Raw genomic sequence first — 57671 nt, 5'->3', positions numbered from 1 at the left:
TATTACCGGTGATCAAGAACAATGTAATTAAACCGTGATTAAAATATTTCTGAAGCGCTCTTTTTTTTGTGGTTTTTTTAGGCTTATTCTTATAAATTATCTGATGAATATCATTGTAGCATTTTTGTATTGTAAATACCTTTAATTACAAGTCAAAAACGTGTTTATACAATGAAAAAGTCTGTCAAAGCAAAACGGAAATCCTTCTGGAATTTTATACTAAATGCAACCATGACATTATTTATGTCTGCAATTGTTGGTATTGGTTTTCTAATGAAGTATACACTTTTATCCGGTCAGGATCGAAAGGAAGTTTATGGAAAAAACGTAGAACTTTATTTTTTAGGATTAGATAGACATCAATGGGGAACGGTTCATCTTGTATTGAGTTTTATTTTGGTTGGTTTATTGGTATTACATATTCTTTTGCACTGGAAAGTCGTTGTCGCCGTTTATCAAAAAATTATAAAAGTGAAATTGACTAAAAGAATTATAGCAGTTGGTTTTGCAATCCTATGTGCTTTATTAATTCTCATTCCATTATTTCTAAAACCTGAAATTAGAATAGCTAATCATAAAAACGAACGCCAAGTAACATTGGTTACAAACATCACTTCAACTTTCAACTAAGTTTGCACCATAAATTGAAAATTAATGAAAAAGCATATTTATATAACATTAGGATTTTTGGCTTTTGTATTTGTTGTGAAAGCACAAGAACTTGTTCCAATATCTAAAATAGAAGTACAAACTAAGGTTACTGAGAAAAATACAAGCCTTAAAATTTCAGAAGAAGAATTCAATCAAGCCAGAGCAGATTACAGGCAAACCAATGCGGTATTCCTGCCAAACATCACAGCAAGTCATACTGCTATAGCAACTACAAATCCATTGATGGCGTTTGGGTCTAAATTGAACCAGGAGATTTTAACGCAAAATGATTTCAATCCTGCATTATTAAACGATCCTTCGCAGATTGAAAATTACGCAACAAAGTTTGAAATTCAACAACCATTACTCAATTTTGATGGCATGTACCAACGTAAGGCTGCCAAATCTAAAATGGAAGCCATGTCTTTAAAGACCGAACGCACTCAAGATTATTTAGCGTTTGAAGTTGACAAAGCCTATATGCAATTACAATTGGCGTATAAAGCTGTTGATGTTTTAGAAACAGCATTAGAAGCAGCCAATGCCAATAAAAGATTAGCAGATAATAGTTTCAAACAAGGGTATTTGCAACGTGCCGACGTGTTGAATGTTGAAGTGCGCGTTACTGAAGTTCAAAATCAATTACAAACCGCAAAAAGTAATGTGCAAAATGCCTCTAATTATCTATCATTTTTAATGAATGATGAAAAGTACGTGATCTACACACCAACAGATGAATTAACGGTTTCAACTTTTGAAATGGAAGACAAAACAATTTCAGAAAACCGATCAGATATTAAAGCGATGGAATTAGCATCCAATGCCTATAAAGCCATGAATAAAGCTGATAAAATGACATTCTTACCTCGATTGAACGCTTTCGGTAGTTATGAGTTGTATGATGATCAAATTTTTCAAGCTGATGCCAATGGGTATTTATTTGGCGCACAATTAAGTTGGGATATTTTTCAAGGCTCTAAACGTTTTGGAAAAGCGCAAAAAAGTAAAGCTGAATATGAACAATCGAAATTAGAATACAAACAATACGTTTCGCAAAGCAATTTAGAATTAAACAAAGCAAAACGTGCTTTTATTGATGCTGAAAACAAACTAAAGTTAAATTCATTAGCCTTAGAACAATCTGAAGAATCACTAAGAATAAGAACGAATAGATTTAAGGAAGGATTGGAAAAAACATCCGATTTGTTAATTGCTGAAACGCAATACGCACAAAAGCAATTAGAATATTACCAAACCATTTTTGAATACAATTACGCACAAGCATATTTACAGTTTTTAACAAAAGAATAAAAAGAGAAACAAGATAAATGAACCAAGAGTAAAGACTAATAATCTAACTAAAAAAAGACATAAAATGAATAAAAAAATATATACCATAGTAGCATTTTCTTTAGCCTTGTTATTTACGAGTTGCGGAGGCGAAGACAAAAACGCCGTTGAAGATAATTCACCAGCAATTACAGTAAAAACGAGTCAGGTGGAAACCAATACTAACAGTCCGTTTTTGGCTGTAAGCGGAAAAATTCAGGCTGTGAATAGTGCGGATTTAAGTACGAGAATGATGGGTTATGTTAATAAAGTGCATGTTAATGTTGGAGACAAAGTACGTAAAGGTCAATTATTGGTTTCTATTAATAATGCTGATTTACAAGCCAAACGCGCACAAGTAAATGCAGGAATTAATGAAGCAACAGCTGCTTTTAACAATGCACAAAAAGATTATAATCGTTTCAAAAATTTATTTGCTGAGAATAGTGCCTCTCAAAAAGAAATGGATGATATGACGGCTAATTTTGAAATGGCAAAAGCACGATTGGAATCGGCAAATCAAATGAAAAACGAAATTAACGCACAATTCACTTATAGTAATATTACGGCACCATTTAGCGGAACCATTACAAGTAAAAATGTAGAGGCGGGAAATATGGCAAATCCAGGAGAGCCATTAATTAGTATGGAGACACCAGAAAATTTTGAAGTGATGGCAATGGTACCTGAATCTGAAATTTCTGAAATTGAAAGAGGTTCTACGGTTGATGTTTTAGTAAAATCTATTAATCAAACTTTAAAAGGAAAAGTAGCTGAAGTAAGTACATCTGCAAAAAATACAGGTGGACAATATTTAGTAAAAATCGATTTAGACAAAACAGAGGCTAACATCTTATCAGGAATGTTTACAACAGTTCAATTTCCTGTGGAAAGAAAAGCAAAATCGGAAATGGTTTTAATTCCAAGTGAAGCGATTGTTACCAACGGTCAATTATCTGGAGTTTATACGGTAAGTCAGAGTAACACAGCTTTATTGCGTTGGTTACGTTTAGGTAGAACGTTTGGCGACCAAGTAGAAGTTTTATCTGGTTTAAATACAGATGAAGCTTATATCGTTTCTGCTGAAGGAAAACTTTACAATGGAGCTAAAATCAGTGTGCAGTAAACAGTATTCAGTAAACAGTCGCAGTCATCAGTTTCTCACGAGGTTTCAAAAGCCTGGTAGGTATTTAAAATAAATAATAACTAAAAAAGAACCCGTAATAGTTCCCTTTCCTTAGGAGAGGGTTAGGGATAGGATATGAAAGAAGGTATCGCAGGAAAAATTGCCAAAGTGTTTATGCAATCTAAGTTAACCGTGTTGTTAATGATTGTATTTATGGTGGTTGGTGTATATAGTTCGTTTTTAATTCCACGTGAGGAAGAGCCACAAATTGACGTGCCAATGGCAGACATTTTTGTGGGTTATCCTGGAGCAAGTCCTACGGAAGTAGAATCGCGAGTGATTAAGCCGTTAGAGCAATTAATTTCGAATATTAAAGGTGTGGAATACGTGTATTCGACGTCTATGAAAGAGCAAGGCATGGTCATCGTGCAGTTTTATGTGGGCGAAGATATTGAGCGTTCGTTTGTAAAAATGTACAACGAAATTAATAAACACATGGACCAAATGCCAGCTGGAGTTACGTTTCCATTAGTGAAAACACGTGCTATTGATGATGTGCCTATGTTAGGTTTAACCTTGTGGAGCGAGAATTATGACGATTACCAATTAAACCAAATAGCTCAAGAATTGGAAGCCGAAATTAAAAAGGTAAATGATGTTGCTATTACTCATAAAATAGGTGGAAGAGACCGTCAATTACGTGTGATTTTAGATAAAGATAAATTGGCAGCCAGTGGATTGGACTTCTTGTCAGTTTCTGAAATGATTAAAGCAAATAACAGCCAATTAAGTGCTGGAAGTTTTGATAAAAACGATACTGAATTTTTAGTGAATACTGGGAAATTTTTAGAATCAGTTACAGATGTTGAAAACCTGGTCGTTGGAGTACAACAAAATCAACCGATTTACTTAAAGCAAGTGGCTAAGATTATTGATGGACCTGAAGTACCACAAAACTATGTGAGCTTAGGGTTTGGAAAAGGTGCGGAAAAATCTGCGGAATATAAATCTGAATATCCTGCGGTTACCATTTCTGTAGCGAAAAGAAAAGGCGCAGATGCTATGAAAATCGCAGAAGTTATTATTGATAAGGTTGACCATTTGCGTTCGACTTTAATTCCTGATGATGTTCATGTAGAAATCACAAGAAACTATGGAGAAACAGCGTCTCATAAAGTGTCAGAATTGTTGTTACACCTAATTGGCTCTATCATTGCAGTAACCATTGTAGTGATGCTTGCTATGGGTTGGAGAGGTGGCTTAGTGGTGTTTTTATCCGTACCAATTACGTTTGCATTAACGTTGTTGAGTTATTACATGATGGATTATACGCTAAACCGAATCACCTTATTCGCGTTAGTATTTGTTACTGGTATTGTCGTCGATGACTCTATTATTATTGCCGAAAATATGCATAGGCATTTCAAAATGAAACGCTTGCCTTTTAAACAAGCGGCTTTGTATGCGATTAACGAAGTTGGAAACCCGACCATTTTAGCAACCTTTACGGTAATTGCTTCGGTATTACCAATGGCTTTTGTTTCTGGATTAATGGGACCATATATGGCACCAATGCCAATTGGAGCGTCTATTGCCATGATTTTATCCTTATTTGTAGCCTTAACGATTACACCATATTTGGGTTATATTTTTCTAAGGGAGAAAGACAAGTCTGCCCGTTCCGAAAGCGGGAAAGGAGAAGAAGACAAGCCTGAAAAGGCCGTTGAGGATACGCTTATTTACAGAATATACAATAAGTTTGAACGACCACTTTTAGAAAGTAAAGGAAAGCGATGGTTGTTTTTATTAGGGACCTTTGCGGTATTATTGGGAACAATGGCACTGTTTTTTACAAATTCGGTTGCTGTAAAAATGCTGCCTTTTGATAATAAAAACGAATTTCAGGTGGTGATTGATATGCCAGAAGGTACAACTCTAGAACGAACAGGTGTTGTTGCTCAGGAGATTTCTCAATACTTATCTAACAGACCAGAAGTGGTTAATTATCAAAACTATGTTGGAACATCTGCACCAATTACGTTTAATGGTTTAGTACGACATTACGATTTACGTGGTGGATCTAATATGGCAGATATTCAGGTGAATTTATTAGCAAAAGAAGACCGTTCTGCTCAAAGTCATGATATCGCCAAATTATTACGTCCAGATATTCAAGAAATAGCTGCAAAGTATAATGCCAACGTTAAATTGGTAGAAGTACCACCAGGACCACCAGTATTATCAACTATTGTTGCTGAAGTTTACGGACCTGACTATGATGAGCAAATTAGAGTCGCAAATCATGTTCAGGAGATATTGCGGCATACAGATGATGTCGTTGATATAGATTGGATGGTAGAAGACGACCAAACCGAATATCAGTTTGATATTAACAAAGAAAAGGCAATGTTATATGGTGTTGCACCACAGCAAATAGCTTACACTATGAATATGGCTTTATCCAATAGAGCTATTACCAATTTGTATGATGAAGACGCTGTTAACCAAATAGGTGTCGTATTGGCTTTAGATGAAAAGGAAAAATCGACAATTACGGATATCTCTCAATTAAAAGTAAAATCTAAACAAGGCAATATGGTACCGATTTCAGATTTGGTAAATATTTCTGAAAATACAGCGGCAAAAAGCATTTATCACAAAAATCAAAAACGAGTGGTTTATGTGATGGCAGATATGGCTGGAGAGTTAGAGAGTCCTGCGTATGCGATTTTAGGAATGGAAAAGAAATTGAAAGAGATTCCACTACCACAAGGTTATGAAATTAATGAGATGTATTTGGGGCAACCAGAATATGAGGACGATTACACCGTAAAATGGGATGGCGAATGGCAAATAACCTTAGAAGTCTTTAGAGATTTAGGAATTGCCTTTTTAGGTGCTATCATCTTAATCTATATTTTAATTGTCGGCTGGTTCCAAAACTTTAAAGCACCAGTAGTAATGATGGTTGCGATTCCATTATCCTTAATCGGAATTATTTTAGGACATTGGTTTATGGGAGCATTTTTTACAGCAACATCGTTTATCGGAATGATTGCTTTAGCAGGAATCATGGTAAGAAACTCAGTATTGCTCATTGATTTTATCAACTTAAGAACAGCAGACGGTGTACCACTAAAACAAGCTGCCATTGAAGCAGGAGCAGTGCGAACAACACCTATTTTATTAACAGCAGGAACGGTTGTAATTGGCGCATTTGTTATTCTGTTTGACCCAATTTTCCAAGGTTTGGCCATTTCATTAATGGGAGGAACAATTGTGTCAACGGTGTTGACTTTGTTAGTAGTACCATTGGTGTATTACATGATAGAGAAGAAGAATTATAAATAATCTTTTGCTGAATAAAGTTTTCCTGTCATGTTTATAAAATCTGACAGATATAAAAAAAATACCGCTAAAGTCCCCTCAAGGGGACAATTGATGGATTCAAATAGGTGGATTGTCCCCTTGAGGGGACTTTAGGGGTGTAAAAACAAAAAACAAACCTACAAGGTTAGATACTGAAACAAGTACAGCACACGAACCTTGCAGGTTGTAAAATAAAAACCAAAAATAATGAAACTAGTCATAGTAACAGTAGTTGATTACTACAAAAAGGATGTTATCAAATTATTTAAACAAGCTCAAATCAATAATTTCAGTGAGTCTGATATTGAGGGCTTTAAAACTTCTGCATCTGTAATACAAAGTTCCAATTGGTTTGCTAGTGAAAATAGCGGAGCAGATTCTGAACTGTTTTTCTCTTTTACTGAAGATGAAAATATTGACGCTTTATTCAAACTCATAAAAGAATTCAATACAAATTTAGAAACTAACAATCCTGTAAGAGCGATTGTAGTTCCTATTGAAAAATTTATATAAACTTAAAAAAATAATTAAAATGTTAAATACATACTTTAGAGTTATAGTTGGTTTTATGGTGCTTTTAAGCGTTGTGTTAACCGTATATGTCAATCCAAATTGGATGTGGTTTACCGTATTCATTGGACTGAATTTAATTCAATCCGCTTTTACTAAATGGTGTTTGTTAGAAACAATTTTAGTGAAATTAGGGATTAAAAAAGAGGGTGGAGATTGCAAAACCTGTTAAAATAGTGGTGATATAACTTCCCTTAATTTCTTATAATACTTCACATGGTCATTTCGCCATACGTTCCCATTATTAGGTGTTTCAGCGCTTTCTTCTGTAACATTTGCTACACAGGATTATGATAAAAATCATGTAAATTCTAGGGTAAGTAAAGTAACTTTATAAAGAGAAAGTTAATGCGTTTACAGCAATGTAAACTTAAATATTTAGAAGATGAAAAATCTATTAATATTAGGCGCAGGTACCGCAGGAACGATGATGGCCAATCATTTGGACAATAAATTACCAAAAAAAGATTGGCAAATTACCATTGTAGATCAATATAAAACCCATTATTATCAACCAGGTTTTTTGTTTTTACCGTTTGATACTTATACCGAAGATCAGGTAAAAAAAGAAGGCAAGAAATTCATACCCAATGGTGTCAATTATATTCAGAAAAAAATAGATCGAATATTTCCTGAGTCTAACCAAGTTAAATTGGAAGACGAAACTTTAGACTATGATATCCTAATTGTAGCAACAGGGTCTAAAATTGCGCCAGACGAAACAGATGGTTTACGTGGCCCATTATGGAGAAAGGATATTTTTGATTTTTATACCTATGAAGGTGCATTGGCACTACGCAATAAATTAAGAGATTGGGAAGGTGGAAAATTAGTAGTGCACATTACTGAAATGCCAATAAAATGTCCTGTTGCACCTTTAGAATTTGCATTTTTAGCAGATTCTTATTTTAAGAAAAAAGGGATGAGAGATAAGGTAGAAATCACTTATGTAACACCTTTAGATGGCGCATTTACAAAGCCAACCTGTACCAAAGCACTAAACTACTTATTAGAAGAAAAACAAATAAAGATAGAGACGGATTTTGCAATAATGGAAGTTGATAATAAAAAGAAAGCTATAGTTGATTATATCGATAAAGAAATTCCATTTGATTTGTTAGTAACTGTACCAACAAATATGGGAGATGAAGCTATAGAGCGGTCAGGATTGGGTGATGATTTAAATTTTATACCAACACATAAACACACGTTGCAATGCAAGGCACATGATAATATTTTCGTTATAGGTGATGCCACCAATGTACCAGCTTCTAAGGCAGGTTCTGTAGCGCATTTCCAAGCAGAAACATTAACGGATAATATCATTTTATATACAAAAGGATTTAAATTAAAACAAGAGTTTGATGGTCATGCTAATTGTTTTATTGAAACAGGCGAAAATAAAGCCTTATTGATAGACTTTAATTACGAACAAGAACCAGTGCATGGCACATTTCCCTTTGCAAAAATAGGTCCTCTAAAATTATTAAAAGAAAGCATATTTAATCATTGGGGAAAATTAGCATTTAGATGGATCTATTGGAATATGTTGTTGAGAGGTATATCAATTCCATTTGTAGGAAGAAACATGAGTTTCAAAGGAAAAATATTCGATATAAAAACTGATAATAAATAACCCTATAAATTTTAGAAATGATGAAAAAAATAATTGCCAAAAGAGAAATAGATGTTAATGAAGAAGGCTACTTAATAGATTTTAAACAGTGGGATCGTGAAGTCTGTGAATGTATTGCGGATGAATGTGATATAGTTATGACGGAAAAACACTGGGAAGTTGTTGAATATCTGCAGGATAAACATCATAAGGAAGAGCCATTATCTATTAGAGGTATTAAGAAAAGTGGTGTTATAAATATTAAAGAATTTTATCATCTATTTCCTGGTGGACCCCTAAAAAAATCAACATTGATAGCGGGTATTCCTAAACCAAAAAGTTGTATATAAACTAATCAACACTATAAAAAACTAGAAATTATGGGTACAAAAGTAAAAAAGATGCTTTTTATTTTGTCAAAAGCGACCATAGAAAATGTTTATGCAGCCTTTGTAATGGCTAATGGCGCACGAATGGAGGGCATAGAATCTGAGGTGTTTTTTACCTTCTTTGGATTAGAAGCCATACAGAAAAAGAAACTAGATCATTTGCATGTCGCCACTGTGGGTAATCCTGCAATGCATATACCAACGATGCTTGGTGGTTTGCCAGGTGTTGAAGCTCTTGCAACTAAGATGATGAAAAAGGAAATGGAAAAATTAGATATGCCACCAATCGGTGAATTTTTGGAAATCCTTTCGGATTCTGGTTGTAAACTTTGGGCTTGTAAACTTGCCGTAGATATGTTTCACTTAAATGAGGAAGACCTAATCGATGAGTTGGACGGTATTTTAACAATAGGGGATTTTTATAATCGAGCAGATCAAGAAGCTGCTCAAATTCTCTTTATTTAAATATATAATTGAGATTACGTAATTTTAAAAATAGTTTAATTTTTTTGTAACATTTTTAATGAATTTGCGTCATATAAGTGTAAAATCATTAATCATGGAATCAAATTATCACACACTTAAACGTACAGACAATCAATTATTGGTCATTACGCATTTATCGCAATTACTAACGTATTTTACTGGATTTGGCGGACTCATTGTGCCTTTAATTATTTGGGCAACACAAAAAGATCAAGTTGAAAGTATGGATGCCAATGGAAAGTCGATATTGAATTTTCAATTGAGTATACTTATATATACAATAATTAGTATTCCGTTAATCATCGTATTTGGTTTAGGAATCCTAACCTTAATCTTAATTGGAATTTTAGCATTTGTAATGCCAATTATTAACGCTATAAAAGCTGGTAATGGAGAATTACCTAGTTATCCATTGTCTATTAATTTTATTAGTTAGCATGTGCTGAACTTGTTTCAGTATCTTAGATATGGAATTGAAAAGGCTCACCAATTGGTGAGCCTTTTTATGTCGAAATAATTTGCAAAAATCTCTACTAATTGTTGAGCATAACAGGCATTACCAACATAGTCACATGTTCGCCTTCATCTAAACCATCAATTGGTGTTAGGATTCCTGCTCTATTTGGTAAACTCATTTCTAACTGAACATTGTCTGAGTTTAGATTGTTTATCATTTCTGTTAAGAAACGTGAGTTAAAGCCAATTTGCATATCGTCACCTTGGTAATCACAGGTTAAACGTTCTTCGGCTTTGTTGGAGTAATCGATATCTTCAGCAGAAATATTTAATTCTGCACCAGCAATTTTTAAACGGATTTGATGTGTGGTCTTATTAGAGAAAATACTAACACGACGAACTGAGTTTAAAAACTGAGTTCTGTCAATAACTAATTTATTCGGATTCTCTTTAGGAATTACCGCTTCGTAATTTGGATATTTGCCATCAATCAAACGGCAAATCAATACGGAATTTTCAAACGTAAATTTAGCATTCGATTCGTTATATTCTACTAAAACATCATCATCACTTCCAGCTAAAATGCCTTTTAAAAGTGTCAACGGTTTTTTAGGCATAATGAATTCGGCAGTTTCCGTGGCACTGACATCATTTCTGGTATATTTTACTAATTTGTGAGCATCAGTCGCTACAAAGGTTAAATTATCTTGAGAAAATTGAAAGAACACTCCACTCATAACAGGTCTTAAATCATCATTGCCGGCAGCAAAAATAGTTTTACTAATTGCAGTCGCTAAAATATCGCCCATGATGGTCGTTTTGCTAGCTTCTTCTATAGAAACTGCATTTGGGAATTCAGCACCATCAGCATAAGCTAAAGCATATTTACCATGATTAGAGCTGATTTCAACCGTGTTGTTTTCTTCAACTACAAAAGTAAGTGGTTGCTCAGGAAAAGTCTTTAAGGTGTCCAAAAGTAATCGTGCAGGTAAAGCGATACTTCCTTCAGAATCACTCTCAACATCAATAGTAGCAGACATCGTTGTTTCTAAATCACTAGCGGAAATCGTTAGTTTGGATTGGCTCAGCTCGAATAAGAAATTATCTAAAATTGGTAGCGTATTGCTGTTATTAATAACGCCTCCCAATACTTGAAGTTGCTTTAATAAATAGGTGCTTGAAACAATAAATTTCATGTGTTCTATATTAATTGTTTTTTATTCGTCTCATGAACCATCTTATTAAGAATTTTAAGATAAAACCCAACCCATTGGGTTAGATGTTTCATGATGAATATATGTGTTGAATTCTTTTTGGTTCGTCTTACAAATATATCTTAATAGAAGGGTTTTATAAAACAAACTTATTAACAAATTGTTCCCACGAAAGTGGGAGTCCCGCAGTAGTGAAGTTGAGATTTTATGAGGCGTATTTCCGTTTTCTCAGATAATTAAAAACATAGCCAAACAAGCCTAATAGTATAAGAGGCAAAGCAATATTGATGAATTGCCAAGTTCCTTTGCTGTCTTTTACTTTATCGGCATCCAAAAAAGCGACACTAATCTCCTTTGCTCTAATGTTTATAAGTCCTGTATCGTCCAAAAGGTAATTTACAGTATTAAGTAAAAATTCCTTGTTGCCAAACGATTTTCCTGTGAGTTGGTCAAAGCCCAACTCTAAAGGTCTGTTTTTTATAACTTCGTTTTTAACTACGTTTCCATCCGAAATCACGACCATTTTAGTATCAGCACTTTTAGACTTAAAATTAGTCACATTAAATGGCAAAACACGTTTATCATAAACAGAATTAAACTTGCCTTCTAAAAGAACAGCTAAGTTTTGAGGGCCTTTATCATATGTGGTTTCATCTGGTGCTTGCGTTACATTCGCTAATGAAATTGTGGTTGGTGCACCTTCTAACTTGGATTTTGGCGAACTTTGCAATAAAATGGATTTTTTGATGCTATTTTTTAAGGTATCAATCGGACTCGCAAAATCAAATTTTACCAAGTTCAGATTTTTGGTAATTGGATGATTGGGATTGGATGCCGCCAAAGGCGAATACTGCCATTGAATCGGTTGCATTTGCGCCTGACTGCCTTCTCCGATCGACAACATAATTGGAGCAGAGTAGAGGTCTTTTACTAAAGTTGGGTTCACGCGAACACCGTATTTGAAGAAAAAATCGTTCAAATTCAAATCGCGCATAATTGAAACTCCTGTACCTGCTTCATTATACAAACTGTCTTTGTCCATAACCACCGATTCTGTTAGCCAAAGACTTTTGCCACCATACATGGTATATTGATCTAAAACAAGCTTTTCATTCTCTGAAAAAGGAATATTAGGTTTTGCAGAAATAATTAAATCGTAATGCTGCAATTTGTCTAACGTACCTTGTGGATTGGTGGCCACACTATCTAAAGTGAATTGCGCCAAACTATAATAAGGTCTTATCGTTTGAAGAAAGTCAGCGATATAAATATCGTCTAACTGCCCATTACCTTTCAAAATTGCAATCTTTTTTGCTTTAGCATTGACCAGTTTGCTAAAACCATCTGCAAAAGCATATTCCAACGATTGCACCGAATTATTAATCTGCTCTTGTAAGCCTTGTGTGATGCTTCGTTTTAAAAGTGGAATTTTCACACGTCCATTTTTATAACTGGCATAAGCCCAAGGAAAAATGATGTCTTGCGTTACTTTTCCAGTACTATTATCGGTGTTAATATAAGGTTCTAAGCCTTGTTTTGTTAACTCTTCTATATATTGTTGCCGTGTGTTTTCATCTTTAATTGGATCAATATAATTAACAACAATTCGATTTGATTTTAATTGAAACTCATCTACAATCTGTCTGACTTCAGTTTGAAGCAACCTAAATTCTGAAGGAAAATCCCCTTCCAAAAACACATCGATTATTAAAGGCGAATCCAAATCACTAACCAATGATTTTGAAGCATCCGAAAGTGTATACCGATTATCTTTTGTAAGATCGAACCGTTGATACACCGAACTTGAAATCGCATTCACGATAATGAGTGCAACAACAATAGCAATGCTATATAAAATAGATTTATTCTTCTTCATTCTCGAAAGTTATTTCTTCTTGATACGGTTTTAGAGCGATGACTTTACCGTTTTGAAACGTGATTTCTACACATTCTTTTTTATTTGTAAATGCGCCTGGTTCAATGCCGAGACCATAATTCCATTTGTCAGCATCGTGTATTTTTCCTGATTCGTCCCAAGAGAGCCATTCTGCATTTCCTAAAAGTTCTGCTATGCTTTCTTTTGATGCGCCAATCAAGGTATCCGATGCCATGGTGTTATCAATCATTTCATAACGTAATGCTGGATTTTCCGTCCAAGCCTCACTATCGAAATATTTCTGATGATGATAACTGCTAATGATATTCAGAAACGGATAAAACATAAAGAAAAACACAAAAGGGGTCAAAACCAAACTAATTAAAGCAGAGAGCCATTTTCGTTTATCAACTGTATTTAAAAATAAAAATAACAGTACAAAAACGATGATTAAAAATAGGACTAATAATGGTGTGATAATCATGCTATTGCTTTTGAATTCTCAGTTTAGTGAATAGCAAAAACGCTATTGCAATACTTATAAAATACACTAAATCCCTTGTATCAATCACACCACGACTCATACTGTTGTAATGTGCAGACATACCAAGATTTTCCATATACACAAGATTATCAAAAATGTTATAATTCGATAAACCTTCAAATCCAAAATAGAAAAAGAAACAGATAAAAACAGCAATAATAAAAGCCACAATTTGATTATCGGAAAGGGTAGAGGCGAACACGCCAATAGCTGTATAAGCTCCAATTAAAAACAAGAGTCCAAAATAGGAGCCAACGGTGCTGCCCATATCGAGATTGCCTTCTGGGTTTCCTAATTGAGAAACGGTGTACACATATAGAAGCGTTGGAATCAGAGCCATTAAAATCAATACGAAAGCGCCAAAATATTTTCCTAATACAACCTGAAAATGCGAAATAGGTTTGGTAACCAACAACTCTAAAGTACCTTGTTTTTTTTCATCACTAAAGCTCCGCATCGTAACTGCTGGAACTAAAAAAATAAGAATCCATGGTGCCAATAAAAAGAACGACGACAAACTAGCTTGTCCATTATCCAAAATATTGAATTCGCCTTTAAAAACCCAAAGAAATAGTCCATTGAGTAATAAAAAGACACCAATAACCAAATAGCCAATTGGTGAAGCGAAGAAGGTGTTTATTTCTTTTTTAAGTATTGCTAGCATTTATAATTTTGTTCAGTGTGTACTTCCCTGAATAGAGTTGACCGTTTTTTAGTTATTTACTTCATTGTTAAAAATAGTCATTATGGGTCTATTTTTTGGTTTTAAGGTTGACCAATATTTCTCAAAATTGTCTGGGCTCATTTTTGGTAAACTTTTATGTGTTCTTTTTTCATTATAATTCTTAACTGCTTTTGCTACACATTTTTTTAATTGAAAGAAGGTTTCTGGTTTCCAATAATCTAAATATTCTTCTTTTATAGTTCTATTGATTCGTTCTGCATATGCATTGTCCAGTCCACTTAAAGACATACTTATCTTAGTGCCATTGCTTACCAGTAAGTCTATGTATTTACTGTAAGTGTATTGGCTTCCCCTGTCCGAGTTATGGATCTCGGGTGCATTATTTTCCTTGATTGCCATTTTAAGTGCTTCTACATTCGCTTGCGCTCTCATGTTATCAGATACGATAAACCCAACAATCTTTTTTGTATAAACATCTATTATAAACACAGCGTAATAGTGTTTTCCGTTGAGCGGCAGATAGGTTATGTCCGATTGCCATACCACGTTTGGTGCGTTTACCCTTAGACCTTTTATTAGGTTGGGATAAAACTTTTTACCTGCTATTGTTGTGCGTTTATAATTCCTTTTCTTTTTAATTCTGTAACCAAGACCCATCATGGTTTCTATAAAACGGTCTCGACCTATAAAATCCGGATCTAATATATTGTACATCTTTTCTACTCCACAACCAGGATGATCCTCCCGAAGATCATCTGCCTCTAATATTAATTGAGACACTCGACTATCGAAAACCGCTTGCCGCTTTGCATACTGGTTAACGGCTTGTTTACTGATGCCTATGGTTTTATAAAGCTGGTTCATACTAAAACTTAGTGTTTCTTTATGTGTTCTGAACCAGTTGATTGCGGAGTGTTGGAATTTTTTTTGATATCTATACTTAAATCGTCTTCTGCAATATCAATTAGCTTCTCCAAATAATCTATCTTTATCTGTTTACGCCCAACTATGGCTTCAAGCTCTTTTATTCGGGCTTGTTGTTCTTTCATCTTTTGGGCACTACTGTTTTTCATCTCTACAACTCTTGAACCTTTTTCGTTAAAGGTAGAAAATTTATGGATCCAACTGTAAATTGATGTATTGCTTATGTTGTGTAATTTTTCCAATTGAGGCACGCTAAATTGACCAGATTCAAAATCTTTTACGATTTGTCGTTTAAATTCTTCAGAATAAATTCGTTTCTTTTTTAATAGTTTAATGTTTGCTTTCATAAGTTTACACTTTGTTTAAAGTGGTCAACCTATACTAGGGACATACAGTGTTCAGTGTTCAGTGTTCAGTGTTCAGTGTTCAGTGTTCAGTGTTCAGTGTTCAGTATTCATTTTGCTTTGCGCCTTTGCGAGATTCTATATTCATTCTAAAATCGCCAATTTGTCTACACTCCAGGCTTCTGGTTTTCCATTAAACAATGGTTTTGTCTTAGCCCAAACACTTTTGAACAATTCAGAATGTCTATAATTATTCAAATCATTCTCAGAATCCCAATAACTATAGGTAAAAAAGATATTGGTGCTATTCCGGTCGCGATACAATTCTAAAAATTGACAGCCTTCAAAATTGCGAATCTTTTCTTTAACCGTTTCAAAATTAGCCAAGAATTCTTCTATTTTAGAAGGTTCAAAACTCATTTTTACAATTCTTACTAACATATTATTATAGGCCTTTCCTAAATCCTTTCCAGAGAAAAGGACTTTCTCACTCTTGTGAGAACATTATTTATATTTTTTAGCGTCATCGTGGATTTCCTTCCCTTTTGGATCCCGATAGCTATCGGGAAAGGATGGGCTTAAAATTAACAGTAACCGTATCCATATTTTTCAAACCCATCAACGTAGAAGCACCACCAACTGTGGTACAATTACTTTTATACACTGCTATTTCTAAATAATCGGAAGAGTTAAAAACGACTAAGCCTTTACCTTCAACATCGCGTTTGGATTCTTCGATTTCAAAATTTATGATATCACTAAATTTATTATGGATTTTTTTAAACATATGGTTTCTAGCAAAAACCTCATAAGCTCTCCCTTTCTGAACCGTTTCAAAAAACTTACGTTTAATATTAGTAACCACATTTCCATAATTGTCAATATAGATAACACTCCCAATAATTTGGTTCTGCTCATCATTTACAAAAGGCACTAAATTTTTAATTGGTTTAATGGTGTTAACAACTTTTCCAATCACATCCAAAGTTCCACCTCGTGCAATATGACAAGCCACTTTTACAAAAATATCCAAAACAGGAAAATTGGTTTCAACCCTGTCGTGGATATTAATTTCAACTATCTTTTCTGGTGCGATTTCTGTACATATCATGCTCATAATCCCATTGTTGGCGCATATAAAGTAATGGTCGTCTAGTTTGACCGCAATATGTTTGTTTTCAGGACTTAACTCAGAATCAATTCCTATTAAATGAATCGTTCCTTTGGGGAAACTACTGTAGGCATTTTGAATAATATAAGCGGCTTCAGAAATATTAAATGGCGATACACAATGTGAGATATCTACAATGCTAATATCCTCAAGTTCGCTATAAATCGCTCCTTTTGTGGCTCCTGCAAAGTGGTCTTTTTCTCCAAAATCAGTCGTTAAAGTGATTATCGCCATGGATTGATTGTTGATATTTTTTTAAGATTTGTGGTTGTAAAATTATTAGCTTTGTGTCATACAACAGAATCACAAAATTAAGAAAAGAAAACAGATTAACAGACCAAATGAATTTTAATATTTATTGGTTTAAACTAAACAAAGCAAGCTTTTGAACGAACTTATCCTAGAACTCGAAGAAATCACTCCAAAGGAATTCTTCGGTGCACAAAATGCAAACATTGTACTTCTAAAACAATATTTCCCAAAATTAAAAATTGTCGCGAGAGGCAATAAAATAAAAGCTTATGGCGATGAAGATTTACTCGAAGAGTTTGACCGCAGAATGAACATGTTGATAAATCACTTTGCAAAATATAACAAACTCGACGAAAATGTAATAGAGCGTGTTTTAACAAGTCAGAGTAGCGACGATTATAACACATCTGCCAAAAGCGGAGAAGTTATAGTGCATGGCGTTGGTGGAAAATTGATAAAAGCACAAACGGCAAATCAGCGCAAGTTGGTAGAGAGCATGCGTAAAAACGATATGGTTTTTGCCATTGGTCCGGCCGGAACAGGTAAAACCTATACAGGCGTTGCCTTGGCGGTACAAGCGTTAAAAAGCAAAGAGGTAAAGCGGATTATATTAACACGTCCTGCCGTGGAAGCTGGTGAGAATTTAGGGTTCTTGCCTGGTGATTTAAAAGAAAAATTAGATCCATATATGCAACCCTTGTATGATGCCTTACGTGATATGATTCCACACGAAAAATTGGAAAGTTATATTGAAAAAGGCGTGATACAAATTGCACCATTGGCTTTTATGCGTGGTCGTACATTGGATCATGCTTTTGTGATATTGGATGAAGGTCAGAACACTACGCATGCCCAAATGAAGATGTTTTTAACTCGGATGGGTAAGAACGCCAAGTTTTTACTTACAGGTGATCCAGGACAAGTGGATTTGCCTCGTCGTACAACATCTGGTTTAAAAGAGGCGCTTTTGGTGTTGAAAAATGTGGAAGGTATTGGTACGATTTATTTAGACGATAAAGATGTGATTCGTCATAAATTGGTTAAGAAGGTGATTGCGGCTTATAAGAGCATTGAAAATAGGGAATAGTTTGCAGTCTCAGTCTCAGTTAAAAGACTTGACGAATAAACAATTTAACTCATAAATGAATAAACGAAATCATGAGCAATACCATAACAGACACTAATTTCAATTTTCCGAATCAGAAAAGTGTTTATAAAGGAAAAGTAAGGGAAGTATATAACATCAACGATGAACAATTGGTTATGGTTGCCACAGATCGCTTAAGTGCCTTTGATGTAGTGATGCCAAAAGGAATTCCGTATAAAGGACAAATCTTAAATCAGATTGCAACTAAGATGATGAAAGCGACTGAAGATTTAGTTCCAAATTGGTTGGTGGCGACACCAGATCCAAATGTAGCTATTGGGCATTTATGCGAACCATTTAAAGTGGAAATGGTGATTCGTGGTTATATGTCTGGTCATGCCGCACGAGAATATAAAGCAGGGAAACGAACCCTTTGCGGTGTAGCGATGCCAGAAGGTATGAAAGAAAATGATAAATTCCCGAAACAAATTATTACACCAGCAACAAAAGCTGAAATGGGCGATCATGACGAAGATATTTCTCGAGAAGATATTCTGAAAAGAGGCATCGTTTCTGAAAAAGATTATAATGTTCTTGAAGATTACACTAGAAAACTATTTCAAAGAGGAACAGAGATCGCAGCAGATCGTGGACTAATTTTAGTCGATACCAAGTACGAATTCGGGAAAACCAAAGACGGACAAATTGTATTGATTGATGAGATCCATACACCAGATTCTTCACGTTATTTCTATGCGGAAGGTTACCAAGAGCGTCAAGATAGAGGAGAGGCGCAAAAACAATTGTCTAAAGAATTTGTAAGACAATGGTTAATTGCCAATGATTTCCAAGGCTTAGAGGGGCAAACCGTTCCTATTATGAGTGATGATTATATTGAATCAGTAAGCGAGCGTTATATCGAACTTTATGAGAATATTACAGGAGATACTTTTGTAAAAGCAGATGTTTCTGATATTCAGAGTCGGATTGAGGCTAATGTTTTAGAGTATTTGAAAACTTAATTAATCCGATTTTAGTTCTTCATATTTTTGTCTAGATGTCGGGTTTTCTTCAATGTCAAGGGCTTTTTTGAAATTCGCTTTGGCTTTTTCTTTATTATCAACGGCCAAATAATAGTCTCCTAAAGAATCATAAACATTGAAACTCTTAGGATAGTAGTCTATGTTCATTTCAAAAAACTGTTTGGCTAAATCGTGTTTATCCATCTCCATGAGTTGGTAGCCCATTCCATTAATCATTCTTTCGTCAGGTTTATTTTCATAGCCTAAAATCTTTGTCACCTTAGAATAATGTGTTTTCATCCTATTAACGATATCAGTGTTAGGAGCCATTACATCTGCAAATTTGACTTCAAACTGGTAAAATTCGAAAAGAAACAGCAGGCCATCGTAAGTTGTTATTAAAGTTGCAGAACCATGATTATCATTCTCATAATATTTGGATTTAAATTTAATAGCACTGGTTTTTGTATTTCTGAGAACATCTCTAGTTTCAAAAATTGAATTTATATGGTCAACCATAGGTCCCTTAGCTGCTTTTACCGTCGTAGTGTCCATACCTTCTTCTAAAGTGTTGGCAATACCCATATAAAGTGCTTTGTTGTCGTATTTATCATCCCTTAAATTAGAGTTTTTGTATCCCTTCAATAATTTTTTATTATCCCACCACATTGACGGATCTATGGAAATATAGCCTGTAAATAATTCTGGCTTATCAAAAAGTGCATCCATTACTAGTAGACCACCAAAGGAATGACCTATAAACATTCTATAGGTAGATGTAGGGTAGTTTTTTTCTATATATGGAAATAACTCGTGTTCCATAAAATTTAAAAAATTCTTGCCACCACCAGACTGTTCTGAAATCCCTTTTGGCACCATTGGAGGATTGATTTCTGCCTTGGTAGGCGTCAGATCGCGTGTGCGATTTGTATTAGGTATAGCAACTACCATCATTTTAGGTATAAGTGAATTGTTGCTTAAATGTTCTATCATACCAACAACCGAAGTAAAGTGATCACCTCCATCCAATAAATAAACTACAGGAAAGGTTTTGGAATTAGAACCATCGTTAGGTACATGAATCATTAATTTTCTATTTTCACCAAGAATACTTGATGGTACACTATCAATTTTGCCAATAACGACATTACCTTGACTAAGCATTAAATTGGGTAAACCAAAGAATATTATTAGAAGAATAGTTATATTAAATTTCATAATAAATTGGTATTAAGTGTTTAAGATAGAAATTTTGATGGAATAAATAACTTGATTCAATGATTAATTGCCATTGCTTTGGCATTTGAAATTAATAAGTGACTAGTTTTCCTTCAAAATCTCAGTATGATGCTTTGCATGATAAGCTGTCCACATAATAATCTTACGAACTAGCATTTTTCCCATTAACCGATGTGGTAAAACTGCGGTGTCTAAATCTTATCGTAAATAGAGCTTTTAAAAGTTTTGGCAATAACATCTAATGGCCGTTCTTGGTAGGTTTTTTAATCAATTCGTTTGCTATAACTGGCCTATTCGCCTTTCTCAATTTATAACGTAACAAAAATTTAGGTATACGCAAGGCACAGTTAAGCAATATTATTTACTGATTCTCACGATCTATTTTATCGTAAGCACGAATGGCCAATACAGCCCACACGATGACACAGATAGACACGAAGATGGAAAACCCAAAAATGATTTCATTTGCCTCCATTGTAAACTTGTTTTATAAATATAACAATCAATAGAAGTGTTGGTGCCCAAAGTCCAATAAATATGGCGTGCAGTTCATCTCCTATTAAAAAGAGATATTCGGCAACCACAATTATTAGGGCACAAAGCCCTAAAATAAATAAATTTAAAGGGCCTATTTTTTTAATAAGATTCATTAGTGGTTTAGTATTAGAAGCTCTAAGTTAATAAAAAAAACGGTATTTAATTATTCCTATTTAGAAAGTTGAAAAAGAATTGCGGTTAACAGCTTTTCCAAAATAATTTCTATCATGTTCAAAACTAAGAAGCTCAATCAGATGGTTTTATTAGGTTAGATGGCGCCGTAATATCCCTTTAATGTTCGAGACGGTCAATGATGGTGTGTTGGATAAGTACTGAGAAATACAAATGGAAAATAGCCATATTGGACTATATCGAATTAGCTTCAACGATTCTTTGCGAGTTGAGCTTTATACAAGTAAAATTTCACGACACTAAAGCATTGCTATGGATTTTTTTTATGGATTTGTGCTTTAAAGTGGGTTTTAGCATAACGTATAAAGTTCTGCGTAAATTAGGAATTAGCTTTACTGATTCTTCGCAAGGTGAGCTATACAATAGCAAAAGTACACAACGCTAAGGCGTTGTTTCGGACTTTTTTTATGCCTGTGCGCTTTGAAGCAAGCTTCGGCGCAACGCATAAAAAAAGTCCGACACCTTCGTGCTGGACTTTTACTGCTGTAGCGAGAACGAGAATTGAACTCGTGACCTCCGGGTTATGAATTTTAATTTGAAGCTTTTTGTGATTTTTAAATCACTGACTATCAAATATTTAAAAAATGACCATGTTCCTAATCGTGTTCCAAAACGTGTTCAGTTTTGTGTTCACTTTAAGTTAATAAATAGTGTTCAATCAAATTTATAAAAATTATTGGACTTTTTATTGTTTTTTATTGCTGATTGTTTTTAAATAAAAACAATAATTAATTAGAAATATATATTAGTATTTATTTTTTATTCATTTGAGACTTATACTAAGTCTGAAATTTTCTGAGATGAATATATATTTAATTTTAAGTCCCACTTATTTCAAATAATTGTTACATGTTTTGAAAAATAGTTATTTACAAATATGCTTATTGATCATGTATTCTGTGATTGGCTTAAGTGTTTTTCCTGTTTCAGGATGCAAACCTAGTGCTGTAAAATATTCTAATTCTTTTTCTTTATTCTTTCCATACCATATTCTTATGCTACCATCCTTTTCAAAAAAAATATGTTCACAAGAAGGGAATACTTTTTTAAAATACTTAATTCGCTCTTCTTTATAAATTTTAAGTTGGTTAATATCATATTTTTTAACATCGAAATCGACCTCTATATATTGGTCATTTTGCCAAACCATCCATCGCTGTCTGGTGGTGTATTTATAAATTAAAATACTAGAAATTAGTAAAATGGAAACTATAAGTACTGCACTATATTTTTTTATAAATACAACTAATTTAATCTTGTTGGATTGCGTTTCTATTTTATGAACTTTAGAAAAATTAAAAAAACTATCATAACTTAAATATTTACTTAATGCTTCCAATACCTCTTTTCTAAGATTAATTTCGCCTTCATGATTACTTTTTATTGTTTTAAATTTTTCAGTTAAGCTCCTTTCTCCAAAAGTAAATTGATTTATCTCATAGATCTGTTCCGATAAATGTCTTGCCCTCGTAAAAACTTTATCTGAATTCACTTCTTTCCTTGCTTTTTCAAAAGCTTCTAAAAGTAATTTTTCCTGCATGTCATGTATTTTTTTCCCTGTTAAAACTACAAATTCACAATGGAATAAACGTGGAAATTCTTTTCCAAAAATTTTCCAAGCTGTTTCCATGAGTTCCATTATAAACTTCATTCTTTTGCTTTAGAATTGAATACCACCTTAGGTGTAATAAGGTTTACAGATTTCAATTCTATCAATGGATTGGTAAAGTAAATTCAAACTCTTTTTGGGAAGAAATAGTTCTGTTTTACTCCTGCCATCCATCCTTCCCAACGAAGAGTTTCTCTTCAAAATTTTGTGTGTTGCCTTGTAATTATAATTCTGAGATTTTCTCAGAGGGCAACACTAGTGTTCAATTTTAAAACAATGTAAAATGAAAAAAATATATCTAATAGTTTTTACGGTTTTCCTTAATTCTATTTTTTTATCCTGTAATCCTGAAAGTATTGTAGATGACATATCACCTCAAGCGTGCTGTGGTGAGTATGGTGAAATTCCACCGCCTCCACCACCACCGCCACCGCCACCGCCTGCAGGAATTATAGATAATAATAATTAAGTTATTACTTTAGAGGAATGAAAGCCATTAGATCTTCGTTCCTCTATTTTTTTTATTTGACTATTTTAGTCCATACACAAATTATCTTTTCACAGAATGATAGGGATAGTTTAACGTATTATTCAGAATTAGCTTTGAGGCCTCAAAATGCAATGGATTTGAGTAAAGCTAATAAGTTCTTTCATTCTAGTTATGAAAAAGCTATGAGTCAAAAGAACTTTCCAATGGCTTTAAACGATCTATACTACATTACCAGCATTAATTATAAAAATGGTGCGTATGATGCTAGTGAGGCATCAGCAGTAAAAGCACTAGAACTATTAGATAACCATACTAATATTCCAAACACCGATAAATTACGTAAAAGTTTCAATACACTTTTAGGCATACTTTATAGCGAACAAAAGCATACAGTAAAATCTTTAGAATTATATGCTCAAGTATTAAAAACAGGGCATACGGCTAAAGACAGCGCAATTATTTATAATAATATTTCTAATGTTTACAAAGACCAAAATGATTTAAAGAGCGCTAAAATTTCTCTATTTAAAGCCTATGATATGCTTCCGAGAATTAACGACAAGCATACGATTGCTTTAATTCTAAATAACTTAGGTTATGTCGAATCCAAACTCGGTAATACATCTGGTCTAAGCCTTATGAATGAGGCATTAGAATTAAGGTCCTCGTTAAAGGATACATCAGCTCTTTACACAAGCTATTCTAGTATTGCTCAATATTATTATGATGTTGACAGTTTAGAATTATCGAAAGAAAATGCCTTAAAAGCGCTTAATATTGCAGAGGCATTAAACTCAGCAGCGTATAAAGAAGATGCTTTGGCATTGCTGACTTCCTTAAGTGACGATGCATATGCTAGTGAATACAAACGGCTGAATGACAGTTTAATTACTGTTGAAAAAGAGCGTTTAAACGCGTTTGCACTTTTAAAATATGATACTGATAAGCTAGAACGAAAAGCTGTTGAAAGTAAGTTAGAAAGCGAAAAGCAGTCTTCTAGGGCAATATTAGCGTTTTCATTGGTAGTGTTTATTGTTTTAGTATCGCTTTTCTTATATTTCTATTTAAGAGCTAAACATAAAAGAGAAAAGCTTCAGGAAGTCTATGAAACTGAATCACGAATCTCTAAGTTAATACATGATGAAGTAGCCAATGATGTGTATCAGTTTTTAACACGTTTAGAAGCAGAGTCCCTAACTAATCCTATACTTATAGACGACTTACACGACATCTATAGTAAAACGCGAGATATTTCTAAAGAGCATAGTTTATTGGATGACGATGCGCCGTATATTCAAATCATACAAGATCTTGTGTCAAGTTACAGTGATAAGAAAACAAGTGTAATAGCTAAAGGAAGTACGACTATAGACTGGGAAATGTTTCCTACACTAAAAAAGCACACCCTTTACAAGGTTATTCAAGAATTACTAATCAATATGAAAAAACATAGTAATGCTTCTGTAGCCGTAATTCAATTCAAACATGAGGGCAAAAACATAGTGATAAGTTACAGTGATAATGGAGTAGGTTGCGATTTGAAAAAAAGTACGGGATTGCAAAATGTGGAAAACCGTATTCAATCTATTCAAGGAAAAATTATTTTTGAATCAGAAAAAGAAAAAGGGTTTAAAGCAAAAATAGTTATTTAGAGATGTTCAAAAAAGTTTTAATTGTAGACGATCACGATGCTATAAGCACTAGTGTACATGAAATTTTATCAGGTTTCGATATCACGAATATTGAGATAGCACATTACGGAGACGAAGCATTCTTAAAAATAAAAAGAGCGGCTTTCGATGCCGATCCGTTCGATTTATTAATTACCGATTTATCTTTTAAAAAAGATCACCGCAATACGCAATTAGAATCTGGGGAAGAACTTATTGCTACAATCCGCAAAGAATTCCAAGATATGTCCATAATAGTGTATTCTATGAGTGATAAACTACAAAAAGTACGTCACTTACTGAATGCATACGGAATAAATGCCTATGTGTGTAAAGACCGAAAAGGTTCTATGGAGTTAGCTGAGGCTATAAAATCAGTTTCAGAAAACGAGCGTTTTCTTTCACCACAAGTGTCACAAGCATTGCATCCCAACAACGATTTAGAAATTTATGACTACGACATACATTTGCTAAGGCTTTTGTCCGAAGGCTTATCTCAAGACGAGATTAGTAATAAACTCAAAGCAAATGATATTAGTCCAAACAGCTTAAGTACTATAGAAAAAAGATTAAATAAACTTCGCATACAATTTAAAGCTAATAACGCGATCCATTTGGTGGCGACAGCAAAAGATCTAGGGCTTATTTAATTTCATTAATTGAGGAAAACCGTAATTAATACCCATATAATAGCTCTATTTTTTGCATAAGGTATTATTTGTTAATAATACATTTCTTAGGGAAGGGTGCACAGGTAAAACTGAGCACTTATTATGTTTACGGATTTCCGTAAGGATATTTCTGTATAAAAATTTAAGTTTATAAATTAATTAAGTAGAATAATTCTAACTATATCTTTATTTATCTATATTTAATTAACCAACTAACTTTATGCTTAAATCCATACTCAATATATTTAAATGTAATTTAATTAGCTCTCATGTGTGTAGTTATGATGGCAACAATAAGCAACTTTTTCATGTATCACTTTATTATGGAAATTGTATAAAACTATATATAAACGATGTATTAGTCCCTAAACAAAGTGTTTATTTAGTTTCTCGATATAAGAATACACATACTATAAAAGTAAAACTGTGTGGTTTGTTTAACAGTCAAACTGTATTTCTACAATTAAAAGTAGCCTCTCTTGAAGTCAATTTTTCTTTATTTGAAAAGATAAATACTTTATCTGTATTAGAACCAATAAAAATAGTCTATCACAAAAAATTCTATCTTTCTTCTATAATTACTCCATTGAATGTTAGGGTAGAGAAACGAATGGAAAGAACCCAGGCGGTAAATTTTTCAAAAACTTTAAAACTTGAAACAAAAATAAGAAACCAAAACTATACGCTAACCAATATTACGAACAACTATGAGCAAACAAACTTATCAAACACCTAAACCGTCTAAGATTATGAAGCTGTTTTGGAAAGCGGCTGGAGGGGATCAATACATCTTAAGTCAATCTACTTATAGTGACCAGATAAAATACTTTTGTTTGGGAGGTATTGTTGTCGCGACGGCAATAATGGCTGGATTATCTGGTGGTTACGCTTTTTATACCATATTTAAACCTAAGGCTTCAGATGTGTCCGATTTATGGGAGATGACAGGTGGTACTGATGCTCTAAATACTGTTTCAGGATTTACAGAAAGCACAGATGTAGGAACCACTATGATTGCTTTGATTTTTGGGTTAGTTTGGGGATTAATTATCTATAATATAGATCGTTTTATAGTTACAAGTACTGGAACAGGTGATGGTAGTGAAGCGATTACTTGGGGAGAGCTAAAAAGTGCGTTACCTAGAATAATTATGGGATGTATTATTGCAATTTCTATATCAAAACCTTTGGAAATAAGAATTTTGAAAGGTGAGATAGATGCTAAATTACAGGTAAAACAAGAACGATTAAAAGAAGACGCCGTTAAAACAATTGAAGATAAATATGTGTCTAGAATTGCTGAGAAAAATGCTTCAATTGCTAAATATCAACGTGAAATTGACAATGCAGAAGACGCTTTAACCCAAGCTGAAATGAATCTTAATGCAGAGATGACCCAAGTTGGAAGTAGAGGTTATGGACCACAGGCAAAACGATTAGATTTAATTATGCAAGACCGTAAACTTGACCGTGACAATAAGCGTTCAAGGATTGACCCATTAATTGCGGATTTAAATAACGAGATTAAAGGATACGTCGAGGAAAAAAATAAAGAAATTGATAATATAAGCGTAGGGTTATCTGGTCTAGATGGTTTGGCTGAGAGAATTACAATAGCAGAGGAAGAATATCCTATGGTTTCAATTTTCTTAATGCTTTTGTTTTTAGCCATAGAGCTAACTCCAATTTTCTTTAAATTAATGCTAATCAAATCACCATATGATTATATGTCTAGCAATTATAAAGCCTTGGAATTAGCTAAAAATGGAATTTATATAGAAGAAGATTATTATGAAGATAAACAGGGTGTGCAAAGAGAGTTAGTTCGTTACCTCAATGCCGAAAAAGAAATTCAAGAGAAAAAAGAATTTCACGATGCTCAAATTAGAATTACTAAATATGCTATTGAGAAATTTGAGGAATCTGAAAAGAAAAAAATAGACGAAAATCCAGAAGATTTTATTAAGTATTCCTAAATGAAATTAAAATATTTAGAACATAGTAAATTTCTTTGGTGGTTTGCTGGTGAAGACCCATTTATACTATCTGGATGCCTAAAGAAAACGAGGGTTAAATTTAGTATAATAGGGCTACTAGTTATTAGCATTTTGTTAGTAACAGGTATAAGCTTTACTTATGGCGTATATGAACTGCTAGAGTCATATTATTATGGTTTTGCTATTGGTGTCTATTTTGCTTTTATAATATTATTCCTGTACTTATTTATATTACACACACTTACCAAAAATGTTCTGCCTAAAAGGAAGGCTAACAAATCTGGAATAATTGTGTCATATGTTATTAGAGTAGGGTTTCTACTTTTTCTGGGTGTTATAGTATCTCAACCAATTGAATATAGTTTGTTTTCTAATAAGGTAGATGCTCTATTGCATGAAGATATAATAAGAGAAATAGAAAATAGGAATCAAAAATTAAATAACGAATATGTTTATAAATTAAAGGAAAGACAAAGTCTAAATTTACCACATGAGACTTTGAATGAAGAGGTTGCTAGATTTCAGGCTGAAAAGTCCGAAAGGTTAAAAAATTATGTTGATTATCAATATTCACGAAATTTTTTTATTAAAAAAATGATTTTAATGGATACTAGTTCTAGCACATGGTTCATATGGCTATTTTCAGTTTTATTTATAATAATTTTCATTTCACCAGTACTAATCAAGTCTCGGATTTCTTTAGAGTCTAATTATTATCAAAATAAAAAAAGAATACAAAACAAGTTAGTATTAGAGCATCATGATTTGTTTGTAAAGGCTTATAATAAAATATTACATACAGAGTACGAAGCGCTGAACTTATCATGGGAAACTAAGTATAAAGACCCACCTTTTAATACTATTAAAATTAATAATGTAGTCTTTCAAAATGATTCAGAATTTTCTAAATGGTTATTGAATGAAAATAATTGAAACCGTAATCGTTTATGAAGACTACAACTATGTAGAAGGAGATTTAGAGCTTAAATTTTCAGGGAGCAGATTAAATCAATTTATAAATGGTGATGAATTTTCTGTAGAAAGTATTCTTTCTACAAAGTTACATGTAAATAAAAAATATATTGCTCCAGATCTGCCAAGTGGCATAAATAAAGATCGAGTTTTTGCACTTCAATTACCTTATAACATTTCTACTTATGTTAATGATGGTGATAAAGAACTCGCATTTAATGCCAATTTTGATAAAATTATTTGCGATGATGCTTTTGTTACAGAAAATGGTGAATTAAAAATAAATCGATTCAACACAATAAAAGATGAGGGCAAGATATATTCTACAATAAATGTAAAGGTATATGGACTAAAAAAGAACAATAGAGAAGAAATAGAAAAAATTAGTTTTTACGAACTTTTCCCAAGTGTTTTAGGTGAAGGAAAGATTGAAATTGAACCCAAAAAGGAATATTATGCAATCGGTGAAAAGGTCAATATAAGAGCTATCCCAAATACTAATGCAACTTTTATTGAGTGGCAAGATGATTTTAGAAGTTTTGATTCGGAAGAGCTAGAAATCACAATAGAAAAGGATTTACATTTTACAGCACTTTTTACAAAATATCAAAATGTACCAAGTCCAAAAACAGGATCATTTTGGAGTGATGTTAAAGATGCATATAACTCTAATAAACGTTTAAGTTCATTATTTGGTGATGTAGATAGTCAATATCAGGAGGGTTCAGGTTATAAAAGTAAAAATGAACAGGAAGAAAAGGTAGGATGCATGGGCTCTTTACTTGAGGGTATTGCTCTGCTTTTTCAAGTAATTGGGTATTTGTTCTATTTAGGAATAGGACTTTGTTTGTTATTTGTAGTGATATCAGCTTTCGGTTGGGATAGCTTATGGTTTTTTGGCATTCTATTCGGGCTATGGTTGGTTCCTAAGCTTTTTGAGTTTCTAGGAAGGTTCAACATCTTAGTTTATTTGTTAAACCTACTCTTCATTGGTATAATTGGATTTACATTGTTTAATTTATTCAGTGTAATAGATTTTAATACTGTCGTAACTCAAGAAAAGCCAATTAAAATTCCTGAGACTACAGAACGTGTTAAAGAAAACAATTCAATAGATTATATACATTTTATAGAATGGATAGATTCTAAAAGGAATAACTATAGTACAAATTTAAAAGTTAATAGTGATTTTGTGAGTTATGAAAACAATATTAAGCGTTCCTTTCCTTTGCTGCAATCAGAACAAGATTATAATTTTCTTCTAAAGAGATTATATCAAGAATCTAGAGAGTCTTTATATTTTGTATACAAGTCCTTAGATTCTATAAAGTCTAGAAACAATATTTCAAAAAATGACTTTCCAGATGTTATTGTATCAATGGTACAACATATTCCTTATGTGGCTATCTTAAACGAGTCCTGTAATCCTTTTGATTATCAAGATGAGTCTTTACGAAAATTGCTTCAGCACAATCCTTGTCAAGGTTATGTAAAGTATGGATTAAAATCACCTTCAGAATTTTTAAAAGATTTAAAAGCAGATTGCGATTCAAGAACATTGTTCTTATTCACTATATTAAAACATTATGGTTATAATGTTGCTATTTTTGGTAGTGATCATTATAAACATTCATTATTAGGTATACAATTACCTATTGTAATTGAAAATACCACGTCTATCAATCATAATGGAAAAGACTATTATTTATGGGAAACAACGAGTAAAGGATTTAAAATAGGCGAAATCTCACAAGATTTACAAAATACTAATTATTGGAATTTAAATATTAAATAAATAGACTATGGAATCATCAAATTTTTTAATTATGCTACTATTTATACTGCTATTTTATCTAGTGTTATTAATAGTATTAAATAGAGCTATACTTTATAAAGGGATAAAGCTTTTTAAGCTAGAAGAAGAAGACTTAAAATTAAACTTACCGCTTCTAATAGCAGGTAATCTTTCAGTTACAATATCACTGTTAATATTAGCTAAACCCTTTGTTAATTTTATTACATATCAAACAAATAACAATGATAACCTCTTAACCGTTTTTGGTATTTGCTCAATTGTACTTGTTGTTAACGTTGTGTTGCTTTTAGTGTCTTACGTGCTAAGTAAATTAATCTGTAACGTTTTTATAAAATTAAATAATAGTTGGTTACATGCTGTTGTTTGGCTTACCATTAGTACACTATTGATTATTTTAACGAGTGAATTGTATAACCAAATAACCAGTACCAATGCGTTTACTATATATTAGTCTATTAGTGTTGTATACAACATGTTTTTTCAGTTGTAAAAACGACAATAAATTACCAGAGTATAGTTTAGAGGAACTAAAGAAAAGAGAGCACGATTCTATAAAGCAATTATTAAGTATTTCAAGAGTGTTTTATGCAAAAGAAGACTATGAAAATACAATCTTAACTTTAGAGGATTTAATTAATCGTTTTGCTACATATAACGAGGTGTTAGAAGCCCAAGAACTACTAAAAGATTCCAAAATTAAATTAATAATTATTAAAATAAGTGAAGCAGTCAATATTCAATCAGTCTTAGTTTTATTAGAGAATAATATTAATCCAGATATCGCGATTGCAGCAAGTAATAAGATAGAAGAGCTTATTAAGAATGCTGAGGAAATAAAAGATTTAGAAGACTATCTAAATCAGAATAAAGTAAAGGAACATTCAGCATTAGCTAATAATAAAATAAATGTACTTAAGGAGATAGCTAAACAAAATGCTTACGCTAATGCCGTAAAAACTGAAACATCTAGTACTTGGAAGAAGTTTTTAGAAGATTACCCTAATCATCCTAAGAAAAATGATATTGAGAAAACAATTATTATGCTCGAAGTTTCAGAAATATTTAAGGGAGAATACGGCGAAATTCCAGCATCTCAATTATTGGGAGAAAGAAATAGTAGGCAGTCAGTGGTAGATATTAAAAATGATACTAAGTATACGCTTACTTTGCGCTATAGTGGAGCAGAGGTAAAAAAAATAAGTATTGCACCATTTAGTCAAACATCTATTAAACTAAAAAGTGGAGTATACAAGATAGCAGCTTCTGTTAATGCTTCAAATGTGAGGAATTTTGCAGGGACCGAAAGTTTATTTGGGGAATATTCAAGCTCATATTACATTTCAACAAAAACCTATTAAAAAATGCTATGAAAATATATAAGCTTCTATTTATTGTATTGTTATTAGGTTTGAGTTCGTATACATTTTTGGGTAGAACTAACATTAATCAACCCTTTCATGGCAAAGTAACCGCCATAACAGACGGTGACACCTTCAAACTTCTAAAAAAAGATTCAACGCTTATTAGAGTACGCTTAGCAAATATAGATTGCCCGGAACGTAAACAACCATTTTCAAAGCGCGCAAAACAATTTACATCTGATGCTATTTTTGGTAAAAATGTAGAAATCTTAGTCTTAAATAAAGATCGGTACGGACGGTTTATAGCCAATGTAATTTATGATGACAATAAAAACCTAAGTAAAGAACTATTAAAAGCGGGTATGGCCTGGCACTTCGTAAAATACTCTAATGATTCTACCTTACAAGTTTTAGAAGATAATGCTAGAAAAAAGAAGACTGGACTTTGGGCAGACCCTAATGCCATACCACCTTGGAACTGGCGCAGCCATAAAAAGAAAAAAGCTAAAGAATGAAACAGTTTAGAATTATATTGTTTTTACTGACTATAGCATGGTCTTCTAATGTTATGTCGCAAACGGTATATTCCACCAAAACTGGCGAAAAATATCATACAGAGAACTGTAGATATCTTAAGTATTCAAAAAAAGCAATTGATCTAAATAAAGCTAAAGCCTTAGGCTACGCGGCTTGTAAAGTATGTAAACCAACTATGGAAAACATAAAAATAAGTGAGTCAGAACCCAGTTCCATAGCGCCAGAGGATAACCGCAAGATACCAACAAAGAAAACTACATCGTCACAATGTACTGGTAAAACTAAAGCTGGTAAGCGATGTAAGCGCCAAACTAAGAATACGAGTGGTAGATGTTATCAACATTAATATAATTAAAACTTAAAAGAGATGAATTTAAAAAAATCAATTTTTCCAATACTTGTTTTAATGCTGTTTACTTCAGTTTATGCTCAAAACGACAATAACTACTTTGTTAAAGATGTAGAGAATGAATCTAACCAGATTCTAAAACTAGACGATTACTTGGTAAGAATTCAAGGATATTCATCTCATACATTTGTAGATATAAATGAAAATAAATATTTATTTACTCAATCTTATTCAGGCGGTGCACATTGTTGCACAATTGTAAGTGCGTATATATATGACCGAACTAATAATTATTTCATTTTTGCAGATTCTTTTTTGCGTGATGGAGATTCAGTGACTATCGAAAATTATCCATTTGAAGTGTTTAGTCGCGTTAATTACTTTTATACATGTTATACCTGTTTTAAGTTTTTGGACTGTGATGAGTTCTATCAAGATTATTACATAATAAAGAACAATTCCTTTAAACTAATTAGCAGTGGCGCTTTACAAGAAATGATAACATGTTTTAAAGAGCAAATGCCTAATCTAGAAATTCCTAATTTAGATGAAAACGGAATGGATAATGGGGAAAGAAGCCTAATTCTCAATCAACTCAATAAAATTTTTAAAATTCAACAAGATATTAAGGTCATAACAGACTTGTATAAAAATTATGTGCCTGAATTTGAAAATAAATACAAAATATGGGCTGAAATGATTGAAATCATAATGAAGAATTAATTTCTCTCATATAAAATCCCATTATTACGGATTCCCATAATAATTCATTCGAATTTTACTGTAATTTTCTCTTTTTATATTCTGACTTTTTTTGACTTAATTATTTATTAACTTTTTAAATATTAAATAAACATGACAATAAACCAACTAGGCTCAGCATTAAGCAAAATGTGCCAAGAAGCACCAAAAGGTGATAAAACAGCAATGATTCATTTGTTTGGAATTATGTATGCTGAGGAAATCAAAAAAAGCAAGTTCAATAAAAAAGAAATTGCTAAAGCAGCTAAGATATCAGAGACCTATTTTGCCGAAATTAATAAAGGGGTTAAACTAGCAAAATATGTAACAATCAAAAAGAACATTTAACTAGTAGAAAAAAAAGTAGCTTAAATAAAATTAAAAAAACCAGAGAATGGGATTACTAAACAAAATATTAGGAAACGCAAGCCAAACATCAACAGAAGAACTTACCCAAAAGTATAGCCGTCTATTAACAGATAACGAGCAAATAGAATTAGGCTTTAAACTCTTTAGGGACGTCTTTATGTTTACTAACAAACGTCTTATTTTAATTGATGTTCAAGGTATAACAGGTAGCAAGGTAGAATACAAATCAATGCCCTACAAAAGTATATCTCGCTTTTCATTAGAAACTTCCGGCACTTTTGATTTGGATGCCGAGCTAAAAATTTGGATTTCAAGCGAAAACATTCCTTCTGTTAGTAAAAAGTTTAATAAAAGTATCAACGTATACGAGGTGCAAAAGTATTTGGCTGCAAAAGTTATGTAAGGTATAACTTTAAGATTCTTATAATAAATCCTATTTTTAAATCGAATAAATAATCCAACGATTTAATGGCCAAAAAAACAACCAAAAAAACTAAATCAATAGAAGAAACCCTTTGGGATTCGGCAAATAAACTACGAGGAACTGTAGAAAGCTCAGAATACAAACACGTTGTTCTAGGTTTAATATTCCTAAAATTCGCAAGTGATAAATTCCAGAAACGTCGTCAAGAGCTCATAGATGAAGGAAAGGAGAAGTTTATCGATATGGTAGAGTTTTACGCACAAAACAACGTATTCTATTTAACTGAAGAATCGCGATGGAGCTATATTATTGCCCAAGCCAAACAAGACGATATTGCTTTAAAAATTGATACTGCTTTATACACGGTAGAAAAAAACAACCCCTCATTAAAAGGTGCCTTACCAGACAACTACTTTTCGCGTTTAAATATGGATGTGAGTAAACTAGCCGCTTTACTAGATACCATAAACAATATAGACACTTTAAAAGACCAACAACAAGATATTGTTGGGCGAGTGTACGAGTATTTTTTAAGCAAGTTTGCTATAGCAGAAGGCAAAGGAAAAGGCGAATTCTACACACCAAAAAGTATTGTTAACCTTATTGCAGAACTTATAGAACCTTACAAAGGTAAAATTTACGATCCTGCTTGTGGTTCTGGTGGTATGTTTGTGCAGTCTATGAAATTTATTGACAGCCACAATGGTAACAAAAAAGACGTTTCTATTTATGGGCAAGAATACACGTCTACCACTTATAAGTTAGCAAAAATGAACCTTGCCATACGTGGTATATCTGCCAATTTAGGCGATGTGCCAGCAGATACCTTTGCCAAAGACCAACACCCAGATTTAAAGGCTGATTACATTATGGCAAATCCACCGTTTAACCAAAAAGCGTGGAGAGCTACAGACGAGTTATTAGACGACCCACGTTGGCGAGGTTATGATGTACCACAAACAGGAAACGCTAATTACGGTTGGATACTAAATATGGTCTCTAAACTCTCAGACAATGGTGTGGCTGGTTTTATACTAGCTAATGGTGCATTGTCTGGAGGAGGAACCGAATACGACATACGTAAAAAACTGATTGAAAATAAGTTAGTAGAAGCGATTTTAATTTTACCACGTAACTTGTTTTATACTACGGATATTTCGGTAACGCTTTGGATTATAAACAACAATAAAAAAGAACGACAAGTAAAATTGTATGACGTAGAGAAAAACTACAGAAACAGAGAAGATGAAATCCTATTTATGGATTTAAGACAAGTAGGAATCCCTTTTGAAAAGAAATACATTCAGTTTTCACAAGATGAAATTAAAAGAGCAAGTGAGACTTATCACGATTGGCAGCAAAGTGAAAAAGAATATAAAGATATCCCAGAATATTGTTACTCGGCTTCAATTGAAGAAATACAGAAAAAAGATTACTCATTAGTGCCAAGTAAATATATCGAATTTGTAAACCGCGACGAGAACATCAATTTTGAGGAGAAGATGGCAAGCTTACAAATCGAATTTGCTGCACTTTTAAAAGAAGAAGCACAATCTAAAACCGAATTGTTAAACGTGTTTAAAAATTTAGGTTATGAAATCAAACTATAAATTATTAGGAGATTACATAACTAGAGTTGATGTAAGAAATAAGAACTTAGAAACAACTAATCTTAAAGGTTTAAGTATGACCAAAGAATTTAGAGACTCTACTTCAAATATTGTTGGTGTAGATTTATCTAAATATAAATTGGTGCCTAAAAATCATTTTGCTTGTGATTTTATGTCAGTTATACGAGTACATAAATTACCTGTTGTACATCAAAATAGTGATGAATTAATAATCGTATCACCTGCTTATACAGTTTTTAAAGTAATTGATGAATCTATTTTAGACTCTGAGTATTTAATGATGTGGTTTAGAAGACCTGAGTTTGATAGATATGCAGATTTTAGATGTGATAGTGCAATTAGAGGAGGTTTTAAATGGGACGAAATAGGCGAAGTAGAACTACCAATCCCATCCATAGAAAAACAACGCGACATCGTTAAAGAATACAACACCATTGTAAACCGTATTAAACTAAACGAAACCCTAAACCAAAAACTAGAAGACACTGCACAAGCCTTGTATAAACATTGGTTTGTAGATTTTGAGTTTCCTAATGCAGATGGCAAACCTTATAAATCTTCCGGTGGCGAGATGGTTTATAATGAGGAGTTGGATTTGGAGATTCCTTTGGGGTGGAAAAGTGGAGTGTTTTTAGACCATATAGAAATTCAAATGGGACAATCGCCAAAAGGAGATACATACAATTTAGAAGGAATTGGCACACCATTAGTAAATGGTCCAGTTGAGTTTGGGGATTACTTTACTATCAAATCAAAATGGACTACTTCGCCAACAAAATTATCTAAAAAAGGTGATTTAATTGTTTGTGTTAGAGGAAGTACTGTTGGTAGATACGTTAAGAGTAATGGAGAATATTGCTTAGGAAGGGGAGTTTGTAGTTTAAGAGGGAAAGTATCCCAAATATTTGTAGATTTAATGTATAAGAGAAATTTAAATGATATAATCTCTCTTGCTACTGGTTCAACTTTTCCCAATATTGATAGACAAACTATTTCGACTTTTCCAGCTATAGTTCCACCAAAAGAAATTATTCTGGTTTTTGAAAATAAGTTTTTTGAATTTCAAAAAATGTTACAATCAAATTCTAATGAAAAGAATCTTTTAATTAAAACTAAAGATTTACTTCTTTCCAAAATGTCAAAAGTAGAAACTAAAACAGTAGTAGTTTAAATAACCATATAATTATGAGTAAGCAATATAACTTTATTGACAATAAGCCATTAGGTAAAGATTTGTTTGAAGGTAAATCGCAAGAAAGAACTTCTAATGTAATTACTAATATTATAAAAGAAAATACTTTTCAAGTTATTGGTATAGATGGTGGTTGGGGCGTTGGAAAAAGTAATCTTGTAAAAATAGTTCAAGACAAACTAAGCGACCATATATTTTTTATTTATGATGTTTGGGGACATCAGGAAGATGAACAAAGACGCTCACTTTTAATAGAATTAACTAACTATTTAACTAAAAAAGAGAATAATTTTATTAAAAAGGGCAAGTGGGAAAAAAAGTTAACCATTTTACTTTCTAAGAAAAAGGAGGTTACTACAGAAAACCTTCCTTATTTAAGTGTAGGTTTTATTTTTGCACTTGTTGCAATAATTTATGCACCTACAGTTACTGCCTTTAAGGGAGAGTTATCTAATTGGTTAGGAATAAAAAGTGTTTTATGGAGATTGGTTTTAGTTCTTTTTCCAATTTTTATTGTAGCTGGAATTTACGTTTGGAATCTATTTAAGAATTGGAAAGATTGTAATGGATTTTGGACATCATTTAAATTATCAGCTCAAGAAACGTTTCAGATTTATACAAATAAGCAAAAGAAAGAAACTAAAATTGAAAGTATTTCAGAAGAAGAACCAAGTGTGAAGGATTTTCAGGAATGGATGACTGAAATCGATAATGATTTGAATAAAAATTTAGTTTTGGTTCTTGATAACTTTGACAGATTACCAAAGAAACACATTTTAAACGTTTGGTCTTCTATACACGTATTTTTTGCTGAAAAGAAGTATAATAAAATCAAAGTAATTATTCCATTTGATAGAAAGCATATTAAAAATGCTTTTTCAGATTTAAATAGCGATTCTAACACAAATTATGCAGACGACTATATAAATAAAACCTTTGATATAGTATTTAGAGTAGCACCACCAATAATGTCTAGTTGGAAGGAATTTTTCAAAAAGAATTGGGAAGCTGCATTTACGAATTTTGATGAAAATGAATTTGAAAGAGTAGAACAAGCCTATGAAGTATTGAACTCAGCAATAACACCGAGAGAAATAGTTGCTTTTATCAACAACTTTATTTCAATTAAATTAATCGATGATAAAATACCAGATAGGTATATAGCTATTTATTTATTGCGTCAGGAAAAAATATTAGACAATACCCTTACCGCAATTACCGAGTTTAGTTATTTAAGAGGGCTCGAACCTATTTATAAAAACGACGAAGATTTTCAAAAATATATAACAGCACTCGCTTATCAAATTGATTCAGATAATGCGATAGAAGTAATCTATAAAAATCAATTACGTGACAGTCTGGTAAATAATAAAGTTGAAGAATTTATAGAGATACAAGAAATACCAGCTTTTAAGTATATAATAAAACCAGTCATTTCTGAGTTGGAGGATTATAGGAAGCCAATTATTGTACTAGATAGATTGTATGAAAGTAAAAAAATTACTAGTAGCCTAAAAAGTTGGATTTGGAATATAATACATTCAAACTTGCAATCAAATGAATTAAATCCAGGGACTGTAGAAAATTATCAATTGATTTTGCTTAAAAATCTTTTGTCAGGAAAGCAAAAAGGATGGTTATCTAATATTTTAAGAAGCTTGTGGCTGGAAAATAATAAATTTGATATTATTGAATATATCGAAAATATTGATATAGTGGTAAAATTTTGTTCTGACAACAATTTAGAGCTTAATCCTTTAGATAACTTAATGTCTAAATCAATAAGTCCTGAAAATCTAAGGTTAGCAATTGACTATAAACAAGTTGACTATTTAAAATATAAGTTGAATTGTGAAATAGAAAAAGTCGACGATTATTTAATAACTTTTGAAGCCGAAAGTATAGAGGAAACATCTTTTATAAGATTTATTGATGATCGATTAAACTTAAAAAAATTTCATCAGAGATTGCTTGGATTTATAGGTTCAAACAAAACAGATGACACTATATTATTTCAAATATTAGATAAGTTGAAATTAACAGCTAATGAAGAATTAGGGATAAAATCTGAGATTCTAGACGCTGATATACATCATTTGATAAGTATTACAACAATTAGAGATAATATCTTTGTTGATTTAGCTGCACTACGATTATCATTGCTCACAGCTAGTAGTCCATCTTATAGATCTGTTTACGAAAAAGTTCTGACTAGTGAAGATGAGGAGTTTTATGGAAGAGTTGCTAGTCAATTAGAATGGTATATTAATTACAGTGATTTCTTAGTCGGATCCATTTCCTTCACTAATAAACTGACTGTAGGTGTTGTTAAAAAGCTTATCAGTTTAAATCCTACTCACCGATTCTTTTTAGTGGAGCCTATATTAGGAAATATTATCTCTATTTGCGATAAAAATCATATTGAAGTAGAGCAATTGTTAAATACGCTTCACATAGAAGACCAATATGAATTAGATCAGGAAAGGTTGTTAAAACTAGATCCTTCGGTATTATCAATTCTTAAAGTTAGCTCATCGAATATAGCATCTAAAGTAATTGATATTTTTCATAATTATTATAAAAACAGGTCTAAAGATGGATGGGAAGAAAACTTCAAAGATTTAAACAGTGAGTTATTCAAGCAGTTAAAAGCTATCGGATTTATTAATTGGAATCATTTTGCTTTAGAAGTTTTTGATGCGCTATTACTAAAAATAGCTGATGATTCAGTGATTGATAACAAAGAAACTGTAGCATGGTTACTCGAAAGCTTTGAACAAAGTGATAGAGATTTAGATAACACACTTAAAAACATGCGTGACCGCTTAATTGAAAAAAATAGTGTTAAGTCAGAGATCTTTACTCTCTTTGTAAAACCTCTTTTAACACATGCAAGTATGGTGGACAAAGCTAGTGACGTTATGCGAACGATTTTTAAAACAGAATTATTAGATTTCGAAGAGTGTGTCAAAAAAATGATGGATAATTCTGAGAGTATCAAATCAATTTTAAGTAAATCAGGTAAATCCAAAGATGATTTTAGAGATGGTTTAAAGGCAAGAATAAGTAATGAAGATATTCAAGAATTATCAAGAGAACTCGGATTTAAAATAAAACCTGAAACCAAAGATTCTGATGATGAAAATTCAAATTCAAAAGATTAAATAATTAAAAAGTAAAATGTCAAAATACTCAGTACACCAACAACCCGTAGAAACCTTATTAAGCTGGATAAAGTCTGGCGAAATAGCAATACCAGAAATACAACGCCCTTTTGTTTGGAAAAGTAAAAAGGTAAGAGACTTAATAGACTCGTTATATCAAGGCTATCCTGTAGGCTATATCATTACATGGCGTAATCCAGACGTAAAACTAAAAAACGGAGAACTCTCTGCTGGCAAAAAAGTATTAATAGATGGGCAACAACGTATTACGGCCTTAACAGCTGCTGTAGTTGGGCAACGTGTACTAAATAAAAACTATAAGGAAATTAATATACGTATTGCCTTTAACCCAATTACTGAAACATTTGAGGTGCTAAATAAAGCATTTGAGAAAAGCCCAGAATGGATTAATAACATCAATCCCATAATAAACGATGAGATCTCTATAACAAAAGCTATAAGAGAATATCTAAAACTAAACCCAGAAGCTGATGAGGATTTAATTGAAGATCGCATAGAAAGTTTAAAACGTATAAAAACCAAGCAAGTGGGTATAATAGAATTAGACCACTCTTTAGACATAGATACGGTTACAGATATTTTTATTCGTATCAACCAAAAAGGGGTTGTATTGAGTAACGCAGATTTTGTAATGTCTAAAATAGCTTCTGATGAGGCGCATGAAGGTAACAAAATGCGAAAGCTGGTAGATTACTTTTGTCGTCTCATTGTAGATAAGGATTTTAATAAGCATATTCTAGATAACGATAAAGAGTTTTCGCAACATAAGTATTACAGTGCCATAAAATGGATGGCTTCTGGTCATGATGATTTATATGTGCCAGAATACATTGATGTGTTGCGTGTAGCATTTACATATAAATTTAGTCGCGGAAAGTTTAGCGATTTAGTAGCGTTACTCTCTGGACGTAATTTTGAGACCAGGACTTATGAAAACGATATTGCAGAACGCAGTTATCAAATGCTATCAGAAGGCTTAATGGATTTTGCTAACCAAACAAGTTATCAACGCTTTATTATGCTGATAAAGTCGGCAGGTTTAATCAATCAAAAACTAATCTCGTCAAAAAATAGTTTAAACTTTTCGTATGCCTTGTATTTAAAATTACGAAATCAAGGGATGCCAGAATCTGAAATTCAGCATTACGTTAAGCGTTGGTTAGTAATGTCATTATTAATTGGGCGTTATTCTGGTTCTGCAGAATCCATGATAGATGAAGATATTAAGCAAATTAATGAAAAAGGGATAGAAGTCTATTTAAAGCAAATGGAACAAAACTATTTAGGGGAAGGGTTTTGGGATTTTGCATTAGTAAGTCAGTTAGAATCCTCTAGTATTAATAATAATGCTTACAACGTCTATTTAGCAGCACAATGTTATGGTAACGCACCTGCGTTTTTATCAAAAAGTATGAAAATAAGTAGCCTTATTGAACAAAGAGGTGATGTACATCATATTTTTCCAAAAAAATATTTAGCTCAAAATAGCTATGCTCCAAAACAATACAATCAAGTAGCTAATTTTGTCTATACCGAACAAGCTACTAATATTAAAATCGGCATGTTAACACCAAAAGACTATTTGTCTAAAGTTATGGAACAAATACAGTCTGGTGTTTTTGATATTAGCACCTTAGATTCTAGAAAAGGATTAGAAGAAAATCTTTTGTTAAATGATATACCTAATAAATTATATACAGCTATTCATTTAGATTATAAAGATTTCTTAATAAAGAGACGTAAATTAATGGCTGCTAAAATTAAAAAGTACTACGAGCAATTGTAAATTAAGTTAAAACCCAATAAGAAAAAAATGAAACAATTTTACCTACTACAATTATTACTTACTATTTCAATACAATCACAAGCAGAAACTAACCCAATAAACGTCGTCGATTTAAATTTTAGAATGTCCGCAATGACAACACATGAGTTGGCTTATGGATTTGCTGAAGGAGACAAAATAATAATTAACTACTCTGAAGAAAGAGGTAAAAAGCTTAAAAAATTTAAGGTATTAGAGTATAAAGGCTCTAATATATTCTCTGATTTTAATGTAGTAAATATTGACAATAAAGAAATTACGATAAAAAAAACTGGAATTTATATTTTTAAGTTCGAAAGTACTTCTTTAGCAAGGCGTATATGTAAATTTAGAATAGATAGGATTCCAGTATCAGAGGAATTGGCATATTTTAACACAACAGTTAAACAACGTACTTTGACAGATACAACCTACACAGTGAGGCAAGCACGTTACGTAAAAAGTGAAGCTTATCAGGTAAAAAAAATTACTGAAAACCAACACTTTTATGTGAATAGTGGTTCTAATGCCTACTTTAAAGGTGGTAAATCTAGGGTAGCGTTACCATTTAATTTACCTGTAAACACTGTAAAATGGTATTATACAGTATCTGCTTTTAGAGATAATAACATTATTGAAAGTACATCGAGCCAAATTAATTTGGTTTCAGACTTATCTAGATTGATTGATAATTCAGGAAGTTTAGGATTTGCAATTGACCAATTAGCTAATCCTCCAGGAGCAGACTATTGTGATGTGTATTTATTAGATCATGCAAACCTAAACTTATTTTTGAATAAAAATAATTTTAGTCATTATTCTATAGGAACTAGAGAAAATATTATAGCAGCAAATGTTGAGGTCGGTAATTCGTTTTCTCAACAAATATATTTAGGAATTAAAAACCCAGACACTACTTATGGCATTAATGTTTTAGTAAGTATCGCAGCTATTGTATTAGAACAAGAATTTGATGTAAGAGAGATTAAGACACCTCATGTAACCCATACAAAAGAGTTGTACTTAGAAAATTAAACGATAAGATGAGTAAATTCACAGAAGCAGAATTAGAGCATGTTTTTATAGAATTGTTGGGTAATGAAGGTATCCCTCATGTCTTAGGGAACAACATTGTGCGCCAACCTAATGATGTGCTCATTAAAACGGATATTAAAAACTATTTGCAAAACCAATATAAAAGCGACAATATAACAGATACCGAAATTAACAGTGTTATACGTAAATTAGAGATGTTTAGTTCTTCAGACCTTTATGAGTCCAATAAGCAAATTATGAAATTGGTTAGCAATGGTTTTCAGTTAGAGCGTGAAGACCGTTCTCAAAAAGACTTATACATTCACCTTATAGATTACTCAGATACAGATAGCAATAGCTATAAAATAGTCAATCAGTTAGAGATTTACGGCTATGAAAAACGCATTCCTGACGGTATATTATATATCAATGGCTTGCCCTTAGTAGTCTTTGAGTTTAAAACTGCTATACGAGAAAATACCACCATACACGATGCCTATGTACAATTAACTACACGTTACAGACGTGATATTCCAGAGTTATTTAAATACAATGCCTTTTGTGTGATTAGTGATGGTGTAAACAGTAAAATGGGTTCGTTTTTTGCTAACTATGAGTTTTATTATGCCTGGCGAAAAGTACTAGGTTTAGATAAGGAGGTAGATGGTATAAATAGTATGTACACTATGATTCAAGGTTTGTTTAATAAAAACAGATTAAGACGAGTAATACATCACTTTATATACTTTCCTGATAGCAACAAACATGAGTTGAAAATTGTGTGTCGTTATCCACAATTTTACGCGGCAACAAAGTTATTAGAAAATATAAAGTTGCATCAAAAACCAGAGGGAGACGGAAAAGGAGGTACATATTTCGGTGCTACTGGTTGTGGTAAAAGCTACACCATGTTGTTTTTGTCTAGACTGCTTATGCGAAGTCCACACTTTAAAAGTCCAACCTTAATAATTATTACAGACCGAACTGATTTGGACGATCAATTATCAGGACAGTTTACGAACGCTAAAGCCTACATTGGTGATAATAATATTATAAGTGTAGAAAGTAGAAAAGAATTAAAAAAGTTATTGAAAGGCAGAAAAAGTGGAGGAGTGTTCCTAACCACCATTCATAAGTTTACAGAAGATTTGGAATTGTTAACGGACAGAACTAATGTGATTTGTATTTCTGATGAAGCCCACAGAAGTCAAATAAACCTAGATCAAAAAATAAAAGTAACTGAATACGGCGTAGAAAAAACCTATGGCTTTGCCAAATATTTGCACGATTCCTTGCCTAATGCAACCTATGTTGGTTTTACAGGCACACCAATAGATGCCACTTTAAATGTGTTTGGAGATATTATAGACTCATATACCATGACCGAGTCTGAAAAAGATGAAATTACAGTTCGAATAGTTTATGAAGGACGCGCAGCAAAAGTAGTTCTAGAAAATAAGAAACTCTACGAGATAGAGGAGTATTATAGAATGTGCGAAGAAGAAGGTGCTAATGATTATCAAATAGAGGAAAGTAAGAAAGCCTCTGCTAATATGAATGCCATTATTGGAGATCCTGACCGCATAAAGGCAGTTGCTGAAGATTTTGTTAAGCACTACGAAACTAGGATCATTGAAGGTGCAACCATTAAAGGAAAAGCCTTGTTTGTATGTAGTTCTAGACCAATAGCTTTTCAACTATATAAAGAAATTATTGCCTTAAGACCAGAATGGACATTAGTAAAAGCTTTTGAAGAAGGTTCTACATTAACAGGCAAAGAGCAAAAAGAAATCAAACCGATGGAGCGCGTTAAAATGATAATGACGCGTGGTAAGGACGACCCAAAAGATATGTACGACTTATTGGGTACAAAAGACGATAGAAAGGAGTTAGACAGACAGTTTAAAAATGAAAAGTCCAACTTTAAAATTGCTATTGTGGTGGATATGTGGCTAACAGGTTTTGATGTGCCTTTTTTAGACACCATGTATATAGATAAACCTATACAGCAACACAATTTGATTCAAACCATTTCTAGAGTCAACCGTAAATATAAATCGAAATCAAAAGGTTTAGTGGTGGATTATATTGGATTTAAAAAGCAAATGAATTTAGCCTTAAAACAGTATTCAGCTGTCGATGGTCAAAATTTTGAGGATATAGAAACCTCTATAGTAGTTGTTAAAGACCAATTAGATTTATTGGCTAAGTTGTTTCATAAGTTTGATGTTTCAGACTATTTTTTTGGAGAAGGTATCAAGCGATTAGATTGTTTAAACTTAGGAGCAGAATTTGTACAGCGCACCAAAAACATTGAAACACGTTTTATGAATATCGTAAAACGTCTGAAAGCAGCTTATGATATTTGTTGTGGTGCCAATGCTTTTACAGAGGAGCAAAAAGACCAAATTCATTTTTATTTAGCCATTCGTTCCATCGTTTTTAAGCTTACAAAGGGAAATGCACCAGATACGGCTCAAATGAATGCTAAAGTTCGCGAAATGATAAAAGAAGCTTTGCAAAGTGATGGTGTAGAAGAGATATTTAAATTAGGTGACGACGCACAAAAAGAAATAGACATTTTTGACGAAGCCTATTTAGCTAAAATTGAAAAGATAAAATTGCCAAACACTAAGATTAAACTATTACAACAGTTATTGCAAAAGGCAATTGATGAATTGAAGAAAACTAATAAAATTCAAGGCATAGACTTCTCTAAAAAGTTTAAGAGTATAGTCGATAAATACAACGAACGTAGTGAACAAGATATTTTACAAAGTAATGTTTTGGAAGATTTTACTGATGAAATCATTGATTTATATCATGAGCTTAGAAAGGAGAAAGATTCTTTTCAAGATATGGGCATTGACTTTGAAGAAAAAGCATTCTATGATATTCTGAAAGCAATAGCACACAAATATGATTTTGATTATCCAGAAGATAAGTTAATTCATCTTGCTAAAGAAGTTAAAAAAGTAGTGGACGATAAGGCAAAATATACGGACTGGAATCAACGTGATGATATTAAAGCCGAATTAAAAGTTGATTTGATCATACTGTTAGCTGAAAATGATTACCCACCAATAACAAAAGATGAGGTGTTCAAGGAGATATTTGAGCAGGCAGAGAATTTCAAGAGGTTTAATGGTTAATTAGTATTAGTAGATTAAGTCTTCAAATAAACAACCACACCCTCAACCATATCATAGTAAGGATATTGTCCTAATGCATTAGGTGCCATATTCGTTACCAAATGATATCTACTGTTTAATTTTTCAAAAATCTTAGTTAGGTCACCTTTAGTAGCAGGTTTATTTTCATCTTTTGTTAAAAGGCTCTTAAGCCCGTCAGCCAAAAGGGCACCTGTGGCTGCATTACCCACTCCAGCTATGGACATTTGTGCTGGTTTAGTAGGTGGAACGTTTTCAGGAACTGTTAATTTATTGTTTTGATTGGTGGTTTCTATTTGAGACATAGTTTTTCTGGCATGATGGGCTTTAGATCTACACGTATTACTACAATATTTTTGTACACGACGTCTATTAGGTTCATATTCTTTTGAGCAATAGGCACAACTATAAAATCGAGATTCTTTCATTTAGCGTAAAATAAACGTTTGTATTACGCTAATTTAAGGATTATTTCGGTTTTTGCTTATTTATTTTTAATAAATCTAAACCGAAAATACTTTCTAGCAAGTAATTATCAATTTCATTATCGTTTGGTAAAATCCGTTTTTCTCTTCCTTTTTTAGGTTTTTCTGAAGATTGAGACTTTGGGATATTTATTTTTACCAGTTCTTCGGTTTTTAACGGTTTATACATTACGTTAGAAAAGCGTTGAAGTAGTTCTGTATGGTGTTGTTTTAAATTATCGTATTGCAATTGGAGGTAAGGTTGGATCTCTTCAAAATAATTACTAGCTTCGGTTTTAGCATTTAATCTAATATAATCAGAGGACTCTACCCAAGTTTCTAAATCTTCAATGTAAGATTCAAAATGATATTTAAAGGTCTCGATGTCATATTTAGCTTTAAATTCAATAAGTTTTAATGTATTCGATTTTAAGACTTTTTCTTTTTTTAGAAGTTCAATTTGTTCAATTTTATTTTCAAATAAATAGGGGTCTCCATTAATGTCAAGAAGTATTAAGGTATCTGTAAATTGTATTTTCTCAAGTATTTCAGCATGTTTTGTGTCAATATCGTTAAACACTTCTTGTGGAAAATAGCAAATGATCGGTCTCATAAGTTGAGTGCTCAGTTCCAGTATGTCATTGGTTCCACTCATATTTTATAATAAATCAGAATAATCTTCTGGTAATTTGGCATCTATGCCTCTTAGATACTTTTCTAACGCACTCATTGTAGTATGGCCAGTGATTTCCATAAGTTTACTTTTGGCAGCAAATGGTGAGGAGTCTTTTAGTAACGCATGGTACAATACGGATATGAATGTATGCCTAAAGCTGTAAAGTGTTTGATCTTTATCTAATTTAAAGTGTTCTTTAACAACAGTTTTGTAGCGTTTAGAAAAATAATTAGTCTTGTTGTTTTCACTAGTAGTCCATTCGCCTCCAATTTTAATTGGTGTAAACAAATAGAACTCAGGATCTAATTTAGTGAGATCGGGTAATTCATTAATTATTTTTTGAGGAATCAATTTTGTTTTCAAGGGACTGTTTTTTGCCTTAAATTGCAAGGTTTGATCTTCAATATTAATATCCTTTATTTGTAAACGGCATACTTCAACAGGTCTTAAAAAATTATAACTAATGAATTTTATATAAAGTAAAAGTAATGGATCTTCTTTCTTTAAGTATTCGAAAATCTTTTTATGTTCCGCTGAGGTATAAGATTTATTCCGTTTTGGTACACTACGTAATGGCTTTATTTTTTTAATAGGGTTGGATTGAATAATATCGTTGTTCTCTAACTCTTGACACAAACTACTTATATTAAGTCTGTAATTGTTTCTGGTGCGAGAACTCGTAGTTATTAATACAGAATTCAAAAAGTTCGATGCTACTTTTTTATCTAATTGGTTAATCGTCTTTACATTTGGGCAGTTTTTGTCTATCCATTTTAATAATGCCTTTGTGGTGTACTCATAGTCTTTTAGCGACCTGGCACCAATTTGATTCTCTTTTAACTTTAAGCTATAGCTAAAAGCTTCACTTAAAGACATGCCAACTTCTTCTGTAGATTCATTTTTCGATTTCGAGTTATCGGTGTTCGGTTTTATGTTCGGTTTTGTGTTCGCTTTAGGAATTATATTTTGATCCTTAATTTGAGCCTCATTATACGTTGTCGGTTTTTGACTCGGTTTTTTTGAAGGACCATTTAAAAATTTAGTTTTATAAATCTCTGTATTATCGCTGTAAGGGTTAAAACCTAATTGAAGTAATTTTAATAGTCTTCTGCGATAACGTGTTAATAGGGCTAAACGATCTTCCTTAGTTTTATATGTGTTCGCATTGCCATAGATGTTTTTTTGACGTTTAAGCCTATTTGTCTTTGGATCCCTATATGAAAAATAAACGTACCAACGCTTAGAAATATCACCATTTGCGGTGTAAATTTTTGGGGGTGAAAAATCTCTTTTGTGTGCCAAATCGTGTTCTGAATCGTGTTCCAAATCGTGTTCAAAGGTAAGAAATTCATTAATTGTAAGCATAAAAAAACGGTTTAGAGTGAACTAAACCGTTTATTTGTAACCAATTAAGATGTGTAGCGAGAACGAGAATTGAACTCGTGACCTCCGGGTTATGAATCCGACGCTCTAACCGACTGAGCTACCTCGCCATTTTTCAATTACATCGCTTTTTTGAGTTTCGAACCCTAAAACCTATACGTAATTGCGGCTGCAAATATAAAAACAAATTCTGCGATGACAAACAATAAAAACTAAAAAAAATAATTTTAAACTTAATGTTTAAAACTCAACTATAATTGTATATATTGAGCAAATAATTAATGTATTTATGGACGATAAAGAAAAATATGAAATGGAGTTTGTGATCCAAGCATCACCAGCACTAATATATACATACATATCTACGCCTTCAGGCTTATCAGAATGGTTTGCGGATAATGTTAACTCTCGTGGCGAACTATTCACTTTTATTTGGGATGGTTCAGAGGAGCAGGCCAAACTATTAAGCAAAAAGACTGGTGAACGTATTAAGTTCCGTTGGGTAAGCGATGATGAAGATGGCTCTGCCTATTATTTTGAAATTCGTATTCAAGTGGACGAAATCACAAAAGATGTGTCTTTGATGATTACGGATTTTGCAGAAGAAGATGAGATAGACGAAGGAAAAATGTTATGGACAAACCAAATAGGAAGTCTGAAACAAGTTTTAGGATCGCGATAGCCGCTAAATAATTAAACTAATATATCTTTGTCCCGATTTAATTTTTAAACTAAATCGGGATTTTTTTATGATCAATTATAACGGAACACTTCTTACTGAAACAGATTCAAAACTCTCCATTCAAAATAGAGGATACAAATATGGCGACGCTCTTTTCGAAACCTTAAAAGTCGTCAATGGAACTATCTTTTTTTGGGAAGATCATTATTTTAGGTTGATGTCTTCCATGCGCATTCTTAGAATGGATATTCCCATGAATTTTACTATGGAATTCTTAGAGTCCGAAATTTTAAAAACTCTAGACGCCAACAAATTATTACAAGCTTCTGCTCGAGTAAGACTGAATGTCGATAGAGGTGAAGGTGGCAAATACTTACCTTCAGACGATGCTAATGTGCAATTTAATATCAGTGTAGAACCGCACCTCAATCCCTTTTATACCATTGATACCAATGGGAAGTGCATTGTAGAATTGTATAAGGATTATTTAATGGCGCCTGGATTATTATCTGGTTTAAAGTCCAATAGTAAAAATATACAAGTCATTGGTAGTATCTATGCCATGGAAAATGATTTTGACAATTGTTTGGTTTTAAACACCAACAAAAGTGTCATCGAAGCCTTAAACGGAAATTTATTCTTGGTAAAAGGTGATACTATAAAGACACCGCCTTTAGAAGATGGATGTCTCAAAGGGGTGATGCGTAAGCAAATTCTAGAATTATTATCGAAAGACGTTAACATCACTATAGAAGAAGCCTCCATCAGTCCATTTGAACTTCAAAAAGCTGATGAGTTGTTTATTACCAATGTTATAAAAGGGATTGTTCCAATCACTAAGTATCGTAAAAAAGAATATGGAACTGATTTTGCTCAGAGTCTTGTTGACAAGTTAAATGCAAAATTGAGACTACTATAGACTATTAATTATAACTAGGATTCTCAGGAGCATTGGACCAAATACTATAATCGCCTCCAAGTTCTAACATTTTTTCGCGCCAAAAGGTAACACACGATTTAGAAATAATTTCTTTAGAATATATATTTTCTGAAACCAACCATGCATTAGATTTTAGTTCACTATCTAATTGCTGTTCGTCCCAACCGGAATAACCCAAAAAGAAACGAATATCTTCACTAGAAATTTTTTCTTCATTAATAAGATTAAGCACTACTGTAAAATCGCCTCCCCAAAATATACCATTGGAAATTTCTATGCTATTTGGAATCAATTCTGGAGATTTATGAATAAAATAAAGATTATCCTGTTCTACAGGACCACCATTATATACAGGAAACTCAGATTCTGTATCTTCAATAAGATCTTTAAGATTGTAATTTAAAGGCTTGTTTAAAATAAACCCAACCGAACCTAAATCGTTATGATCTGCTAAAAGAATCACGGCACGATTAAATGAAATATCACCGATAATGGATGGTTCAGCAATTAATAAATTGCCTTTTTCGGGCTTGTTCATTTTGGTTGTTAAGTTTAACGGTTGATTAAATCTATGTTTTTTTTGTTTAAAAAGCAACTAATTAGCTCAAAATTAGAGCAAAAAAAAACCTGCTCATGGAGCAGGTTCTGTATTTCAAACAAAAAATGTCTTAATTTACAGCACTACTTAAGTCAGAACCTGCCTTAAATTTTACTACATTTTTAGCTTTGATTTTTATAGTCTTTCCAGTTTGTGGGTTTCTTCCATCTCTTGCAGCTCTTCTAGAAACTGACCAAGAACCAAATCCTACTAAAGAAACTCTGTTTCCTTTTTGTAATGCCCCTTCGATGTCAACTAATAATGAGTCTAATGCTTTTTTAGCAGCTGCTTTTGTGATTCCAGCATTCTCTGCCATTCCGTTGATTAAATCTGTTTTGTTCATAAATGTTTATTTTAATTGTTAAAAATTGGTTCTAAAAAAGTAGTTCTTTAAAATCCGTACACAAAATTATTAGGAATATTAAGCTACACAAGTAATAGCAAGGGAAATACGGGATTTTGTTGATAACTTATAGCATTTGTTAATAAAGGCTATGTATTTTAACGGTTTTTTTACAAAACCAATGGTAATAAGGGTTTACAGCAGTTTTGCAGATTCCGAAAAATCGAAGCCGTTTAAAAGCGATTTTACATCCATTTTGCGTTTTCCAGGCAATTGAATTTCTTGGATATTTATATAACCGCCTTGACATGCGACTTTTAACTCATCTTTGCTAGTGATTAATTTTCCATTTTCATAATCATGGTCTTCTTTAATTTTTTCGACACCGTAAATTTTTACTGATACCTGCTTTTTTTCATTATTATCTAAATAGCACCAAGCCGTTGGAAACGGATTTAAGCCTCTAATTTTATTGTATATGGTATCTATAGGTTGCGACCAATCAATTTTACAGTTTTCACGATTGAGCTTGTAGGCTGTCTTTAAGTCGTCGTTTGGTGGCTGAATTGTAGTTGTTACAGAATCGTTTTCAATCTGTTTAACTGTTTTAATAACCAAATCGCTTCCTATAGCCATTAACTCATCATGCAATTCGCCAACGGTTGTAGAATTTCCTATATCAGTTTCTTGGTTTTGAATGATAGCTCCAGTATCAATTTTTTCATCTATAAAAAAGGTGGTCACGCCAGTTTTAGTTTCGCCATTGATAATTGCCCAATGGATTGGTGCAGCACCTCTATATTGTGGTAATAATGACGCATGAAGATTAAATGTGCCATATTCTGGCATTTGCCATACTACTTTTGGTAACATTCTAAACGCCACGATAATTTGTAAATTGGCATGTAATGCTTTTAGTTCTTCAATAAAAGATTCGGCTTTTAAGTTGGTTGGTTGCAGCACGTTCAAATTGTGTTCTAAAGCAAATTCTTTTACGGCTGAAGCTCTCAGTTTTTGCCCTCTTCCTGCTGGTCTGTCTGGTGCTGTGATGACGCCAACTACTTTATATTTATGGTCAATTAGTGCTTTTAATGTCGCAACCGCAAAATCTGGTGTACCCATAAAAACAATGCGCAAGTCACGTTTTTTCGTCATATTAAGGTGTAAGTATTAGCTGTGGTTAATTTAATTTTTTTTAGTTCTATTAATTCTGAAAGGCTTTTTAAAAGTAACTTCTCCGAACAATTAATCTTCGGTAATAGTTGTCGCGAAGATAACGGACCAGATTCTAAATATTTTATAATTTCATTTGAAATAGTTTTGGTTGAAGCCTTATTAATGTTTGAAGCTTGCGCTAAACAAACGGAACATCTACCACAGGTTTTGTTGGATTTTTCTCCAAAATAGTGCAGAAGTTGTTGGCTTCTGCAAACCGAATCATTTTGGATATACTGCAACACAGATTCAATTTGTTGATGTTTTAAAGTGTGCTGTTGTTCTATAGTTTTGGCGATGGGATTAATAGTAATATCATCTTCACGAGGTTTTAAAAAGGTGATTTCAGAATCGGTATTTGCCAATTGAAGACTGATCACTTCATCTTTTTCTAAACGTTGCAATTGCTCAATCACTTGTTTCTCTGAAAGATTGGCTTTTTTAATAATCAAACTAAGGTTTACTTTGGTTTCATAATCAAAAATGCCTCCATAAGTTCTAAGTAATATTTTTACTAAAATGTTCAGATCCAGATGTGTTTCTAAATACCGAAATAAAACCGCATTAGTCGTTACAAATTGAATCTTAGTCCTGAAATTAAAATGCTGTGTCAAAGTAATAATCGCATTTCGGTCTAACAATAATAAGGCATTGTAGGTTATGCTCGCACTTAATTTATAGTGAGTGCAGAAGGATTTAAAATCGAAATGATGCAAGGTGTTTTCGCCTTCTCCATAAGAAATTTGAAAATAATTGCTCAGCTTGTTATAAACTGTTTTCACAAAAGCTACAGAAGGCAAGGTGCTTAAAAATTGACCTCGCAGATGATCTTCGTCTATATGTTGTTTGAGAATTATCGCGTGAGCCAAGTTTCCATCACGACCAGCTCTTCCAGCTTCCTGATAATAACTTTCTAAACTTTCGGGTAAATTATAATGGATAACGGTTCTTACATTGGCTTTATCAATTCCCATCCCAAAGGCCGTGGTGGCCACTATAATCTCTATCTGTCCATTAGTCCACTGGTACAAACGTTCTTGCTTTTCTTTATTAGTAATACCACCATGATAGAACGTGGATGAAAAACCTTTGGCATTCAAAAAATTGTTAATCTCTGTCGTTGCCCTTCTGTTTCTAACATATATAATAGACGAACCGGAATGGGTTTTCAGCAGACGTTCGAGCTGAAATAATTTATCATCAGTATGAATAACATAGTATGCGATGTTTGGTCTAGCAAAAGAGGCTTTGAATATTTTAGGATTGATAAAATCAAGATTTTCAATGATATCATCAACGACATTATGTTTTGCCGTAGCTGTTAAGGCAATACAATTCACATGAGGATGCATCTGTCTTAAAACTGCAATGTTTTTATACGCAGGTCTAAAATCATTTCCCCATTGACTTATACAATGCGCTTCATCGACCGCAATTAAATTCACTTTCATTTGTTGAATCCGCTCTTGTACCAAATTTTGTTGCAAGCGTTCTGGCGAGAGGTATAGAAATTTATAGTTGCCGTAAATGCAATTGTCTAATTGTGTATCTAAGTCCTTGTAAGACATACCAGAAGTTAAGGCAATGGCTTTAATGCCTTTTTCTTTTAAAGTATTCACTTGGTCTTTCATCAAGGCAATCAATGGCGAAATGACAATACAAATCCCATCTTGTATTAACGCAGGAATCTGAAAACAAACCGATTTTCCACCTCCAGTTGGAAGCAGCGCAAAGGTATCCTCTTGGTTTAGAACCGCAGTGATAATCTTTTCTTGCAACGGTCTAAATGACGTGTGATGCCAATACCGTTCTAAAACTTCTATAGGATGCATTACTGCAAATTTAAGGACTCTAGAATAAAATCTGCCCTAATTTCTACACTACCGAAAGGAACATCAACTAAATTATAACCAAATCGCTTATAAGTGTTCAATAAATGCTGATGAATTTCAATAGCTTCTTCAAAATTTTCATAACGTTCACTATCACTTGTAAAAATGTCTTGCCAAGGTGCTAAAATGAAGATGTTATCATAGTTATGTGTGTTGCAGGCTTCAACAAAATGGTCTGGGTAGGTATCGCCAATATAATCCATATAGGCTAAAACATCGGGAATGCCTCGGTCTAAAAAAACAACCGATTCGGACTCCTGTTCAGCTGCTTTAAATTGTTGCGTTCTGCCATCCAACAGTTTTTCACTAAATAATAAAGGTTCGGTTAAAAAAAGTTGCTCAATGCCATCTTTTCTAGCTTGTAGTGTAATTTGCCGAGAGATTTCATCATAACAAATAAAACCACGTTTTTTCAACTCATTGATAATAGTGGTTTTTCCAGTACCTGGACCACCTGCGATGACGACTTTTTTTGAATTCAAATTGGGTTAATTTTTGATGTAAAATTCGTGATAAAAAATTAAACCAAAAAATGTGAAGTAAAATGTATCTTTATAGCTGAAAAAAAATACTATGGATAGTTCTAAAAAAACAGAAGAGTTTTACGAAAAACTAAAATCGCAATTATACGATACAGCTCTATGGCCTGCGGAATATTTATACAAATTCATTGTACTTTCCGAAGGTTCTGGCATCAAGGATATAGAAAATCTTTTTAATGACCTTGGCGCTGTAATTACCACAAACGAATCCAAAAATGGAAAATACACGAGTGTTTCCATAAACGTTAGGATGAAAAACCCTGAGGCCGTGATCGTTAAATATAAGGAGGTCGCTGAAAATGTTGAAGGGGTAATTTCTTTATAAATATCGGTTAAGCTTCATAATTTTTCGTATTTTGCAACAAAACCTAAAAAGACTACGGGTTTAACTATATACACTACACATTTTATTATAAAATTTTGATTGACAATTTAGAATACAACACAGAGCGCGAGCATTTAATTATACCAGAATATGGACGTCATTTGCAAAAAATGATTAATTATGCTAAGACTCGCGAAACGAAAGAAGAACGCAATAAAGTAGCCAAAGCTGTTATTTCAGTAATGGGAAATCTACAACCACATCTAAGGGATGTGCCAGATTTTCAGCACAAACTATGGGATCAATTGTTCATTATGTCGAATTTTGAAATCGATGTGGACGCACCTTATGGCGAACCGTCGAAAGAAGAAATACAGGCACGACCAGAACCTTTGAAATATCCTCAAAACCATCCTAAATACCGTTTTTATGGGAATAATATAAAGACCATGATTGATGTGGCCGTAAGTTGGGAAGATGGAGAATTAAAAGAAGCCTTGACTTATACCATAGCCAACCATATGAAAAAGTGTTTTCTTAATTGGAACAAGGATACGGTTGAAGATGATGTAATATACAATCATCTCTATGAGCTTTCTGATGGAAAAATAAATTTGAAGAATACCGACGAAGATCTTACGGATGCTACAAGTTTAATGCGAACGAAGTCTAAGTATGGTGGTAAAAGCAATTCCAACAAAAAGAGTAGCAACTCTAATAAGAAAAAATATTCCAATAACAGAAAACGTTACTAAAACGTATGAGTACATTTATTATTGAAGGTGGTCACCAACTCAAAGGGAAAATTCAACCACAAGGCGCAAAAAACGAAGCTTTACAAATTTTATGTGCCGTTCTCTTAACTGCTGAAGAAGTACAGATAGATAACATTCCAGATATTATTGATGTCAATAAGCTCATTGCTTTACTAAAAAAGCTCGGTGTTAAAATCAATAAATTAGGCAAAGGTTCTTACACCTTTAAAGCAGACGATCTCAATCTTGGTTATTTAGAATCTGCAGAATTTAAAGAAGATGGGAAAGGGCTTAGAGGTTCAATCATGATAGTTGGGCCGTTGTTGGCACGCTTCGGTAAAGGATACATTCCGAAACCAGGAGGCGATAAAATTGGTCGTCGCCGTTTAGACACACACTTTGAAGGTTTTATTAACCTTGGCGCTAAATTTCGTTATAACAGAGAAGAATTATTTTATGGCGTAGAAGCAAAAAAGCTAAAAGGAACTTACATGCTATTGGATGAAGCTTCTGTAACAGGAACTGCAAATATTGTTATGGCTGCTGTTTTAGCAGAAGGGAAAACGACTATCTATAATGCGGCTTGCGAACCTTATTTACAGCAATTGTGCAAAATGCTAAATCGCATGGGAGCAAAAATCTCTGGTGTTGGTTCCAATCTATTAACTATTGATGGTGTAGATTCGCTTGGAGGAACAAGTCACAGAATGCTTCCAGATATGATTGAAATTGGTAGCTGGATAGGCTTGGCTGCTATGACAAAAAGTGAATTGACTATTACTAATGTGAGTTGGGATGATTTAGGTCAGATACCAAACGTATTTAGAAAAATAGGAATTACGGTTGAGCGTCAAGGCGATGATATCCACATTCCTGCGCATACAGATGGTTATGAAGTGCAAAGCTTTATTGATGGTTCTATTTTAACCATTTCAGATGCACCTTGGCCAGGATTTACACCAGATTTATTGAGTATTATTCTTACGGTTTTAACCCAAGCAAGAGGAAGTGCGATTGTACATCAAAAAATGTTTGAAAGCCGTTTGTTCTTTGTTGATAAATTGATTGACATGGGAGCGAAGATTATTCTTTGTGACCCTCACAGGGCAACAGTTATTGGTCATGATTTTAAATCGACATTAAAAGCAACAACCATGACCTCTCCTGATATTAGAGCAGGTGTGTCATTGTTAATCGCTGCATTATCTGCAAAGGGCACATCAACTATTCATAATATTGAACAAATTGATAGAGGCTACGAAAATATAGCCGAACGTTTAAGGGCGATTGGCGCTAAGATTGAACGTGTGGAAGGGAATTAGGTTGAAGCACGAAGCATGAAGTTTGAAGCGTGACGTAAAAAGTGTAAAATAATTGATGAATAATAACAATTATTTTACACTTTTTTCAATTTATCCTGTCAAAGGAAATTAGCTTCATTTGCGAAACAATTTTGATTTTAAGTTCAAGTCGAGAACTGCGTACTGAATACTTACTACTTCATACTCCACACTTTTTACTTTTTTCTGAGACTGATACTGAGACTGAGACTGAAACTGAGACTGCTTACTGAAGACTGCCCACTGAGGACAAATTTACTCCACACTTTACTCTCATTTAAAAATTACTCCATGGTATATAAAAACTGTTCACTTGCAATTTTACCATCTTTAACTTCAAAAACGGCGAGTTCTTCCATCTGTTATCTTCCTCTGTCTTTAAAAGTCACATCAAAGTCCATTTTAGCTGTAAAAT

General features: G+C 32.8%; 55 protein-coding genes, 1 tRNA gene and 1 pseudogene (2 of these 57 only partly in view). 36 read left to right on the top strand and 21 right to left on the bottom strand.

From position 1 onward, the window contains the following. The 11 genes from HM990_RS09350 to HM990_RS09300 form a co-directional block, all read left to right on the top strand. Nucleotides 1-31, top strand: partial view of a DUF2202 domain-containing protein gene (locus tag HM990_RS09350; protein ID WP_178988679.1) — the end only. It extends 599 nt beyond the left edge of the window; the window shows 31 of its 630 coding nt (coding positions 600-630); its start codon lies off the left edge, out of view; the stop codon is at nucleotides 29-31. Nucleotides 32-171: 140 nt separating this feature from the next. Beyond that, nucleotides 172-630 (top strand): DUF4405 domain-containing protein, encoded by a 459-nt coding sequence (locus HM990_RS09345; RefSeq protein WP_178988678.1) that lies wholly within the window; start codon nucleotides 172-174, stop codon nucleotides 628-630. Nucleotides 631-654: 24 nt separating this feature from the next. Next, nucleotides 655-1962, top strand: a complete 1308-nt coding sequence (locus HM990_RS09340; protein WP_178988677.1) for a TolC family protein — start codon at nucleotides 655-657, stop codon at nucleotides 1960-1962. Nucleotides 1963-2026: 64 nt separating this feature from the next. Next, nucleotides 2027-3106: an efflux RND transporter periplasmic adaptor subunit gene (locus HM990_RS09335; RefSeq protein WP_178988676.1), complete on the top strand. Its 1080-nt coding sequence runs from the start codon at nucleotides 2027-2029 to the stop codon at nucleotides 3104-3106. 135 nt (nucleotides 3107-3241) lie between these two features. Continuing rightward, a complete protein-coding gene (locus HM990_RS09330) occupies nucleotides 3242-6457 on the top strand; it encodes an efflux RND transporter permease subunit (protein WP_178988675.1) in 3216 nt (1071 codons plus the stop codon). 225 nt (nucleotides 6458-6682) lie between these two features. Then, entirely contained in the window at nucleotides 6683-6988 is a 306-nt protein-coding gene (locus HM990_RS09325; RefSeq protein WP_178988674.1) for a hypothetical protein, read from the top strand. A 19-nt stretch (nucleotides 6989-7007) separates the two neighbouring features. Continuing rightward, nucleotides 7008-7217: a YgaP family membrane protein gene (locus tag HM990_RS09320; protein WP_178988673.1), complete on the top strand. Its 210-nt coding sequence runs from the start codon at nucleotides 7008-7010 to the stop codon at nucleotides 7215-7217. Nucleotides 7218-7430: 213 nt separating this feature from the next. After that, nucleotides 7431-8681: a type III sulfide quinone reductase, selenoprotein subtype gene (gene sqr / locus HM990_RS09315; protein WP_178988672.1), complete on the top strand. Its 1251-nt coding sequence runs from the start codon at nucleotides 7431-7433 to the stop codon at nucleotides 8679-8681. Between the two features lie 17 nt (nucleotides 8682-8698). Beyond that, complete coding sequence (locus HM990_RS09310) at nucleotides 8699-9010, top strand: TusE/DsrC/DsvC family sulfur relay protein (RefSeq protein ID WP_229719423.1); 312 nt, start codon at nucleotides 8699-8701, stop codon at nucleotides 9008-9010. A 30-nt stretch (nucleotides 9011-9040) separates the two neighbouring features. Beyond that, nucleotides 9041-9514, top strand: coding sequence for a DsrE/DsrF/DrsH-like family protein (locus HM990_RS09305; protein ID WP_178988671.1), 474 nt, complete (start codon nucleotides 9041-9043; stop codon nucleotides 9512-9514). Nucleotides 9515-9608: 94 nt separating this feature from the next. Beyond that, complete coding sequence (locus HM990_RS09300; RefSeq protein ID WP_178988670.1) at nucleotides 9609-9971, top strand: DUF4870 domain-containing protein; 363 nt, start codon at nucleotides 9609-9611, stop codon at nucleotides 9969-9971. A gap of 97 nt (nucleotides 9972-10068) precedes the next feature. Here the strand turns inward: HM990_RS09300 and dnaN are convergent, their stop codons facing one another. The 8 genes from dnaN to HM990_RS09260 all read right to left on the bottom strand — a co-directional run bounded on the left by dnaN (nucleotide 10069) and on the right by HM990_RS09260 (nucleotide 16983). Then, nucleotides 10069-11187, bottom strand: coding sequence for a DNA polymerase III subunit beta (gene dnaN, locus HM990_RS09295; RefSeq protein ID WP_178988669.1), 1119 nt, complete (start codon nucleotides 11185-11187; stop codon nucleotides 10069-10071). A gap of 223 nt (nucleotides 11188-11410) precedes the next feature. Continuing rightward, nucleotides 11411-13081, bottom strand: a complete 1671-nt coding sequence (gene gldG / locus HM990_RS09290; RefSeq protein ID WP_178988668.1) for a gliding motility-associated ABC transporter substrate-binding protein GldG — start codon at nucleotides 13079-13081, stop codon at nucleotides 11411-11413. Then, nucleotides 13068-13565, bottom strand: a complete 498-nt coding sequence (locus HM990_RS09285) for a hypothetical protein (RefSeq protein ID WP_178988667.1) — start codon at nucleotides 13563-13565, stop codon at nucleotides 13068-13070. Before HM990_RS09285 ends, gldG begins: the two co-directional genes overlap by 14 nt. A gap of 1 nt (nucleotide 13566) precedes the next feature. Beyond that, entirely contained in the window at nucleotides 13567-14289 is a 723-nt protein-coding gene (gene gldF, locus HM990_RS09280; RefSeq protein ID WP_178988666.1) for a gliding motility-associated ABC transporter permease subunit GldF, read from the bottom strand. Nucleotides 14290-14337: 48 nt separating this feature from the next. Continuing rightward, nucleotides 14338-15174: an IS3 family transposase gene (locus tag HM990_RS09275; protein WP_178987626.1), complete on the bottom strand. Its 837-nt coding sequence runs from the start codon at nucleotides 15172-15174 to the stop codon at nucleotides 14338-14340. A gap of 8 nt (nucleotides 15175-15182) precedes the next feature. Continuing rightward, the gene (locus HM990_RS09270; protein ID WP_178987625.1) at nucleotides 15183-15581 is read right to left on the bottom strand and encodes a transposase; all 399 of its coding nucleotides are present in this window, start codon (nucleotides 15579-15581) and stop codon (nucleotides 15183-15185) included. A 141-nt stretch (nucleotides 15582-15722) separates the two neighbouring features. Then, on the bottom strand, nucleotides 15723-16019 hold the full coding sequence (locus tag HM990_RS09265; RefSeq protein ID WP_178988665.1) for a putative quinol monooxygenase: 297 nt from the start codon (nucleotides 16017-16019) through the stop codon (nucleotides 15723-15725). A gap of 118 nt (nucleotides 16020-16137) precedes the next feature. Then, nucleotides 16138-16983 (bottom strand): SAM hydrolase/SAM-dependent halogenase family protein, encoded by an 846-nt coding sequence (locus HM990_RS09260; RefSeq protein WP_178988664.1) that lies wholly within the window; start codon nucleotides 16981-16983, stop codon nucleotides 16138-16140. A 151-nt stretch (nucleotides 16984-17134) separates the two neighbouring features. On the opposite strand from HM990_RS09260, the gene HM990_RS09255 reads away from it, so the two are divergent. Next, entirely contained in the window at nucleotides 17135-18088 is a 954-nt protein-coding gene (locus HM990_RS09255) for a PhoH family protein (RefSeq protein ID WP_178988663.1), read from the top strand. A gap of 71 nt (nucleotides 18089-18159) precedes the next feature. Further along, nucleotides 18160-19110, top strand: coding sequence for a phosphoribosylaminoimidazolesuccinocarboxamide synthase (locus tag HM990_RS09250; protein WP_178988662.1), 951 nt, complete (start codon nucleotides 18160-18162; stop codon nucleotides 19108-19110). Here HM990_RS09250 and HM990_RS09245 read toward each other — a convergent pair whose 3' ends face one another. The 3 genes from HM990_RS09245 to HM990_RS09235 all read right to left on the bottom strand — a co-directional run bounded on the left by HM990_RS09245 (nucleotide 19111) and on the right by HM990_RS09235 (nucleotide 22729). Next, nucleotides 19111-20328, bottom strand: a complete 1218-nt coding sequence (locus HM990_RS09245; RefSeq protein WP_178988661.1) for an alpha/beta hydrolase-fold protein — start codon at nucleotides 20326-20328, stop codon at nucleotides 19111-19113. A gap of 482 nt (nucleotides 20329-20810) precedes the next feature. Next, nucleotides 20811-20999: a hypothetical protein gene (locus HM990_RS09240; protein WP_178988660.1), complete on the bottom strand. Its 189-nt coding sequence runs from the start codon at nucleotides 20997-20999 to the stop codon at nucleotides 20811-20813. Between the two features lie 944 nt (nucleotides 21000-21943). Next, on the bottom strand, nucleotides 21944-22729 hold the full coding sequence (locus HM990_RS09235) for a hypothetical protein (RefSeq protein WP_178988659.1): 786 nt from the start codon (nucleotides 22727-22729) through the stop codon (nucleotides 21944-21946). Between the two features lie 241 nt (nucleotides 22730-22970). Here HM990_RS09235 and HM990_RS09230 point away from each other — a divergent pair, with 241 nt between their 5' ends. The 18 genes from HM990_RS09230 (at nucleotide 22971) to HM990_RS09145 (ending at nucleotide 46083) form a co-directional block, all read left to right on the top strand. After that, entirely contained in the window at nucleotides 22971-23156 is a 186-nt protein-coding gene (locus tag HM990_RS09230) for a hypothetical protein (protein WP_178986998.1), read from the top strand. Between the two features lie 158 nt (nucleotides 23157-23314). Further along, complete coding sequence (locus tag HM990_RS09225; protein WP_178988658.1) at nucleotides 23315-24829, top strand: tetratricopeptide repeat-containing sensor histidine kinase; 1515 nt, start codon at nucleotides 23315-23317, stop codon at nucleotides 24827-24829. A gap of 2 nt (nucleotides 24830-24831) precedes the next feature. Continuing rightward, complete coding sequence (locus HM990_RS09220; RefSeq protein ID WP_178988657.1) at nucleotides 24832-25497, top strand: response regulator transcription factor; 666 nt, start codon at nucleotides 24832-24834, stop codon at nucleotides 25495-25497. Between the two features lie 728 nt (nucleotides 25498-26225). Further along, nucleotides 26226-27494, top strand: coding sequence for a DUF4407 domain-containing protein (locus HM990_RS09215; RefSeq protein WP_178988656.1), 1269 nt, complete (start codon nucleotides 26226-26228; stop codon nucleotides 27492-27494). Then, complete coding sequence (locus HM990_RS09210; protein ID WP_178988655.1) at nucleotides 27495-28448, top strand: DUF4407 domain-containing protein; 954 nt, start codon at nucleotides 27495-27497, stop codon at nucleotides 28446-28448. Beyond that, on the top strand, nucleotides 28435-30282 hold the full coding sequence (locus HM990_RS09205; protein WP_178988654.1) for a hypothetical protein: 1848 nt from the start codon (nucleotides 28435-28437) through the stop codon (nucleotides 30280-30282). The genes HM990_RS09210 and HM990_RS09205 overlap by 14 nt, the downstream gene beginning before the upstream one ends. Before the next feature lie 452 nt (nucleotides 30283-30734). Beyond that, the gene (locus tag HM990_RS09200; protein ID WP_178988653.1) at nucleotides 30735-31661 is read left to right on the top strand and encodes a hypothetical protein; all 927 of its coding nucleotides are present in this window, start codon (nucleotides 30735-30737) and stop codon (nucleotides 31659-31661) included. Nucleotides 31662-31669: 8 nt separating this feature from the next. After that, nucleotides 31670-32179, top strand: a complete 510-nt coding sequence (locus HM990_RS09195; RefSeq protein ID WP_178988652.1) for a thermonuclease family protein — start codon at nucleotides 31670-31672, stop codon at nucleotides 32177-32179. Further along, the gene (locus HM990_RS09190) at nucleotides 32176-32547 is read left to right on the top strand and encodes a hypothetical protein (RefSeq protein ID WP_178988651.1); all 372 of its coding nucleotides are present in this window, start codon (nucleotides 32176-32178) and stop codon (nucleotides 32545-32547) included. Before HM990_RS09195 ends, HM990_RS09190 begins: the two co-directional genes overlap by 4 nt. A 21-nt stretch (nucleotides 32548-32568) precedes the next feature. After that, entirely contained in the window at nucleotides 32569-33273 is a 705-nt protein-coding gene (locus HM990_RS09185) for a hypothetical protein (RefSeq protein ID WP_178988650.1), read from the top strand. Nucleotides 33274-33405: 132 nt separating this feature from the next. Further along, complete coding sequence (locus HM990_RS09180; RefSeq protein WP_178988649.1) at nucleotides 33406-33639, top strand: HTH-like domain-containing protein; 234 nt, start codon at nucleotides 33406-33408, stop codon at nucleotides 33637-33639. A gap of 46 nt (nucleotides 33640-33685) precedes the next feature. Further along, the gene (locus HM990_RS09175) at nucleotides 33686-34063 is read left to right on the top strand and encodes a PH domain-containing protein (RefSeq protein ID WP_178988648.1); all 378 of its coding nucleotides are present in this window, start codon (nucleotides 33686-33688) and stop codon (nucleotides 34061-34063) included. A 65-nt stretch (nucleotides 34064-34128) separates the two neighbouring features. Continuing rightward, nucleotides 34129-35694: a type I restriction-modification system subunit M gene (locus HM990_RS09170; RefSeq protein ID WP_178988647.1), complete on the top strand. Its 1566-nt coding sequence runs from the start codon at nucleotides 34129-34131 to the stop codon at nucleotides 35692-35694. After that, a complete protein-coding gene (locus HM990_RS09165; RefSeq protein WP_178988646.1) occupies nucleotides 35678-36886 on the top strand; it encodes a restriction endonuclease subunit S in 1209 nt (402 codons plus the stop codon). Before HM990_RS09170 ends, HM990_RS09165 begins: the two co-directional genes overlap by 17 nt. A 14-nt stretch (nucleotides 36887-36900) precedes the next feature. Continuing rightward, nucleotides 36901-40071: a P-loop NTPase fold protein gene (locus tag HM990_RS09160; RefSeq protein WP_178988645.1), complete on the top strand. Its 3171-nt coding sequence runs from the start codon at nucleotides 36901-36903 to the stop codon at nucleotides 40069-40071. Between the two features lie 16 nt (nucleotides 40072-40087). After that, nucleotides 40088-41878, top strand: a complete 1791-nt coding sequence (locus HM990_RS09155) for a GmrSD restriction endonuclease domain-containing protein (RefSeq protein WP_178988644.1) — start codon at nucleotides 40088-40090, stop codon at nucleotides 41876-41878. A gap of 27 nt (nucleotides 41879-41905) precedes the next feature. Next, nucleotides 41906-42931, top strand: a complete 1026-nt coding sequence (locus HM990_RS09150; RefSeq protein ID WP_178988643.1) for a hypothetical protein — start codon at nucleotides 41906-41908, stop codon at nucleotides 42929-42931. Between the two features lie 8 nt (nucleotides 42932-42939). After that, nucleotides 42940-46083, top strand: a complete 3144-nt coding sequence (locus tag HM990_RS09145) for a type I restriction endonuclease subunit R (protein ID WP_178988642.1) — start codon at nucleotides 42940-42942, stop codon at nucleotides 46081-46083. A gap of 14 nt (nucleotides 46084-46097) precedes the next feature. On the opposite strand, the gene HM990_RS09140 is transcribed toward HM990_RS09145, so the two are convergent. From HM990_RS09140 to HM990_RS09125, 4 genes are all read right to left on the bottom strand, one after another. After that, complete coding sequence (locus tag HM990_RS09140) at nucleotides 46098-46529, bottom strand: hypothetical protein (protein ID WP_178988641.1); 432 nt, start codon at nucleotides 46527-46529, stop codon at nucleotides 46098-46100. Between the two features lie 40 nt (nucleotides 46530-46569). Beyond that, nucleotides 46570-47220: a hypothetical protein gene (locus tag HM990_RS09135; RefSeq protein WP_178988640.1), complete on the bottom strand. Its 651-nt coding sequence runs from the start codon at nucleotides 47218-47220 to the stop codon at nucleotides 46570-46572. A gap of 3 nt (nucleotides 47221-47223) precedes the next feature. Continuing rightward, on the bottom strand, nucleotides 47224-48606 hold the full coding sequence (locus HM990_RS09130) for a tyrosine-type recombinase/integrase (RefSeq protein WP_178988639.1): 1383 nt from the start codon (nucleotides 48604-48606) through the stop codon (nucleotides 47224-47226). 54 nt (nucleotides 48607-48660) lie between these two features. Further along, nucleotides 48661-48734, bottom strand: a tRNA-Met gene (locus HM990_RS09125). 179 nt (nucleotides 48735-48913) lie between these two features. On the opposite strand from HM990_RS09125, the gene HM990_RS09120 reads away from it, so the two are divergent. Both HM990_RS09120 and HM990_RS09115 read left to right on the top strand, forming a co-directional pair. Further along, on the top strand, nucleotides 48914-49306 hold the full coding sequence (locus HM990_RS09120; RefSeq protein ID WP_178988638.1) for an START-like domain-containing protein: 393 nt from the start codon (nucleotides 48914-48916) through the stop codon (nucleotides 49304-49306). Between the two features lie 67 nt (nucleotides 49307-49373). Further along, nucleotides 49374-50225, top strand: a complete 852-nt coding sequence (locus tag HM990_RS09115) for an aminotransferase class IV (RefSeq protein ID WP_178988637.1) — start codon at nucleotides 49374-49376, stop codon at nucleotides 50223-50225. A gap of 4 nt (nucleotides 50226-50229) precedes the next feature. On the opposite strand, the gene HM990_RS09110 is transcribed toward HM990_RS09115, so the two are convergent. From HM990_RS09110 to HM990_RS09090, 5 genes are all read right to left on the bottom strand, one after another. Beyond that, nucleotides 50230-50784, bottom strand: coding sequence for a YqgE/AlgH family protein (locus HM990_RS09110; RefSeq protein WP_178988636.1), 555 nt, complete (start codon nucleotides 50782-50784; stop codon nucleotides 50230-50232). A 130-nt stretch (nucleotides 50785-50914) separates the two neighbouring features. Beyond that, complete coding sequence (locus HM990_RS09105; protein WP_178988635.1) at nucleotides 50915-51187, bottom strand: HU family DNA-binding protein; 273 nt, start codon at nucleotides 51185-51187, stop codon at nucleotides 50915-50917. A gap of 195 nt (nucleotides 51188-51382) precedes the next feature. Beyond that, on the bottom strand, nucleotides 51383-52342 hold the full coding sequence (fmt, locus tag HM990_RS09100; protein WP_178988634.1) for a methionyl-tRNA formyltransferase: 960 nt from the start codon (nucleotides 52340-52342) through the stop codon (nucleotides 51383-51385). Further along, nucleotides 52339-54234 (bottom strand): RecQ family ATP-dependent DNA helicase, encoded by a 1896-nt coding sequence (locus HM990_RS09095; RefSeq protein WP_178988633.1) that lies wholly within the window; start codon nucleotides 54232-54234, stop codon nucleotides 52339-52341. Before HM990_RS09095 ends, fmt begins: the two co-directional genes overlap by 4 nt. Further along, nucleotides 54234-54776 (bottom strand): AAA family ATPase, encoded by a 543-nt coding sequence (locus HM990_RS09090; RefSeq protein ID WP_178988632.1) that lies wholly within the window; start codon nucleotides 54774-54776, stop codon nucleotides 54234-54236. Before HM990_RS09090 ends, HM990_RS09095 begins: the two co-directional genes overlap by 1 nt. 91 nt (nucleotides 54777-54867) lie before the next feature. Between HM990_RS09090 and HM990_RS09085 the strand changes: the two genes are divergently transcribed. The 3 genes from HM990_RS09085 to murA all read left to right on the top strand — a co-directional run bounded on the left by HM990_RS09085 (nucleotide 54868) and on the right by murA (nucleotide 57238). Beyond that, complete coding sequence (locus HM990_RS09085; protein WP_178988631.1) at nucleotides 54868-55161, top strand: DUF493 family protein; 294 nt, start codon at nucleotides 54868-54870, stop codon at nucleotides 55159-55161. A 95-nt stretch (nucleotides 55162-55256) separates the two neighbouring features. Further along, on the top strand, nucleotides 55257-55916 hold the full coding sequence (locus HM990_RS09080; protein WP_178988630.1) for a DUF4290 domain-containing protein: 660 nt from the start codon (nucleotides 55257-55259) through the stop codon (nucleotides 55914-55916). 5 nt (nucleotides 55917-55921) lie between these two features. Next, complete coding sequence (gene murA / locus HM990_RS09075; RefSeq protein WP_178988629.1) at nucleotides 55922-57238, top strand: UDP-N-acetylglucosamine 1-carboxyvinyltransferase; 1317 nt, start codon at nucleotides 55922-55924, stop codon at nucleotides 57236-57238. A gap of 302 nt (nucleotides 57239-57540) precedes the next feature. On the opposite strand, the pseudogene HM990_RS09070 reads toward murA, so the two are convergent. Further along, nucleotides 57541-57671 (bottom strand): annotated as a pseudogene (locus HM990_RS09070) (SnoaL-like domain-containing protein) (it continues 178 nt past the right edge of the window).

Source organism: Winogradskyella schleiferi (assembly GCF_013394655.1).
Lineage (GTDB): Bacteria > Bacteroidota > Bacteroidia > Flavobacteriales > Flavobacteriaceae > Winogradskyella > Winogradskyella schleiferi.
The sequence above is the reverse complement of the archived record's forward strand: the minus strand, read 5'-3'. Positions and strand labels throughout refer to the sequence as shown.

Excerpts from the sequence above, each read along its gene's own strand:
- HM990_RS09305 (WP_178988671.1), top strand. The coding sequence starts at position 9,041 with ATGGGTACAAAAGTAAAAAAGATGCTTTTTATTTTGTCAAAAGCGACC.
- HM990_RS09325 (WP_178988674.1), top strand. The coding sequence starts at position 6,683 with ATGAAACTAGTCATAGTAACAGTAGTTGATTACTACAAAAAGGATGTT.
- HM990_RS09310 (WP_229719423.1), top strand. The coding sequence starts at position 8,699 with ATGATGAAAAAAATAATTGCCAAAAGAGAAATAGATGTTAATGAAGAA.
- HM990_RS09150 (WP_178988643.1), top strand. The coding sequence starts at position 41,906 with ATGAAACAATTTTACCTACTACAATTATTACTTACTATTTCAATACAA.
- HM990_RS09200 (WP_178988653.1), top strand. The coding sequence starts at position 30,735 with ATGCGTTTACTATATATTAGTCTATTAGTGTTGTATACAACATGTTTT.
- HM990_RS09285 (WP_178988667.1), bottom strand. The coding sequence starts at position 13,565 with ATGATTATCACACCATTATTAGTCCTATTTTTAATCATCGTTTTTGTA.
- HM990_RS09260 (WP_178988664.1), bottom strand. The coding sequence starts at position 16,983 with ATGGCGATAATCACTTTAACGACTGATTTTGGAGAAAAAGACCACTTT.
- gldF (WP_178988666.1), bottom strand. The coding sequence starts at position 14,289 with ATGCTAGCAATACTTAAAAAAGAAATAAACACCTTCTTCGCTTCACCA.
- HM990_RS09205 (WP_178988654.1), top strand. The coding sequence starts at position 28,435 with ATGAAAATAATTGAAACCGTAATCGTTTATGAAGACTACAACTATGTA.
- HM990_RS09170 (WP_178988647.1), top strand. The coding sequence starts at position 34,129 with ATGGCCAAAAAAACAACCAAAAAAACTAAATCAATAGAAGAAACCCTT.
- HM990_RS09240 (WP_178988660.1), bottom strand. The coding sequence starts at position 20,999 with ATGAATCTTATTAAAAAAATAGGCCCTTTAAATTTATTTATTTTAGGG.
- HM990_RS09195 (WP_178988652.1), top strand. The coding sequence starts at position 31,670 with ATGAAAATATATAAGCTTCTATTTATTGTATTGTTATTAGGTTTGAGT.
- HM990_RS09145 (WP_178988642.1), top strand. The coding sequence starts at position 42,940 with ATGAGTAAATTCACAGAAGCAGAATTAGAGCATGTTTTTATAGAATTG.
- HM990_RS09175 (WP_178988648.1), top strand. The coding sequence starts at position 33,686 with ATGGGATTACTAAACAAAATATTAGGAAACGCAAGCCAAACATCAACA.
- HM990_RS09335 (WP_178988676.1), top strand. The coding sequence starts at position 2,027 with ATGAATAAAAAAATATATACCATAGTAGCATTTTCTTTAGCCTTGTTA.
- HM990_RS09275 (WP_178987626.1), bottom strand. The coding sequence starts at position 15,174 with ATGAACCAGCTTTATAAAACCATAGGCATCAGTAAACAAGCCGTTAAC.
- HM990_RS09270 (WP_178987625.1), bottom strand. The coding sequence starts at position 15,581 with ATGAAAGCAAACATTAAACTATTAAAAAAGAAACGAATTTATTCTGAA.
- HM990_RS09095 (WP_178988633.1), bottom strand. The coding sequence starts at position 54,234 with ATGCATCCTATAGAAGTTTTAGAACGGTATTGGCATCACACGTCATTT.
- HM990_RS09265 (WP_178988665.1), bottom strand. The coding sequence starts at position 16,019 with ATGTTAGTAAGAATTGTAAAAATGAGTTTTGAACCTTCTAAAATAGAA.
- HM990_RS09345 (WP_178988678.1), top strand. The coding sequence starts at position 172 with ATGAAAAAGTCTGTCAAAGCAAAACGGAAATCCTTCTGGAATTTTATA.
- HM990_RS09180 (WP_178988649.1), top strand. The coding sequence starts at position 33,406 with ATGACAATAAACCAACTAGGCTCAGCATTAAGCAAAATGTGCCAAGAA.
- gldG (WP_178988668.1), bottom strand. The coding sequence starts at position 13,081 with ATGAAGAAGAATAAATCTATTTTATATAGCATTGCTATTGTTGTTGCA.
- HM990_RS09250 (WP_178988662.1), top strand. The coding sequence starts at position 18,160 with ATGAGCAATACCATAACAGACACTAATTTCAATTTTCCGAATCAGAAA.
- HM990_RS09340 (WP_178988677.1), top strand. The coding sequence starts at position 655 with ATGAAAAAGCATATTTATATAACATTAGGATTTTTGGCTTTTGTATTT.
- HM990_RS09300 (WP_178988670.1), top strand. The coding sequence starts at position 9,609 with ATGGAATCAAATTATCACACACTTAAACGTACAGACAATCAATTATTG.
- HM990_RS09230 (WP_178986998.1), top strand. The coding sequence starts at position 22,971 with ATGAAAAAAATATATCTAATAGTTTTTACGGTTTTCCTTAATTCTATT.
- HM990_RS09115 (WP_178988637.1), top strand. The coding sequence starts at position 49,374 with ATGATCAATTATAACGGAACACTTCTTACTGAAACAGATTCAAAACTC.
- HM990_RS09085 (WP_178988631.1), top strand. The coding sequence starts at position 54,868 with ATGGATAGTTCTAAAAAAACAGAAGAGTTTTACGAAAAACTAAAATCG.
- HM990_RS09160 (WP_178988645.1), top strand. The coding sequence starts at position 36,901 with ATGAGTAAGCAATATAACTTTATTGACAATAAGCCATTAGGTAAAGAT.
- HM990_RS09105 (WP_178988635.1), bottom strand. The coding sequence starts at position 51,187 with ATGAACAAAACAGATTTAATCAACGGAATGGCAGAGAATGCTGGAATC.
- HM990_RS09245 (WP_178988661.1), bottom strand. The coding sequence starts at position 20,328 with ATGAAATTTAATATAACTATTCTTCTAATAATATTCTTTGGTTTACCC.
- HM990_RS09215 (WP_178988656.1), top strand. The coding sequence starts at position 26,226 with ATGAGCAAACAAACTTATCAAACACCTAAACCGTCTAAGATTATGAAG.
- HM990_RS09220 (WP_178988657.1), top strand. The coding sequence starts at position 24,832 with ATGTTCAAAAAAGTTTTAATTGTAGACGATCACGATGCTATAAGCACT.
- sqr (WP_178988672.1), top strand. The coding sequence starts at position 7,431 with ATGAAAAATCTATTAATATTAGGCGCAGGTACCGCAGGAACGATGATG.
- HM990_RS09185 (WP_178988650.1), top strand. The coding sequence starts at position 32,569 with ATGAATTTAAAAAAATCAATTTTTCCAATACTTGTTTTAATGCTGTTT.
- HM990_RS09110 (WP_178988636.1), bottom strand. The coding sequence starts at position 50,784 with ATGAACAAGCCCGAAAAAGGCAATTTATTAATTGCTGAACCATCCATT.
- fmt (WP_178988634.1), bottom strand. The coding sequence starts at position 52,342 with ATGACGAAAAAACGTGACTTGCGCATTGTTTTTATGGGTACACCAGAT.
- HM990_RS09235 (WP_178988659.1), bottom strand. The coding sequence starts at position 22,729 with ATGAAGTTTATAATGGAACTCATGGAAACAGCTTGGAAAATTTTTGGA.
- dnaN (WP_178988669.1), bottom strand. The coding sequence starts at position 11,187 with ATGAAATTTATTGTTTCAAGCACCTATTTATTAAAGCAACTTCAAGTA.
- HM990_RS09120 (WP_178988638.1), top strand. The coding sequence starts at position 48,914 with ATGGACGATAAAGAAAAATATGAAATGGAGTTTGTGATCCAAGCATCA.
- HM990_RS09190 (WP_178988651.1), top strand. The coding sequence starts at position 32,176 with ATGAAACAGTTTAGAATTATATTGTTTTTACTGACTATAGCATGGTCT.
- HM990_RS09130 (WP_178988639.1), bottom strand. The coding sequence starts at position 48,606 with ATGCTTACAATTAATGAATTTCTTACCTTTGAACACGATTTGGAACAC.
- HM990_RS09320 (WP_178988673.1), top strand. The coding sequence starts at position 7,008 with ATGTTAAATACATACTTTAGAGTTATAGTTGGTTTTATGGTGCTTTTA.
- HM990_RS09140 (WP_178988641.1), bottom strand. The coding sequence starts at position 46,529 with ATGAAAGAATCTCGATTTTATAGTTGTGCCTATTGCTCAAAAGAATAT.
- murA (WP_178988629.1), top strand. The coding sequence starts at position 55,922 with ATGAGTACATTTATTATTGAAGGTGGTCACCAACTCAAAGGGAAAATT.
- HM990_RS09165 (WP_178988646.1), top strand. The coding sequence starts at position 35,678 with ATGAAATCAAACTATAAATTATTAGGAGATTACATAACTAGAGTTGAT.
- HM990_RS09330 (WP_178988675.1), top strand. The coding sequence starts at position 3,242 with ATGAAAGAAGGTATCGCAGGAAAAATTGCCAAAGTGTTTATGCAATCT.
- HM990_RS09155 (WP_178988644.1), top strand. The coding sequence starts at position 40,088 with ATGTCAAAATACTCAGTACACCAACAACCCGTAGAAACCTTATTAAGC.
- HM990_RS09210 (WP_178988655.1), top strand. The coding sequence starts at position 27,495 with ATGAAATTAAAATATTTAGAACATAGTAAATTTCTTTGGTGGTTTGCT.
- HM990_RS09135 (WP_178988640.1), bottom strand. The coding sequence starts at position 47,220 with ATGAGTGGAACCAATGACATACTGGAACTGAGCACTCAACTTATGAGA.